The organism is Polaromonas sp. (assembly GCF_035638815.1).
Lineage (GTDB): Bacteria > Pseudomonadota > Gammaproteobacteria > Burkholderiales > Burkholderiaceae_C > Polaromonas.
Genome location: NZ_DASQZG010000027.1, coordinates 57477 through 111594 on the forward strand (window position 1 = coordinate 57477; position 54118 = coordinate 111594).

At 59.4% G+C, this 54118-nt stretch carries 61 protein-coding genes and 2 tRNA genes (2 of these 63 only partly in view); 21 read left to right on the forward strand and 42 right to left on the reverse strand.

Annotated elements, in window-relative coordinates:
• Positions 1-529, forward strand: partial view of an aminoacyl-tRNA hydrolase gene (gene pth / locus VE934_RS16420; protein WP_324889484.1) — the 3' portion only. It extends 86 nt beyond the left edge of the window; only the last 529 of its 615 coding nucleotides appear in the window; its start codon lies beyond the left edge, outside the window; the stop codon is at positions 527-529.
• Positions 530-1068: 539 nt separating this feature from the next.
• Here the strand turns inward: pth and VE934_RS16425 are convergent.
• The 5 genes from VE934_RS16425 to VE934_RS16445 are packed head-to-tail and all read right to left on the reverse strand — an operon-like array spanning position 1069 to position 5353.
• Positions 1069-1350, reverse strand: coding sequence for a YfhL family 4Fe-4S dicluster ferredoxin (locus tag VE934_RS16425; protein ID WP_324889486.1), 282 nt, complete (start codon positions 1348-1350; stop codon positions 1069-1071).
• A gap of 4 nt (positions 1351-1354) precedes the next feature.
• Positions 1355-1864 carry a pantetheine-phosphate adenylyltransferase gene (gene coaD / locus VE934_RS16430; protein WP_324889488.1) on the reverse strand — a complete coding sequence of 170 codons (510 nt, stop codon included), beginning with the start codon at positions 1862-1864 and terminating at the stop codon, positions 1355-1357.
• 28 nt (positions 1865-1892) lie between these two features.
• Positions 1893-2525 carry a 16S rRNA (guanine(966)-N(2))-methyltransferase RsmD gene (gene rsmD / locus VE934_RS16435; RefSeq protein ID WP_324889490.1) on the reverse strand — a complete coding sequence of 211 codons (633 nt, stop codon included), beginning with the start codon at positions 2523-2525 and terminating at the stop codon, positions 1893-1895.
• Entirely contained in the window at positions 2522-3865 is a 1344-nt protein-coding gene (locus tag VE934_RS16440) for a pitrilysin family protein (RefSeq protein WP_324889492.1), read from the reverse strand. Before VE934_RS16440 ends, rsmD begins: the two co-directional genes overlap by 4 nt.
• 60 nt (positions 3866-3925) lie before the next feature.
• On the reverse strand, positions 3926-5353 hold the full coding sequence (locus VE934_RS16445) for a M16 family metallopeptidase (protein WP_414693871.1): 1428 nt from the start codon (positions 5351-5353) through the stop codon (positions 3926-3928).
• A gap of 53 nt (positions 5354-5406) precedes the next feature.
• On the opposite strand from VE934_RS16445, the gene ftsY reads away from it, so the two are divergent.
• The 3 genes from ftsY (at position 5407) to rpoH (ending at position 9062) form a co-directional block, all read left to right on the forward strand.
• A complete protein-coding gene (gene ftsY, locus VE934_RS16450) occupies positions 5407-6507 on the forward strand; it encodes a signal recognition particle-docking protein FtsY (protein WP_324889495.1) in 1101 nt (366 codons plus the stop codon).
• A gap of 11 nt (positions 6508-6518) precedes the next feature.
• Positions 6519-7529: an Ldh family oxidoreductase gene (locus VE934_RS16455; RefSeq protein ID WP_324889667.1), complete on the forward strand. Its 1011-nt coding sequence runs from the start codon at positions 6519-6521 to the stop codon at positions 7527-7529.
• 588 nt (positions 7530-8117) lie between these two features.
• On the forward strand, positions 8118-9062 hold the full coding sequence (rpoH, locus tag VE934_RS16460; RefSeq protein ID WP_324889669.1) for an RNA polymerase sigma factor RpoH: 945 nt from the start codon (positions 8118-8120) through the stop codon (positions 9060-9062).
• A 101-nt stretch (positions 9063-9163) separates the two neighbouring features.
• On the opposite strand, the gene VE934_RS16465 is transcribed toward rpoH, so the two are convergent.
• From VE934_RS16465 to VE934_RS16485, 5 genes are read right to left on the reverse strand one after another with little or no spacing between them, the layout of a single operon-like run.
• On the reverse strand, positions 9164-9787 hold the full coding sequence (locus tag VE934_RS16465; RefSeq protein WP_324889497.1) for an SCO family protein: 624 nt from the start codon (positions 9785-9787) through the stop codon (positions 9164-9166).
• Positions 9784-10701, reverse strand: coding sequence for a heme o synthase (cyoE, locus tag VE934_RS16470; protein ID WP_324889499.1), 918 nt, complete (start codon positions 10699-10701; stop codon positions 9784-9786). The genes VE934_RS16465 and cyoE overlap by 4 nt, the downstream gene beginning before the upstream one ends.
• A complete protein-coding gene (locus VE934_RS16475) occupies positions 10698-11870 on the reverse strand; it encodes a COX15/CtaA family protein (protein ID WP_324889501.1) in 1173 nt (390 codons plus the stop codon). The genes cyoE and VE934_RS16475 overlap by 4 nt, the downstream gene beginning before the upstream one ends.
• A gap of 12 nt (positions 11871-11882) precedes the next feature.
• Positions 11883-12596, reverse strand: coding sequence for a hypothetical protein (locus VE934_RS16480; RefSeq protein ID WP_414693872.1), 714 nt, complete (start codon positions 12594-12596; stop codon positions 11883-11885).
• Positions 12597-12608: 12 nt separating this feature from the next.
• Positions 12609-13349, reverse strand: a complete 741-nt coding sequence (locus VE934_RS16485) for an SURF1 family protein (protein ID WP_324889505.1) — start codon at positions 13347-13349, stop codon at positions 12609-12611.
• Between the two features lie 18 nt (positions 13350-13367).
• Between VE934_RS16485 and VE934_RS16490 the strand changes: the two genes are divergently transcribed.
• A complete protein-coding gene (locus VE934_RS16490; protein WP_324889507.1) occupies positions 13368-13589 on the forward strand; it encodes a twin transmembrane helix small protein in 222 nt (73 codons plus the stop codon).
• A gap of 39 nt (positions 13590-13628) precedes the next feature.
• Here VE934_RS16490 and VE934_RS16495 read toward each other — a convergent pair whose 3' ends face one another.
• The 8 genes from VE934_RS16495 to VE934_RS16530 all read right to left on the reverse strand — a co-directional run bounded on the left by VE934_RS16495 (position 13629) and on the right by VE934_RS16530 (position 20151).
• Positions 13629-14510, reverse strand: coding sequence for a cytochrome c oxidase subunit 3 (locus VE934_RS16495; protein WP_324889509.1), 882 nt, complete (start codon positions 14508-14510; stop codon positions 13629-13631).
• A 75-nt stretch (positions 14511-14585) separates the two neighbouring features.
• Positions 14586-14798 (reverse strand): DUF2970 domain-containing protein, encoded by a 213-nt coding sequence (locus VE934_RS16500; protein ID WP_324889511.1) that lies wholly within the window; start codon positions 14796-14798, stop codon positions 14586-14588.
• Complete coding sequence (locus tag VE934_RS16505) at positions 14795-15397, reverse strand: cytochrome c oxidase assembly protein (protein ID WP_324889513.1); 603 nt, start codon at positions 15395-15397, stop codon at positions 14795-14797. The genes VE934_RS16500 and VE934_RS16505 overlap by 4 nt, the downstream gene beginning before the upstream one ends.
• A gap of 3 nt (positions 15398-15400) precedes the next feature.
• Entirely contained in the window at positions 15401-15514 is a 114-nt protein-coding gene (locus VE934_RS16510) for a cytochrome oxidase small assembly protein (protein ID WP_324889515.1), read from the reverse strand.
• 26 nt (positions 15515-15540) lie between these two features.
• Positions 15541-17160 carry a cytochrome c oxidase subunit I gene (gene ctaD, locus VE934_RS16515; protein WP_324889517.1) on the reverse strand — a complete coding sequence of 540 codons (1620 nt, stop codon included), beginning with the start codon at positions 17158-17160 and terminating at the stop codon, positions 15541-15543.
• Between the two features lie 74 nt (positions 17161-17234).
• On the reverse strand, positions 17235-18404 hold the full coding sequence (gene coxB / locus VE934_RS16520; protein WP_324889672.1) for a cytochrome c oxidase subunit II: 1170 nt from the start codon (positions 18402-18404) through the stop codon (positions 17235-17237).
• Between the two features lie 187 nt (positions 18405-18591).
• Entirely contained in the window at positions 18592-19092 is a 501-nt protein-coding gene (locus VE934_RS16525) for a DUF2244 domain-containing protein (RefSeq protein WP_324889519.1), read from the reverse strand.
• A gap of 159 nt (positions 19093-19251) precedes the next feature.
• The gene (locus VE934_RS16530) at positions 19252-20151 is read right to left on the reverse strand and encodes a biotin synthase (RefSeq protein ID WP_324889521.1); all 900 of its coding nucleotides are present in this window, start codon (positions 20149-20151) and stop codon (positions 19252-19254) included.
• 51 nt (positions 20152-20202) lie between these two features.
• On the opposite strand from VE934_RS16530, the gene VE934_RS16535 reads away from it, so the two are divergent.
• Both VE934_RS16535 and trmL read left to right on the forward strand, forming a co-directional pair.
• Complete coding sequence (locus VE934_RS16535; protein WP_324889523.1) at positions 20203-20955, forward strand: ComF family protein; 753 nt, start codon at positions 20203-20205, stop codon at positions 20953-20955.
• A gap of 168 nt (positions 20956-21123) precedes the next feature.
• Positions 21124-21594, forward strand: coding sequence for a tRNA (uridine(34)/cytosine(34)/5-carboxymethylaminomethyluridine(34)-2'-O)-methyltransferase TrmL (gene trmL / locus VE934_RS16540; protein ID WP_324889525.1), 471 nt, complete (start codon positions 21124-21126; stop codon positions 21592-21594).
• A 10-nt stretch (positions 21595-21604) separates the two neighbouring features.
• Here trmL and VE934_RS16545 read toward each other — a convergent pair whose 3' ends face one another.
• The 8 genes from VE934_RS16545 to VE934_RS16580 all read right to left on the reverse strand — a co-directional run bounded on the left by VE934_RS16545 (position 21605) and on the right by VE934_RS16580 (position 29506).
• Positions 21605-22060 (reverse strand): MaoC family dehydratase, encoded by a 456-nt coding sequence (locus tag VE934_RS16545; RefSeq protein WP_324889527.1) that lies wholly within the window; start codon positions 22058-22060, stop codon positions 21605-21607.
• A 55-nt stretch (positions 22061-22115) separates the two neighbouring features.
• Positions 22116-22733 (reverse strand): ParA family protein, encoded by a 618-nt coding sequence (locus VE934_RS16550; protein ID WP_324889530.1) that lies wholly within the window; start codon positions 22731-22733, stop codon positions 22116-22118.
• Positions 22734-22922: 189 nt separating this feature from the next.
• Complete coding sequence (locus VE934_RS16555) at positions 22923-24911, reverse strand: serine/threonine-protein kinase (RefSeq protein ID WP_324889532.1); 1989 nt, start codon at positions 24909-24911, stop codon at positions 22923-22925.
• An 84-nt stretch (positions 24912-24995) separates the two neighbouring features.
• On the reverse strand, positions 24996-25883 hold the full coding sequence (locus VE934_RS16560) for an adenylate/guanylate cyclase domain-containing protein (protein WP_324889534.1): 888 nt from the start codon (positions 25881-25883) through the stop codon (positions 24996-24998).
• A gap of 114 nt (positions 25884-25997) precedes the next feature.
• Positions 25998-26741, reverse strand: a complete 744-nt coding sequence (locus VE934_RS16565) for a sulfite exporter TauE/SafE family protein (RefSeq protein ID WP_324889536.1) — start codon at positions 26739-26741, stop codon at positions 25998-26000.
• Between the two features lie 109 nt (positions 26742-26850).
• Positions 26851-28056 carry a 3-oxoadipyl-CoA thiolase gene (gene pcaF / locus VE934_RS16570; RefSeq protein WP_324889538.1) on the reverse strand — a complete coding sequence of 402 codons (1206 nt, stop codon included), beginning with the start codon at positions 28054-28056 and terminating at the stop codon, positions 26851-26853.
• A 101-nt stretch (positions 28057-28157) separates the two neighbouring features.
• On the reverse strand, positions 28158-28799 hold the full coding sequence (locus VE934_RS16575) for a 3-oxoacid CoA-transferase subunit B (RefSeq protein ID WP_324889540.1): 642 nt from the start codon (positions 28797-28799) through the stop codon (positions 28158-28160).
• Positions 28796-29506, reverse strand: coding sequence for a 3-oxoacid CoA-transferase subunit A (locus VE934_RS16580; protein ID WP_324889542.1), 711 nt, complete (start codon positions 29504-29506; stop codon positions 28796-28798). The genes VE934_RS16575 and VE934_RS16580 overlap by 4 nt, the downstream gene beginning before the upstream one ends.
• Before the next feature lie 112 nt (positions 29507-29618).
• On the opposite strand from VE934_RS16580, the gene VE934_RS16585 reads away from it, so the two are divergent.
• Entirely contained in the window at positions 29619-30431 is an 813-nt protein-coding gene (locus tag VE934_RS16585) for an IclR family transcriptional regulator (protein ID WP_324889544.1), read from the forward strand.
• Between the two features lie 40 nt (positions 30432-30471).
• Here VE934_RS16585 and VE934_RS16590 read toward each other — a convergent pair whose 3' ends face one another.
• Complete coding sequence (locus VE934_RS16590; RefSeq protein WP_324889546.1) at positions 30472-30693, reverse strand: hypothetical protein; 222 nt, start codon at positions 30691-30693, stop codon at positions 30472-30474.
• 154 nt (positions 30694-30847) lie between these two features.
• Between VE934_RS16590 and VE934_RS16595 the strand changes: the two genes are divergently transcribed.
• A complete protein-coding gene (locus VE934_RS16595) occupies positions 30848-31282 on the forward strand; it encodes a DUF1841 family protein (protein WP_324889548.1) in 435 nt (144 codons plus the stop codon).
• Positions 31283-31343: 61 nt separating this feature from the next.
• Here VE934_RS16595 and VE934_RS16600 read toward each other — a convergent pair whose 3' ends face one another.
• On the reverse strand, positions 31344-32009 hold the full coding sequence (locus VE934_RS16600; RefSeq protein WP_324889550.1) for a c-type cytochrome: 666 nt from the start codon (positions 32007-32009) through the stop codon (positions 31344-31346).
• Between the two features lie 134 nt (positions 32010-32143).
• Here VE934_RS16600 and VE934_RS16605 point away from each other — a divergent pair, with 134 nt between their 5' ends.
• The 5 genes from VE934_RS16605 (at position 32144) to VE934_RS16625 (ending at position 35217) form a co-directional block, all read left to right on the forward strand.
• On the forward strand, positions 32144-32986 hold the full coding sequence (locus VE934_RS16605; protein ID WP_324889552.1) for a MoxR family ATPase: 843 nt from the start codon (positions 32144-32146) through the stop codon (positions 32984-32986).
• A gap of 23 nt (positions 32987-33009) precedes the next feature.
• Positions 33010-33249, forward strand: coding sequence for a hypothetical protein (locus VE934_RS16610; RefSeq protein ID WP_324889554.1), 240 nt, complete (start codon positions 33010-33012; stop codon positions 33247-33249).
• Positions 33246-33845, forward strand: coding sequence for a GNAT family N-acetyltransferase (locus VE934_RS16615; RefSeq protein WP_324889556.1), 600 nt, complete (start codon positions 33246-33248; stop codon positions 33843-33845). Before VE934_RS16610 ends, VE934_RS16615 begins: the two co-directional genes overlap by 4 nt.
• 11 nt (positions 33846-33856) lie before the next feature.
• Positions 33857-35071 (forward strand): VWA domain-containing protein, encoded by a 1215-nt coding sequence (locus VE934_RS16620; RefSeq protein ID WP_324889558.1) that lies wholly within the window; start codon positions 33857-33859, stop codon positions 35069-35071.
• A gap of 71 nt (positions 35072-35142) precedes the next feature.
• Positions 35143-35217 (forward strand) — tRNA-Arg (locus VE934_RS16625).
• A gap of 82 nt (positions 35218-35299) precedes the next feature.
• On the opposite strand, the gene VE934_RS16630 is transcribed toward VE934_RS16625, so the two are convergent.
• From VE934_RS16630 to cysM, 5 genes are all read right to left on the reverse strand, one after another.
• Positions 35300-36739: an MFS transporter gene (locus VE934_RS16630; protein WP_324889560.1), complete on the reverse strand. Its 1440-nt coding sequence runs from the start codon at positions 36737-36739 to the stop codon at positions 35300-35302.
• Positions 36736-37629 (reverse strand): RNA polymerase sigma factor SigJ, encoded by an 894-nt coding sequence (gene sigJ, locus VE934_RS16635; RefSeq protein ID WP_324889562.1) that lies wholly within the window; start codon positions 37627-37629, stop codon positions 36736-36738. Before sigJ ends, VE934_RS16630 begins: the two co-directional genes overlap by 4 nt.
• Positions 37630-37639: 10 nt before the next feature.
• Positions 37640-38086 carry a carboxymuconolactone decarboxylase family protein gene (locus tag VE934_RS16640; protein WP_324889565.1) on the reverse strand — a complete coding sequence of 149 codons (447 nt, stop codon included), beginning with the start codon at positions 38084-38086 and terminating at the stop codon, positions 37640-37642.
• Positions 38087-38314: 228 nt separating this feature from the next.
• Entirely contained in the window at positions 38315-38845 is a 531-nt protein-coding gene (locus VE934_RS16645; protein WP_324889568.1) for an NUDIX hydrolase, read from the reverse strand.
• Between the two features lie 134 nt (positions 38846-38979).
• Entirely contained in the window at positions 38980-39882 is a 903-nt protein-coding gene (gene cysM / locus VE934_RS16650) for a cysteine synthase CysM (protein WP_324889570.1), read from the reverse strand.
• A 39-nt stretch (positions 39883-39921) separates the two neighbouring features.
• On the opposite strand from cysM, the gene VE934_RS16655 reads away from it, so the two are divergent.
• A tRNA-Leu gene (locus VE934_RS16655) sits at positions 39922-40006 on the forward strand.
• Between the two features lie 88 nt (positions 40007-40094).
• On the opposite strand, the gene gcvA is transcribed toward VE934_RS16655, so the two are convergent.
• Positions 40095-40994: a transcriptional regulator GcvA gene (gene gcvA, locus VE934_RS16660; protein ID WP_324889572.1), complete on the reverse strand. Its 900-nt coding sequence runs from the start codon at positions 40992-40994 to the stop codon at positions 40095-40097.
• A 121-nt stretch (positions 40995-41115) separates the two neighbouring features.
• Here gcvA and VE934_RS16665 point away from each other — a divergent pair, with 121 nt between their 5' ends.
• On the forward strand, positions 41116-41799 hold the full coding sequence (locus VE934_RS16665) for an FMN-dependent NADH-azoreductase (RefSeq protein ID WP_324889574.1): 684 nt from the start codon (positions 41116-41118) through the stop codon (positions 41797-41799).
• Positions 41800-41837: 38 nt separating this feature from the next.
• On the opposite strand, the gene VE934_RS16670 is transcribed toward VE934_RS16665, so the two are convergent.
• Together VE934_RS16670 and VE934_RS16675 are read right to left on the reverse strand one after the other, a co-directional pair.
• Positions 41838-43130: a c-type cytochrome gene (locus VE934_RS16670; protein ID WP_324889575.1), complete on the reverse strand. Its 1293-nt coding sequence runs from the start codon at positions 43128-43130 to the stop codon at positions 41838-41840.
• A complete protein-coding gene (locus VE934_RS16675) occupies positions 43127-43897 on the reverse strand; it encodes a cytochrome c4 (protein ID WP_324889577.1) in 771 nt (256 codons plus the stop codon). Before VE934_RS16675 ends, VE934_RS16670 begins: the two co-directional genes overlap by 4 nt.
• Before the next feature lie 215 nt (positions 43898-44112).
• On the opposite strand from VE934_RS16675, the gene VE934_RS16680 reads away from it, so the two are divergent.
• Positions 44113-45171, forward strand: coding sequence for a S1C family serine protease (locus VE934_RS16680; protein ID WP_324889579.1), 1059 nt, complete (start codon positions 44113-44115; stop codon positions 45169-45171).
• Between the two features lie 51 nt (positions 45172-45222).
• On the opposite strand, the gene VE934_RS16685 is transcribed toward VE934_RS16680, so the two are convergent.
• Positions 45223-46164, reverse strand: a complete 942-nt coding sequence (locus tag VE934_RS16685; RefSeq protein WP_324889581.1) for an NAD-dependent epimerase/dehydratase family protein — start codon at positions 46162-46164, stop codon at positions 45223-45225.
• A 67-nt stretch (positions 46165-46231) separates the two neighbouring features.
• On the opposite strand from VE934_RS16685, the gene VE934_RS16690 reads away from it, so the two are divergent.
• Both VE934_RS16690 and VE934_RS16695 read left to right on the forward strand, forming a co-directional pair.
• Positions 46232-47272: a CDP-6-deoxy-delta-3,4-glucoseen reductase gene (locus VE934_RS16690; RefSeq protein WP_324889583.1), complete on the forward strand. Its 1041-nt coding sequence runs from the start codon at positions 46232-46234 to the stop codon at positions 47270-47272.
• Between the two features lie 108 nt (positions 47273-47380).
• Positions 47381-48328: a Bug family tripartite tricarboxylate transporter substrate binding protein gene (locus VE934_RS16695; protein WP_414693873.1), complete on the forward strand. Its 948-nt coding sequence runs from the start codon at positions 47381-47383 to the stop codon at positions 48326-48328.
• A 26-nt stretch (positions 48329-48354) separates the two neighbouring features.
• Here VE934_RS16695 and purH read toward each other — a convergent pair whose 3' ends face one another.
• From purH to dusB, 3 genes are all read right to left on the reverse strand, one after another.
• On the reverse strand, positions 48355-49926 hold the full coding sequence (gene purH, locus VE934_RS16700; protein ID WP_324889587.1) for a bifunctional phosphoribosylaminoimidazolecarboxamide formyltransferase/IMP cyclohydrolase: 1572 nt from the start codon (positions 49924-49926) through the stop codon (positions 48355-48357).
• Between the two features lie 72 nt (positions 49927-49998).
• Positions 49999-50235: a Fis family transcriptional regulator gene (locus tag VE934_RS16705; RefSeq protein WP_324889589.1), complete on the reverse strand. Its 237-nt coding sequence runs from the start codon at positions 50233-50235 to the stop codon at positions 49999-50001.
• Positions 50232-51281 carry a tRNA dihydrouridine synthase DusB gene (dusB, locus tag VE934_RS16710; protein ID WP_324889591.1) on the reverse strand — a complete coding sequence of 350 codons (1050 nt, stop codon included), beginning with the start codon at positions 51279-51281 and terminating at the stop codon, positions 50232-50234. Before dusB ends, VE934_RS16705 begins: the two co-directional genes overlap by 4 nt.
• 136 nt (positions 51282-51417) lie before the next feature.
• Between dusB and VE934_RS16715 the strand changes: the two genes are divergently transcribed.
• The gene (locus VE934_RS16715; protein WP_324889594.1) at positions 51418-51909 is read left to right on the forward strand and encodes a YqaA family protein; all 492 of its coding nucleotides are present in this window, start codon (positions 51418-51420) and stop codon (positions 51907-51909) included.
• Between the two features lie 11 nt (positions 51910-51920).
• Here VE934_RS16715 and VE934_RS16720 read toward each other — a convergent pair whose 3' ends face one another.
• Together VE934_RS16720 and ychF are read right to left on the reverse strand one after the other, a co-directional pair.
• On the reverse strand, positions 51921-52667 hold the full coding sequence (locus VE934_RS16720) for an rRNA pseudouridine synthase (protein ID WP_324889596.1): 747 nt from the start codon (positions 52665-52667) through the stop codon (positions 51921-51923).
• Positions 52668-52784: 117 nt separating this feature from the next.
• Positions 52785-53876, reverse strand: a complete 1092-nt coding sequence (gene ychF, locus VE934_RS16725) for a redox-regulated ATPase YchF (RefSeq protein ID WP_324889598.1) — start codon at positions 53874-53876, stop codon at positions 52785-52787.
• 31 nt (positions 53877-53907) lie between these two features.
• On the opposite strand from ychF, the gene VE934_RS16730 reads away from it, so the two are divergent.
• Positions 53908-54118 carry the beginning of a sensor domain-containing diguanylate cyclase gene (locus VE934_RS16730; protein WP_324889600.1) on the forward strand. Its footprint extends 1589 nt past the window's final position, so only the first 211 of its 1800 coding nucleotides appear in the window; the start codon lies at positions 53908-53910; its stop codon lies beyond the right edge, outside the window.

Here is a 54118-nt window from a genome sequence, read left to right on the forward strand (position 1 = left end):
GCTGGCGCGCGAGCTAAAACTGAGCCTTGCGCTCGACAAAAACTATCACGGCCGGGTAGCGCGCACCACCATGGGGGGCCAGAACATCTGGCTGCTGGAACCGCTGACCTTCATGAACGTGTCAGGCAAGTCGGTTGCCGCCCTCGCCCGGTTTTTCAAGCTTGCGCCTGAAGAAATTCTGGTGGCCCATGACGAACTTGACATCGTGCCCGGCCAGGCCAAACTCAAGTTCGGCGGCAGCCACGCGGGCCACAACGGCCTGCGCGATATCCACGCACAGCTTGGCACCGGCGATTACTGGCGGCTACGCATCGGTGTCGGGCATCCCGGTGACAAGGCCGAGGTCATTAACTGGGTCTTGAAAAAGCCTTCTCAGGAACATCGTGTGGCGATTGAAGACAGCATTGGTCGGGCAATCAAGGCTCTGCCGGCGTTACTGGCGGGAGAGATGGAGAAGGCGACCATGATGATTCATACCAGTGCGCCGCCTCGGCCTAAGCCACCTCGTAAGACCGAAGAAAACGAGTGATCGTTCGGGAGAATTTGTTCTTCGTGCCTTGGTGGCCCCCCCTGCAGGCCGGGTCTCGCCCCGGCCCGCTCCCGACTCCGCTCCCCCACCCCTTCTGTATGCGCCGAGGAGCGGAGGTTCAGACGGATCAGGACTGACACTTGTTTGAGCCGAAGGCGAGTTTGTGTCAGACCCCGGCTGAACCGAGCACCGCAGGTTTCCCGCAGCGAAGCGTAGGGACGCAGACAGCAGGGTCGCCTTTTCTTTTGCTTACTTTTCTTTTGGCGACGCAAAAGAAAAGTGAGTTGCCGCCGGGCAACCCCCGGCTTGTAGGCAAAACACCAACGCATGAAGAAGAAGGTGGCTCGACAAGCTCAGTCCGAACGGAGGGGCAGTAGGAAGTGAACATGGATCCTGGCTCAGCCCGGGATGACAGAGAGGGGTGCGGAGGCAACAAAACTGTTGCTACAGTATTAATAGCAAACTATGCTCATAAAGAAAGGGCGAATCCGGCATTTCACCACTAAGGCTACGTCGACAAGCCCCAAAAGCAAAAATCGCTACAAAACCCGCGCCACAACCTCACCCGCAGCCTGCTCAGCTTGCAAGCGCCGGTACTTCTCCCACAAGGTCTCCTTGTTTTCGATAAAAGCAGGATTGAGCGGAATACACGCCACGGGACAGACCTGCACACACTGCGGCTCATCAAAGTGCCCAACACATTCCGTGCAGCGATTCGGATCAATTTCGTAGATTTCCTTGCCGAGATAAATGGCCTGGTTGGGGCACTCGGGCTCGCATACGTCGCAGTTGATGCATTCGTCGGTGATCAGCAAGGCCATGGGTTCACGCGCCTTTCGGCGCCCCCGCTGCATGCGCCTTGCCAAGGGCGGCGACAACGTTCGCGCTGACCATCTGGCTCACATCGCCACCCAGTTTACTGATCTCGCGCACCAGAGTGCTGCTGATGCATTGCAATGACGCATCAGGAACCAGAAAAACGGTTTCAACTTGCGGACGGAGCTTGCGGTTCATCGCTGCCATCTGCGCTTCGTAGTCAAAGTCGGTGATGTTGCGAATGCCGCGAACAATGGCCGCAGCTTGTTGCGCCGTACAAAAATCCACGATCAAGCCGTCGAAGGGCAGCACGTTGACGTTGCCCAACGCCTTCGTTTCCTCCTGCACTTGTTGCAAGCGTGCTTCAAGCGAAAACAAGGTCTTTTTATGGTGGGCTGCTGCGACACCAATGATGAGCTGGTCAAACACCCCCGCTGCGCGGCGTACGACGTCCTGGTGCCCCAGCGTGAAGGGGTCAAACGTGCCGGAATAAACCGCGATGCGTGTAGGTGTCGCCATGGGTCAATTATGCCCCGCCGCCCCAGAATTAAGGCGTGTCAGCTTGAGCGCCCATGCGCTGCAGCAAATGAAAATGAACTGCCCCAGCCTTGCCGCTGCGGTGAACCTGAAGCCCATAAGGTGCGAGGGTTTCATCGGTCCAGGCCTGCGGCGCCTCCAGGTACACATACCCGGAGTCAGCCACCACTGCCGCAGCCGCTTTGAGCGCGGGGTCAAACAGCGGTGAATCAAACGGCGGGTCAAGCAGCACGAGTTGCTGGCTGGCGGGCGCCTGCCGCCTGAGCACGGAAACGCCGTCTCCGCGCTCTATCTGCACCATGTTTGCCTGAAGCTTGAGTTGCAGTGCTTTGAGCTGAGCCACCAAACCGGCGTCCTGTTCGCAAAGCAGCACTTCTTTGGCGCCACGTGAAGCCGCTTCAAAACCCAGCGCGCCTGTCCCGGCAAAAACATCCACACAACGCCAGCCAGTCAAATCACGGCCCAGCCAATTGAACAGCGTTTCGCGCACGCGGTCGGGGGTGGGCCGCAAACCCGGCTTGTTGGCTACCGGGAGTTTGCTGCGCTTGTACTGGCCGCCAATGATGCGGACCACGCCGGGAAGTTTGGCCGGGGCACGCTTCACCTGTGGTTTGCCGCCGGGCTTGGTTGCGGTTGTTTTCATGGCGCAGCGCCCACAATCACGGTGACCATTTTTTCGGGTTGCAGCTTGCGCGCAAAGGCTGACTTGATGTCCGCAGCGCTGACCTTCGCAATCTGCGCTGTCCAGGTGTCGAGGTAGTCCAAGGGTAAATCGTTCCAGGCAATGCCCGAGAGACTGCCTAGCAGTTTGCGGTTACTGTCGAGCTGCAATGGAAAGCCGCCTATCAGATTGTCTTTGGCGGCCTGCAGTTCGGCCTCCAGCGGGCCCTCAGACACAAAGCGGGTCAGTACCTGCCTGGCAACCTCGGTGGCTTGCGCGGCCTGGTCTGGCCGCGTTTGCAAGCCCAGCGTGAAGGCGCCCGCATGCCGACCCGGTGAGAAATAGCTGAAGACGCTGTAGCTCAAGCCCCGCTTCTCGCGCACCTCATCGGTCAGGCGGGAAACAAAGCCACCCCCGCCCAGTATGTAGTTGCCCACCGTCAAGGCAAAAAAATCAGGATCGTTGCGCTTGAAGCCCGGCTGACCGATCATCACGTGGGCTTGCGCTGAATCGAACGGGATGCGCAGCAACTGGGCCCGGTCCAGCGGCGGCACTTCAGGCACCACAGGCAAAGGCGGCGCTTTCGCACAATCGGTCGCAGGCAAGCGCGACAGCAGCCCGGCCACAGCGACATCGGCCTGCGCCCGCGTGAGCGCGCCCACGATGCTCACGCGTGCATGGCAGCGGGTGATGTAGCTTGCGTGAAAGGCCTGCATGTCAGCGACGCTGATGCGGTTCAAGGTGGCCTCGTTGAGCTCGAACCCATAGGGGTGCCCGCTGTACAAAACTTTGCCAAACTCGCGGGCAACCACACTGGCTGGACGGGTGTAGGACTCTTTCAACTGCGCGATCAGCCTTTGCCGGTCGCGCTGCCACACTTCCGCCGGAAAAGACGGCTCGGCAATTTGACGTGCAGCCAGTCGCACGGCCTGATCCAGCAAGTCCGCTTCGGTCAGGCTGCGCAGCGAAAAACTGAAGCGATCAGCCCCGGCCGATGCGCCAAACTGCGCGCCCAAATCCGCCCAAGCTTCGCCCAAGGCGTTTTCGTCCAAAGCAGGCGCACTACCCCGCGCCGCAACGCCCTTGGACAACAGGGAGGCCGTCACACCGGCCAGCCCGGATCGGTCAGCCGTCACGCGCCTGCTGCCCGCGTCGAAGTCAATTTGCACATCCACCATGGCGATGGCCGGGCTTTCGATCAGATAAACCTTGGCGCCCGTGCTCTGCGTCCAGTGCTGCACGGGGATGGCGGCGTGCGCGAATATGGGGCAAAAAAGCGATAAAGCCCACGCAGTACGGGCGCAGATCGCTCTCAATTTCATAGCAAAAATCACGTGAAGTCCTGAGGCGTCGGGGTTAAAAAATGTCCTGGCATCAAGGCATCAGTGCCTCAACGCTGCGGGCGCCTGTCGCGGCGGGCGGTTCGGATCAGGGGTTTGCGGAATCAGGGTGGCGATGGTGAGTTGGTCATCACCAAAATAACGTGCGGCCACTGCCTGAACTTCGGCGCTGGTGACGGTGCGCAGTTGCGCAATCAGGCGTCTGTCGGTATCCAGCGGCAAGCCATTGATCCAGTATGAACCCAGGCTTTGCGCCTGGCTGAAAACCGCATCCAGCTTGTAAGTCTCGCTGGCTGCCCACTGGGTTTTCACGCGCTTCAACTCAGCTTCACTGACGCCGTCACGGGCAACCAGTGCCACCTGCTGGCGCAGAGCGTCGGCCACCTGTGCGGCCGTTTTCCCGTTTGCAGGCACGCCGTCGAGCATGAAGGTCTGAGGACCCCGGCCTATCAATCCATTGGACGCACCCGCACTGTCAGCGACGCGGTTGTCGCCCTGGGTCAGCGCCCTGTCCAGCCGGGCGCCGCTGTAGCCGTCAAGCACGGCGGCAAGCACGGTCAATGCCAGCGCGTCGCGGTTGAATGCATCGCTGCCAGGCGCGGCATCGACAGCACGCAAACCGGGTATCTTGAATGTCAGGCTGACATACGCCTGGCTGGCTACAGCCTTAAAGTCCAGTCGGCGCAAGCCGGTCTGCGCCGGCTCTACACGAGGCTTGCGCGCAGGCACCGGACGCGCTGCCATGCCGCCGTAGTATTTTTCGGCCCAACGCCTTACCTGCTCTACATCCACGTCGCCTGCCACCACCACTGCAGCGTTGGCCGGGACATACCAGCGGCGATAGAAATCGCGCGCGTCGTCCGGGGTCATGGCGTCGAGGTCACTCATCCAGCCCACCACGGGCCGTCGATAGGGCGAGGCCACAAACACCATGGCATTGGCCGCTTCAAACATCAGGCCGCGCGGCGAGTCTTCGGTACGCAGGCGGCGCTCTTCCTTGACGACTTCAAGTTCTTTGTTGAACTCCTCATCTGCCCACTGGTTGCGGGCAAAGCGGTCCGCCTCCAAACGCATCACGTCCTCCAGCTTGTTGGAGGGGATTTGCTGGTGGTAGCCGGTGGCATCCCGGCTGGTAAAGGCGTTGTCACGTCCACCCAGCGCCGCCACGCGGCGCGAAAACTCGCCTGGCTTCATATCCGGCGTGCCTTTGAAAAGCATGTGCTCGAGCACGTGAGCAACACCCGTCGTGCCGTCCACCTCATCCATGGAGCCAACCCGCAGCCAAAGCATATGCGCAGCGGTAGGTGCACGGCGGTCCGTTTTGACGATGACGGTCAAGCCATTGGCCAACTGAAACTGGGCGACTCGCGCCGCGGTTTGGGCTGATGCCGAAAGTGAGGCAAAAAAACCGAATGCAAGAAAGAAGCTCGTCCTGCAACGTGATCGGAAAAACTGGATAAATACCCCCATCAAGCGGACCCCGGTGTGTTTCATAGAATAGTGTGACTCCCAAAGCATATCCAATGTTCAGTTTCTTCAAGAAAAAAAAGCCCGATAGCGCGCCCCCTCCGGCATCCATAGCGCCCTCACCACCTCCTGCCCCCCTGCCTCCAGTCGCGGCCACTGGTGGACTGATTGGCAGCGCGCTGGTCACACCCATTGAAATTCCTCTGCCCGGAACGGTACTGACGGGGCGTGAAAACTGGGTGAGCAAGCTGCGATCGGGCCTGAACAAAACCGGCGCCAGTATTTCCGGCGTATTTACCGGCACCCGCATTGACGACGCACTGTATGAGGATCTGGAATCCGCCCTGCTGATGGCCGACACCGGCGTGAGCGCCACCACCCACCTGATCGAAGAGGTCAAGCAGCGCGTAAAAGACAGCGGCGTTACCCATCCGGTCGCCGTCAAAAACATTCTCACTGAAGCACTGACCCAGTTGCTCAAGCCGCTGGAGCAGGCACTGGTGATCGGCGAACACAAACCGACCGTCATCATGGTTGCTGGGGTCAATGGCGCTGGCAAAACAACGTCCATTGGCAAACTGACACGGCATCTCGCCAGCGAAGGCGCATCGGTGCTGCTGGCCGCAGCCGACACATTCCGTGCCGCCGCGCGCGAGCAACTGGAAGTGTGGGCTGACAGGAACACGGTCGAAATCATCAGCCAGGAAGGCGGCGATCCGGCAGCTGTCAGTTTTGATGCAGTGAGCGCTGGCAAGGCGCGTGGAAAAGATGTGGTGCTGGTCGATACCGCCGGACGACTGCCGACCCAGCTGCACCTGATGGAAGAGCTGCGCAAGATCAAACGCGTTGTCAGCAAGGCGGACGCCACAGCGCCGCATGAGGTGCTGCTCGTCATCGACGGGAACACCGGACAAAACGCCCTGAGCCAGGTCAAGGCCTTCGACGAAATTTTGCAATTGACGGGTCTGATCGTCACCAAACTGGATGGCACAGCCAAAGGCGGCGTGTTGGCTGCGATTGCTCTGTGGGCGCGAGAACGCTCAAAAGCCTCACCTAGCCTGCGCCCGGTACCGGTGTATTTCATCGGGGTCGGTGAAAAACTGGAAGACCTGGAAACCTTCAACGCCCGGGAATTTGCGCAAGCCCTGCTGGCTTGAACTTGAACGCCATGGCGCATCTGTCTCTTGAAGAAGCGCTCAGTCTTGCCACCGGCGCGCTTCGCAAGGCCGGCGCAAACCAGCACATGGCGGACAGTACCGCTAAGGCTTTGGTCCAGGCCGAGGCGCAGGGGCTGTCCTCTCACGGACTGAGCCGCGTGGCCCAGTACGCCACCCACCTTCGCAATGGCCGCGCTGACGGCGCTGCGGTGGCGTCCATCTCGCGGAGCAAGGGCGCCGCCCTGCTGGTGGATGCGAAACACGGCCTGGCGTTTCCAGCCTGCGAGCTTGCGGTTTCCACAGCCATCGACACCGCCCGCGAATCAGGCGTGTGTTTTGCAGGCGTGAACAACAGCCACCACTGCGGCGTACTGGTTGATCATCTGCGCGCTGTGGCCGACGCCGGGATGGTCGGACTGGGTTTTGCCAACTCGCCCGCAGCCATGCCAGCCGCAGGGGGCAAACATGCAATTTTTGGCACCAACCCGGTGGCAGCCGTCTTTCCAAGACGAAATGCCGACCCCTTGATGATTGACCTGTCACTCAGCGAAGTGGCGCGCGGAAAACTGATGATTGCGGCCAAAGAGGGCAAGAGCATTCCCCTGGGTTGGGCGCTGGATCAGCAGGGCAATCCGACGACCGACCCGAACCTAGGCTTGCTTGGCTCCATGCTGCCCCTTGGCGCAGCCGGCAGCCCCAAGGGCTCCATGCTGGCGCTGATGGTTGAGCTGCTCGTCACGGCGGTTATCGGCGCCCAGTTTGGTTTTGAAGCATCGTCCTTTTTTGTCGATGAGGGCAACGTGCCGCGGCTGGGGCAAGCGTTCATCGTGATCGATCCAGGCGCGCTGACCGGAAGCGACATGTATTACGACCGCATGGAAACCGTGATCCATGAAATGCTGCTTGACGATGGGGTTCGGCTTTCCGGCGAACGCAGACTTGCCCTTGAGCGCGGGGCCCTGAAGTCAGGGTTGTCCATCCCCGACGCACTCATGCAACAACTTCGGACGCTATCCGCCTGACTCCCATTACAGCACTCGCTTGAAAACGCGATTGCAGCCACAAACTAACTGATTCCGAAATCCCGGGATTTTCCAGTGCCCAGTTTTATTAGCCGCGTTCTCCGTTTTTTCCTGCGCCTGGTGTTCCTGGGTTTCGCGTCGCTGTTCGCGCTGGTTCTCCTTTCCGTCGCCCTCGTTTTTCTCGCCGTGGGGATGCTGACATCCCTTCTTACCGGGCGAAAACCAAAGCCGGCCATGGTTTTCGGGCGTTTTCAGCGCTTTTCGTCGCAAACCATGTGGCCTGGCGCCGGTACGCGCAGCGCCCCCACTCAAATGGACATCGTGGACGTGGAAACACGCGATATTTCAGAGGATAGGCGACTTCCTCCGGACAGACCCTGAAACGGCGGTCGATTTGAGGCCTTGGACGCCCTCGTTCCAGCTCGTTCCCCTACACACTGCAAGTGAACCAATCGGCAAAATCGTACACAAACAAGGGTAAACACGGATTAGCCTGACGCTATCCACGTCATTGATCCTGTTGTCTGGCACTCTCTATGTGAGAGTGCTAATATTGCGCCAGAAAAGGAGTTCTGCTCTATGTCCTCTATGTCTTATGCCCTCTCTCCCCAGGTTGCCCCGAAGGCAACCGAGCTCGCGGCCGCCAATCCCTGGTCGCTGCTTCCACCGCTGGGCAACCTGGACGCTTACATTTCGGCCGTCAACCGGCTGCCTATGCTCACCTTGGAGCAGGAGCAGGAATTTGCCAGAAGTCTCAAGGAAAACAACGATCTGGATGCAGCCGGGAAGTTAGTGCTGTCTCACTTACGCCTTGTGGTGGCCACTTCCCGCAAGTATCTGGGTTACGGTCTGCCGCATGCCGACCTGATTCAGGAGGGCAATATCGGCCTGATGAAGGCCGTGAAGCGCTTTGACCCCGACCAGGGCGTTCGGCTGGTCAGTTATGCCCTGCACTGGATCAAGGCCGAGATGCATGAGTACATTCTGAAAAACTGGCGCATGGTGAAGGTGGCAACCACCAAAGCCCAGCGCAAACTGTTTTTCAATCTGCGCTCCATGAAGCAGGGTTTCAAGGATGACGCGGATGTGGCGACTCACCGTGACACCTTGACCGAAGGCCAAATTGATTCCATGGCCAAGACCCTGAACGTCAAGCGCGAAGAGGTCATGGAGATGGAAAAACGCATGTCCGGCGGCGACGTACTACTGGATCCCAGCCCCAGCGATGATGGCGAAGAAGCCTATGGCCCGATCGCCTACCTTTCGGATGCTACTCAGGAACCAACCATGTTGATGGAGTCACGCCAGCGTGACTACCTGGCCAGCGATGGCATCACCACGGCACTGGAGGATCTGGATCCCCGTTCACGCCGTATCGTTGAAGAGCGCTGGCTCAAGGTCAATGATGATGGCTCTGGCGGCATGACGCTGCACGATCTGGCTGCTGAGTACAAGGTCAGCGCCGAGCGTATTCGCCAGATTGAAGTGGCCGCGATGAAAAAGATGAAGAAGGTCCTGGCCGCTTACGCTTGATAACTTTGGCCTGACAGCTTTATTGGCAATGCCGGTCCAAGCGGCGATTGCCCAAGCCTGCACCCGACCATCGCGTGCAGGCTTTTTTGATCCGCGTTTTTTCAGTTTTTGAGCAGCAACTTGACGTCAGACGCCAGCCCCGCTGCGCCGCTTCCGTAGCGGCTGTAAAGGCGGACACGCCCCTGCTGGTCAAAAACATAACTGCCTGCCGAGTGTTCCAGCGTGTAGCTGGTTGGTGTCTTGCCGTCGACTTTTTTGTAGAAAATCTTGAAGTCTTTGGCCAGCTGCGGCAGTTTTTCCAGTTCGGGGCGCAGGGCCAAAAAGGTCGCATCGAAGTTGGCCATATATGCTTTGAGCACCTCCTGCGTGTCCCGCTCAGGGTCAAGTGTCACAAACAGCCCCTGCAGACGGTCGCCGTCTTTGCCCAAAAGCTTCTTGATTTCTGCCAGTTCTGCCATAGACGTCGGACACACGTCAGGGCACTGCGTAAAGCCAAAAAACACAATCACCACCTTGCCCTGGAAGTCCTTGAGACTGCGCAACTGCCCGTTGTGATCGGTGAGTGAAAAGTCTTGGGCATAGTCTGCGCCCGTGATATCAATGCTGTGAAATTGCAGCTTGCTTTCGGAACACGCGCCCAACAGTCCCGCCGCGATGGACAAACCACCCAGCGTCAGCCATTGCAGCGCGCTACGCTTGCGAACAGGAGAAGAGAAAAAACTCATACGAGGTAATGGTCCAGCAGCAAGGCCGCAAACAAAACAGACAGGTGAATCAGTGAAAAACGAAATGTCTTGCGCGCCAGGGCGTCCGAATAGTTGCGCCACAAACGCCAGCCGTACCAGCTAAAGCCGAAGCTCAACACAACTGCCGCCATCAAGTACAGCCACCCGCTCATTCTGAAAACAAAGGGAAGCATGCAGGCGGCAAACAACACCAGTGTGTAGAGAAATACCTGCAAACGCGTGAACTCGTTGCCGTGCGTCACGGGCAGCATGGGCAGCCCTGATTTGCGGTAGTCTTCGACGCGATACAAGGCCAGCGCCCAGAAGTGTGGCGGTGTCCAGAGGAAAATGATCAGAAACAGGATCAGCGCTTCAGGACTGACATTGCCTGTCATTGCGGCCCAGCCCAACACCGGCGGCATCGCGCCAGACGCGCCGCCGATCACGATGTTTTGCGGCGTCAGCGGCTTGAGAATGACGGTGTAGACAACGGCATACCCGACGAAGGTTGCAAAGGTCAGCCACATGGTCAGCGGGTTGACCCAGATGTACAGAATCAATGAGCCAAGCCCACCCAGGGCGGCGGCAAACGTCAGTGTCAGCGGGTTGCTGATCTGCCCCTGCGCTGTCGCGCGCCATGCGGTGCGCTTCATCTTGGCATCAATTTGCTGCTCGACCAGACAGTTGAAAGCAGCGGCGGCGCCAGCCACCAGCCAGATACCCGCGCATGCGACAAGTGCCAGTTTCACTTCCGCCAGCCCGGGCACACCAGGCACGGCCAGCACCATCCCGATCAATGCGCAGAACACAATCAACTGCACCACACGCGGCTTGGTCAGCGCGTAGAACTGCGCAAACTTTGACGGCACAAAAGGCGCAACAGTTGCGGAAGCAGTGGAGTCGTTGGGATTCATAAGGTCGAAGCCCCCGATTTTGACGCACTCCCTGCTGCCGAGACGCCCGAGCTGGAAAAAATAGCCCCTGTGAGTGCCACCACCAAAGCCGCAGCACCCCCGGTGTGAGACACCGCCGCTGCCAGAGGCCAGCCCAGCAATACATTGCCCAGGCCAGTAGCAAACTGCCAAAGCGCAAGCCCGCCTATCCACATGGCGTAGCGGCGCATGGCAGGCACCCGCCCAAGCTGCCAGGCCAGCAACAACAGGGCGGTAAACACGACGTAAGCCGCGAGCCGGTGCACGTAATGAATGGCAGTCAAAGCCTGGAAACTGATGTTGCCGCCCTCCGCGCCTGCGCCTAGCGCACGCCAGAAGGTAAAGCCCTGGCTGAAATCCATCATCGGCCACAAGCTACCCTGGCACGCCGGGAAGTCAGTACAGGCCAATACCGCGTAATTGGTGCTGACCCAGCCGCCCAAGGCAATCTGGAACCACAGCAAGACAAAAGTCGCTATCAGAAGTACCCATACCCTGCGGCTCAACGAGGTCTGCACTTGCCCGCCCTGCACTTGCGCATAACGCACGGCCTGAGCTTGCAACAAAGCAAGCAGCAAGAGGCCTCCCAACAGATGAAGCGTGACGATCAGCGGAAACAGCTTCATGGTGACGGTCAGCGCGCCAAACGCGCCCTGGATACAGACCCAAAACAAGGTGGCCAGCGGCAGCCACAGTGGAAGAACCTGGGCCACACCGGCGCCATCGCTGGCCGCCCTGCGCCGCGCCCACCAGGTCGCTATGGCCAGGGTCATGATCAGCACACCAACCGCTGTTGCAAGATAGCGGTGAATCATTTCTATCCAGGCCTTGGAATGCGTCACCGGCCCGCTGGGCAAGGCAGCCTGCGCCTCGCTGATGGGCTGCTTCGCGCCCAGAGGGCTCGCGTGGCCATAACAACCGGGCCAGTCAGGACACCCCAGTCCGGAGTCTGTCAGGCGTGTGAAGGCGCCGAACAACACCAGGTCAAAGGTGAGAAACAGCGTGAGCAATGTCAAAACCCGCAGGCGCCGCGATATGGGCTGGTTTTTATTGCGCAGCCACACCCAGGCCAACGGGCCCAGCGCAATGACCAGGCCCATGGCCATCAGGCGAAGTGCCGGGCCAAAGTTATAGAGTTCTTGCGTAACCATTGATGTGCGGTTTCAGCGGCCGGCCTTGTCCCAGGAGCCGGAAGCGCGCATCAGCCGTTCCAGGTCACGCTTGGCCTGGGCGGCTCCAGCAGCGTCCATTTGGGCAGGGAAACGCATCATCCAGTTGCCGAACGGATCAACCACGTACAAGTGGTCTCCCAGGCGCTTGCCGGGTGCAGACTGGAGCCACTGTTCGACCCCTGAAACACGCAGCACGGTGGAGCCGTGCAGTGCCGCTTTTAGCGTCTCTGGCACGGCCACGCTGTCACTGACCAGCCAGACGCGGTCGAGCCGGTCTTTCTCTCGGCCCAGTGACTCGCGCAGCTGGCGCTGAAAATACACATGCTGCTGGCAAGCCGCGTCGCACGCCCCGCCTGCGACGCTGACGAGCAACCATTGCCCCTTGAGCGATGCCAGATCGACCTGGCTCCCATCGGCTGTCAACGTAGCCAAAGCCGGCAAAGGGCGCTGCGGATCAATCAACTCGCCGTAATTGCGCCGGCCTTCAGGGCGAATCACGTAATAGGTGATATACGACGCGATGACGGGGGCAGCACACACCAGCAAAACGGCCAGCATCTTCCAACGCCCGGCCCGGGTGTCTGGCGCCTGCGCTGTCAGGGCTGTATTGGCCTGAGGCAATGCATGAACCGTCAGGTCGAGAGGCTGGTCCCCGGAAAAGGCGCCAGGCGGCTGGGAGGAGTTGGGTGGCTGATTTTGCACAATGAAACTGGACGGTTAGGAAGGCTGCGAAAGCCGCTTTTTGCGACGCGGAAGAATCAACTGAAACCACACAAAGAGACCAAGAAACAAGGCGCTGAGGCTGAACCACTGAAAGGCATAGCCATAGTGCTTGTCCACGCCGGATGTGGCGATCGGCCAGTCCCTGAGCAGTCCTTCACTCGCGGGATCGGTCTGCAGCAAGGAGGCTGCAAGCAGGGGCGCGCCAATCTCGGCACTGAAAGCTGACACGTCCAGATTTTGCCGGATGCGTCCACTTCCCATCTCGCCCATCTCATATAACTTCGAAGGCGGCGGGGCCATGCGGCCTTTGACAGTCACCACACCTGCTGGAGTGGCGACCTCAGGCAGTCGCGAGCGATCAGTAAAGTCGCGCGGCACCCAGCCACGTTGCACCAGAATCGACTGCTGACCGCCGGCCAGTGCCAAAGGAGTCATGACCCAGAAGCCAGACTTGCCACCCATGGGACGGTTGTCGAGGTAGACCGTATGAGCGCTTCGCCAGGTGCCTTGCAGAACAGCCGGGCGATGGGTCAGACTTGCTACGTTTTTTGTAGCTAACAGCGCCCCATTATCAAGGGCGAGTTGACCTTTTTGCTCTTCAATGGCGGTCTGAAGGGCTTCTTTTTGTGCGGCGCGGCGCAGCTGCCACTGGCCCAAAGAAAACGTCAGCCCGCAAGCCAGCACCGCTGCCAGCGTCAGGATCCAGAAGCGGTAGTTAAGCAAGGCGAATCTCATGCGCAGATAATTCGGTTCATGACTTATCTCGTAGCACTGGCTTTTTTGGCCATCATCGCCAGCCTGGGCGCCGCACTTTTTTTCATGTTGAGGGGAGGCACCGATGGCAAGGAAAAAACCAGCAGCATGGCACGGGCCCTGGCCTTTCGCGTCGGGTTTTCAATTGTGCTTTTTATCTGCATTTTGATTGCCTGGAAGATGGGGTATATCCAGCCCACGGGCATTCCTTCGGCCAAGTAAAAAAAGCGCCTCGCGGCGCTTTTTTCCATCCGTCTGGGTTCAAAGCCAGTAGACAAGAATGTAAAGGCCCAGCCACACCACGTCCACGAAGTGCCAGTACCAGGCAGCGCCTTCAAAACCAAAATGACGGTCGGCAGTGAAATGTCCGCTCTGCAAACGCAAGGTGATGAACAACAACATCAACATGCCGACAAACACGTGAAAGCCGTGAAAGCCCGTCAACATGTAAAAGGTTGAACCGTAAACGCCGGAAGAGAGTTTCAGGTTCAGATCACTATAGGCATGCGCATACTCATAACCCTGCACACACAGGAAGATGATGCCCAGCAGAACGGTCGCCCACATGAAGGCAATGGTCTTGCCGCGGTGATTTTCACGCAGCGCGTGGTGGGCGATGGTCAGGGTGACACCAGAGGTCAACAGCAAAGCTGTGTTGATGGTTGGCAGCCAGAAGGGCCCCATGGTGGTGAAAGGCTCAACGATGCCTGCTGGCGATGCCGTGACGCCTGGCGCCACGCTTGGCCAGATCGCCTTGAAGTCAGGCCACAGCAAGGCGTTCTCGAGGCTGCCCAGCTCGGGCACCGAGTGCACACGCGCCCACCAAAGTGCAGTGAAGAACGCGCCGAAAAACATCACTTCCGAGAAAATGAACCAGCTCATGGCCCACCGGAAAGACAGGTCGATCTTGTGGCCATAAAGCCCACCTTCGCTCTCGGCCACGGAAGCGCGGAACCAGAAAAACAGCACCGCAAGCCACATCACCATGCCAAATGCAAGCGAGATCGCTCCCCAGCCTGCACCATTGATCCACTGCCCCGCACCCAGGATGACAAAAAACAGGCCGGCGGATGCCAGGACCGGATAAGCCGAGGGCGCCGGTACAAAATAATGGGGGGTTCCCGCATGGGCTGCTGAAGACATTTCCAACTCCTGTTTCGCTATATTCTGAAATTCACTCAATCGATTTGACGGGCGGCCACGCGGCTCTACACGGTTCTATTTGCCCACCACCCAGGTCGCCAGAAAAATCAGGCCACCCACGAAGACCACGACACCTGCAAACCCGACAGCAACAATGTGCAGCGGCTTGAGCTGCTGGACATCCTGCTCGTAATCACCCCGGGCTCGCACACCGAAAAAAGACCAGCTCACCGCCTTGATGGTGCGCCAGAGCGAGCCCTTGCGTGTGGCAGACGGCGTCGTACTCATGCGCCCGGCTCCTGCTTCGGCGCTTCCACACTCACCGCCGCAACGGGTGCTGCGGGGGTTTTTCCACCGACTTCAAAGAAAGTGTAGGAAAGGGTGATGGTAGTCACGTCTTTGGACAGTTTGGGATCAATCACAAAGGCCACTGGCCACTGCTTTTTCTCTCCAGGTGCCAGGGTGTACTGGCTGAAACAAAAACATTCGAGCTTGTTGAAGTGTGCACCCGCCTGAGACGGCGCGTAACTTGGAATCGCCTGCGCCGACATGGTGCGGTCCTGGACATTCTGAAACTCGTACATCACCGTTGCTAGCTCGCCGGGATGCACCTGCACCGACCGCACAGCGGGTTTGAACAGCCAGGGACCGCGGGCATTGGCATCAAACTCCACCGTGATGCTGCGGCTGGTGTCTACCTGCGTGTTGGCCGACATTTTTGGCGTCGCGCCAGGAATCTGCCTGTCCCCGAGGGCCAGGATGTTGATGCCGGTCATCTCGCAGATGGCCTTGTAGATGGGCACCAGCGCATAACCGAAAGCAAACATGCCGAGCACAATCACGCCCAGCTTGCCCACCATACGGAAATTTTCGCGCTTCAGGCCCATGGATCAACCTTTGCCAAAAAAGACCAGCCGGGCCATGAAGCCAAGAAAAAACACAATGGCAACGGACGCCAGTATCAGCCCCAGCCTCGTGTTGTTCTTCTTTTGTTCAGGTGTCATGGCGTAGCAGAGGTCCCTAAAGCAGTTTAGTAACCCAGCACCTTGGTGGCGGTGGCGTCCAGACGGGGTGGTGTCTCAAAGGTATGGAAAGGCGCAGGAGAAGCGACTTCCCACTCCAGACCTTCCGCACCTTCCCATGGGCGCTGCGGGGCTTTCTCACCCTTGCCGCGCATGGTGGGTATGACGATGAAGAGGAAGAAATAAACTTGCGCCAGACCGAAGCCAAATGCCCCCACCGAGGCCACCATGTTGAAGTCGGCAAACTGCATCGGGTAGTCCGCATAGCGGCGTGGCATGCCGGCCAACCCGAGGAAGTGCATCGGGAAAAATGTGATGTTGAAGAAAATCAGCGACATCCAGAAATGCCATTTGCCGCGCGTCTCGTTGTACATCACACCCGTCCACTTGGGCACCCAGTAGTAGTAGCCTGCGAAGAGAGCATAGAGTGAGCCGGCCACCAGCACATAGTGGAAGTGGGCCACCACGTAGTAGGTGTCCTGCAACTGGATGTCAATCGGTGCAACCGACAAGATCACGCCGGTGAGGCCACCCATGGTGAACACGAAGATGAAACCGACTGCAAACAACATCGGCGTCTCGAAGGACATCGAGCCCTTCCACATGGTCGCAATCCAGTTGAAGACCTTCACGCCCGTAGGAACCGCAATCAACATGGTCGAGTACATGAAAAAGAGCTGACCGGTCACAGGCATCCCGGTGGTAAACATGTGGTGAGCCCAGACCACAAAGCTCAGGATGGCGATGGAGCCCGTGGCATACACCATGGACGCGTAGCCAAACAGGCGTTTGCGGGCAAAGGCCGGGATGATCTGGCTGATGATGCCGAAGGCCGGCAAGATCATGATGTACACCTCGGGGTGGCCGAAGAACCAGAAGATGTGCTGATACATGACCGGATCACCACCGCCGGCTGGATTGAAGAAACTGGTGCCGAAGTGGCGGTCAGTCAGCGTCATGGTGATGGCGCCGGCCAACACGGGCATCACAGCGATCAGCAGGTAGGCCGTGATCAGCCATGTCCAGCAGAACATCGGCATTTTCATCAGCGTCATGCCGGGAGCGCGCATGTTCAGAATGGTCACGATAATGTTGATCGATCCCATGATGGAGGACGCGCCCAGGATGTGCAGCGCAAAAATACCGGCATCCATGGAAGGACCCATTTGCAGGGTCAGGGGAGCGTACAGAGTCCAGCCTGCCGCAGGTGCGCCACCAGGCATGAAGAAGGAGCCGGCAATCATCACGCCAGCAGGGATCAACAGCCAGAAACTGAAATTATTCATGCGGGCAAAAGCCATGTCAGCTGCGCCAATTTGCAGCGGAATCATCCAGTTCGCAAATCCCACAAACGCCGGCATGATGGCCCCGAACACCATGATCAGACCGTGCATGGTGGTGAGCTGATTGAAGAGCTCAGGGTTGACCAGTTGCAGCCCGGGCTGAAACAGCTCGGCCCGGATGCCCAGCGCCAGAACGCCGCCCAGCATGAACATGGTAAAACTGAACAACAGGTACAGCGTACCAATGTCCTTGTGGTTGGTCGCAAATACCCAACGACGCCAGCCCGTGGGGGCATGGTGATCATGGTCATGCGCGTGATCGTGATGGTCTAGAACTGCACTCATCTGGCTTCCTTTGATGGCTTGTCTGCGGCTGGTATGTATTGGCCGATGGGAGACGGTATGGTCTGGTGGCTTGTTTACTTGCGGGCAGCCTGAAATTCAGCTGGCTGCACGAGCTCGCCGGTCTGGTTGGACCAGTTGTTGCGGGTGTAGGTGGCCACGGCAGCCAAATCGGTGTCGCTCAGCGACTTCCATGGGGGCATGGCGCCGCCAGCGGCACCGTTGAGCAAAATCTGGATTTGTTTGCCATGGTCCTTGTCCAGCACAATGGCCGAGCCGTCGAGCGCCTTGATGGGACCGGCACCTTTGCCCGTTGCCTGATGGCAGGAGGCGCAATTGGCGGCATAGACTTTTTCGCCACGCGCCTTGAGCTCAGGCAGAGCCCAGACCTTGGAAGGATCATCCGCCTTGGCTGCGGCTTCCTTGGCTTTGACTGCCACCCATTTGGAATAGTCTTCGCGCGAGACCACTTTCACGTGTACCGGCATGTAGGCATGCTCTTTGCCGCACAGCTCAGCGCATTGGCCGTAAAAGTCGCCCGTTTTTTCGGCGCGAAACCATGTGTCGCGAACAAACCCCGGGATGGCATCCTGCTTGATACCGAAAGCCGGCACCGCAAACGCATGGATTACGTCGTTGGCCGTGGTGATGATGCGGATTTTCTGGTTAACCGGGACAACCAGCGGGTTGTCCACCTTGAGCAGATAGTTATCAGGGGCTTCGCCCTTTTTGGGACCGCCGTTGTTGGACATTTCGCGGTGCGTGCTGTCCAGCGTGGAGACGAAGCCAATGCCTTCACCTTCCCCCTTGATGTAGTCATAGCCCCACTTCCACTGCATGCCAGTGGCCTTGATGGTCAGATCGGCGCTGGTGGTGTCCTTTGAGGCCACCAGCAGCTTGGTAGCAGGCAGGGCCATCACGATCACGATGACAAAAGGAACAATGGTCCAGATGATCTCGACAGTGGTGGATTCGTGAAAGTTGGCAGACTTGGCGCCAACAGACTTGCGATGCTTCCAGACCGAATAAAACATCACGCCGAACACCGCCAGAAAAATGACGAGGCAGATGGCCATGATGAACCAGTGCAGCCATTGCTGCTCTTCGGCAATCTTGGTCACCGCGGGGTGCAAATTGAGCTGATTGACAGCCGGGCCACCAGGCAGGTCGTTCACCGCGTAAGCTGCATTGCTCGCCCAAACCGCCAGCCATGCCACAAGGGCGGCTGGCTTGCGGCTAACTTGCATGGCGAAGGTTTTCAAAACTGCGCCTGCTTGCTTCATGCCTGACCCTATCGTTGTGCGTACGTTCATCGTGATCACTTTTATTGCCCCAATTACCGACTGATTAGCTGAGTAAACCGCTGATTATAAAGTTAGCCCTGCCCCTACCGGGATCACCCCGGTCCAAACGCTCTGACTTTCCCGCCTTGACTCAACATCCACGCAACGCTTGACGAATTTCCCGGGCCAGTGCGGGCCGCAATTCAGGGCGCACATGGCGCCCCACCTTGACAGACTGGCCCTGCCCCGACACCTCGATCAGCGATCCGTCGCCGGCTTTGGGTTCAACACGAACCCACTGCCGATTGAACTCTGCGCGCTCCAGACGTCCTGCGCTTTCAAGCTCCACCACCAGCTGGCCGCCCTGCAAAACAATCCGCTCTCCGTCAGTGGCGTGGCGGGCATAACTCCAGAACGCAGCAACCACCAACAAAAGCTCAAGTGACGCAAAAGGCAGCACCAGAGGGACACCCTGAGACCAGAAAAACGCGGCGATGCCCAGAGACACGCCGCACAGCGACACATAAAGCCAGCCAAGCTGGACAGGAGTCACGGAACAATTGCGTTTGAGCAGCCATTGAACAACTTGCGGCCCCTGCCCGCCGGAGCTGGATGCAATCGTGAAACGAACTGCTGAGTTGGTGTGCGACACAGGTGCAACACTTGGAAATTCGCCGCCGATCAAACATATTCGGCCGCCAGGTGCGTGGGAACATACCCAAAAATTCAACTTTGGATTGTAGCCGGGATTACCCCGTACAAGCCCCTTAGCGAGGCTTAAACCCGAGTGAGCCGCCCGTGGTAGGCAACCTCAACTTCCCCCGCGCGACCCCTGCAGGATGGCCCGCATGTCCTGCACGGACACGGCGCTCAGGGCACTGACCTTGACCTTGGGCTGGGGTTTGAGCGCATGACCATAGATGATCTCAAAGGTCAGGGTCAGCTGGCCATCGGCCTGGCGCGGCATGTGTTGCTCCAGTGACTGGATCAGACGCTGCTTCCATTCCCGGCCGCGCAAGGTGGAAAACCGCCCGGGGTGCAGGTTACGCCCCAATTCGCGCAATTCGAGCAACAAGCGCTCAGCCGTTTCAAAGGTCAGCGTGATGCGCTCCATGTCCATGACCGGTTCAGCAAAACCGGTTTGCACCAGCATGTCACCCCAGTCATGCATGTCGGTTAGCTGGTGTCCAGCAGGCGGCCAGCCCATGGCGTGATAAACCTCGCGTAACTCCCGTGTGGTGTCAGGGCCCAGACACGAAAACATGACAAAACCGCCAACCTTCAGCGACTCATGCCACTGCGCCAGCAAAGCCTGAGGGTCGGAGGCTTCGTGCAGCGCCATGTTGGCCCATAACATGTCCACCGTGGCTGGCGGTGGCGACTGGAAAACCACCGGCGGCGCAACCCATCGTTTTGGGCTCCACCATGGACTCACTATCTTTTTAATAGCATTCTTTGCCCGCAGTTCCTGGGCTTCCACCACAAAACACGATGCATCCGCGTACGCTGCAGCGAGCTGACGGTGCGCCCGCAAACCGCCGCGCACGGCGCCCCAATCGGCCCAGGCCTTGGGTTTGAGTTTGATCCATTGCAGCCTGTCCAGCATGCGATGCGCCACCTCCTCATGCAGCCACGGCGACGCCAAAGGCGCCACCTGCTGCCAGCGCGCGGCGGCCTGCGGGTCGATGGTGGGGGGGCGGTCGGTTGCCATGGAGTAGCCAAAAGAGGAAAGCGGAGGGAAAGCGCCGAGTATATTGACCGCATGTCGCTGAGCCCTCCATTCCTGGCGTCCGCGCTGCAAAACCTGGCCAGCCAGTGCGCGGTCTGCCACTCCTGGCCTGCGCGCCGTGTTTGCATTTCATGCATGGCCCGCTTCGGGCAGGCCATACCCCGGTGCACTACGTGCGCTCTGGCCCTTCCTGCCGATCTGTCCATGGGAAAGGGCCGCCCGTCAGCACAATGCGCGGCCTGTATCCGGCATCCGCCCCCGCTCCACGCCTGTTTTGCTGCCGTCGCTTATGCCTATCCATGGTCCGTGCTTTTGACGGACTACAAATTTGGTCTGGATGCAGCGTGGGCCGGTGAATTCGCGACTTTGCTGGGCCAGACGCCGGGCGTGAGCGAGGCCTTAACCAACCTGGAGGCCCGCGACCTGTTGATTCCCATGCCGCTCTCCGCAGAGCGCCTTCAGTCACGCGGCTTCAACCAGGCGTGGGAGCTTGCCAAGGCACTTGCCGTTCAAAGTCGCTCGCCGGTCCGACCGGACGCCCGACTGCTGCTTCGCATTAAAAACACCCCGCCCCAGGCACAGCTCAAGCGCGAGGCGCGGCTGCAGAACGTCAAAGGCGCTTTCATCGTCGATCCTTTGCGCACTCAGGAAGTCGCTTGCCGCCGCGTGGTGCTGGTGGATGACGTGATGACCAGTGGCGCGTCGCTTTTCACCGCCGCGCAGGCCCTGCGTGACGCCGGTGCCGCGCATATCACCGCGCTGGTTATCGCGCGCACTGAGAACTAGAGCCCCACACGATGGCCCCCACGGTCGTTCACTTCATGTAACTCCCTGCCCCCCGAGGGGGCCGCTGCGCCTGCGGACTGGCGAAGCCAGATCCGCGGCCCCGGCTTGACGAAGAGCTGCCCGCCATGACCCACTGTTGGAGGGTTCGGGACCGACGACAATCTCATCATGTTCAACATCGTTCTCGTCGAGCCCGAAATACCACCCAACACCGGCAATGTCATCCGGCTGGCTGCCAACACAGGTTGCCGCCTGCATCTGGTGGAGCCGCTGGGGTTTTCGATGGACGACAAACACATGCGGCGGGCCGGGCTGGACTATCACGAGTACGCTGAGCTGAGGCGCCACGCGGGGTGGCAGGCTTTTCTGGATACCGAAAACCCCGACCCCGCCCGCCTTTTTGCGCTGACGACGCGCGGCACTCGACTGGTTTACGAGTGCGCCTTTCAGGCCGGCGACTGGCTGGTGTTTGGGTCAGAGACCCGGGGCCTGGCGCCAGAACTGCGTGAGACCTTCGCCCCTGAACAGCGCCTCAAGTTACCGATGCTGAGCGGTCAACGCAGTCTGAATTTGTCGAATGCGGTCGCTGTGACCGTATTTGAGGCCTGGCGGCAAAACGGATTTGCGGCGCCAGGTTGAGGATGGCTCGTCAGGGGTAGCGCCTCACCAGTGACTCAGCCACGCAGACAGGCTTGGTCGCACCCTCCCGCTCCACCGTCACTTCCCAGGTCATCTGCACACCATCGTTGTCAATCGGCTCGCAGGCCAGCAGTTTCATGCGCGCACGCAGGCGGCTGCCTACCGGCACTGGCGCTGTAAAACGCACCTTATTGAGTCCGTAATTAACCCCCATGCGGCTTTGCACAATTTCAAAGGCGGATTCGAAAAACTGGGGAAGCAGCGACAAGGTCAAAAAGCCGTGTGCGATCGGCGCGCCAAAAGGGCCGCTTGCTGCTTTTTCCGGGTCCACATGAATCCACTGGTGGTCGCCCGTTGCGTCGGCAAACAGATTGACCTGTGCCTGGGTGATGGTCAGCCAGTCGCTGACAGCGACTTCCTCGCCCACGCAGGCGGCCAGTTCTGAAAGTGTCTGAAAAGTTTTCATCGCCCCACTGTAGCGGGGCGCCAGGCGCAGGCTTGTACTGCCCGCGACAGCCAGACTATTGGTCCAGCCAGCGACAGATCCCCGCCCACTGTTCCAGGTCTTTTTCAACCCGGCTTGGGGCCACGTCAAACAGGGTGAGGCCGCGGGCTGCCAGGTGAATATAGTTTTGCGTGTCCCGTACGTACCCAAGAACGGGCAAACCCAGACTCTCGACGAAGCTGCGCAGCTTGTCAGCGGCGATGGTCCGCGCATCAACACGCATGCCCACAATCCCGACCTGCATCTTGCCGGCATGACGGTGTTCTGCCAACTGGTCCAGAAAGGCGCGGGTGGCAAAGATGTCAAACACGCTGGGCTGAAGCGGCACGATCAGCTTGTCGGCCATTTTGACGATATCGTTGAAGCGCCAGCCATGAAGCCCGCCCGGCGTGTCCAGCACCACGTGGGTTGTGCCTTTGGGCGGTCTGGCGATCAGGTCCGCGTTGACGTCCCAGGTGGTCATGGGTCGCGCGGCTGGCGGCCGGAGCCCAAGCCATAGGCGCGAGGACTGCTGCCGGTCCGCATCTCCCAGCATGACCGCGTGGCCCTGGCTGGCGTAGTAGCCTGCAACATTGGTAGCCAGCGTCGTCTTGCCGACGCCGCCCTTTGGATTGGCAATCACAACCACAGGCATGCGAATCTCCTGAAATTTTTACACGATGGTAACTGGTAAAGCCCGTGGCACCGCCATTAGCGCCTGGTCATCCGCCGCTTGCATGCGCGCGCTGCGCAATACCGATCAAATACGCCTTTTGCCCAATGATCACGGGGAAAGTTTGCTATGTTTTGAGTAGCAACGATGTACCGGGTCGTCGGGGCCCAGTTAATTGCGTCTTTCCTGCGCTTCCTGCCTTTGCTGCTGCATGGCGCGGCGCTCCGCACAAATAGGGTGGTTGGTGAAGGCGGGTTTGGCGCATTGCTCGTTCATACAAACCTGAAAACCGAGCAAAATCCGGTCCTCGCAAGCCTGCCGCGGGCTGCCGGCAGGGGCTGCGGGTCTCGGCTCGACTGTCGCCGTGGCGGCAGCTTCTCTTGCCGCCGGCTTGTCGGACGAAGCCCTGGATTGCTGCATTTTTTCGAGTGCAGCAGCGACCCGCTTGGCCGCTGGCCGGGAAGCAGGGGCCACAGGCGGCACCGCTGGCGCTGTGGCCACCGGACCAGCGGGCTTGGCGGCTGATGACTCGGCGGGTAGCGCGACAGGCGATGTCATCGCCGGAGTGGCAGTCACCGCACCAGGCGCGTCGGGGGTGGCCACATTGGCAACTGGCGCTGGCGCCCCTGACAACAACTTGAAAGCAATACCGGCCACTACCAGCAATGCCACACCAGCGAGTGCCAGCACCGGCATTTTGGAACGGCCGGCAGGTGGGGGGCTTGGGACCTCTGACGTCGCCTTCGCAGGGGCTGGCTCTGCGGATACCGCTGGCGCTGCATCCGTTAATTTGGCGCCAGGTGGGGACACGGCCGCCACCGCTGGTGCAGCGGGGGCAGCGGAAGGCGCTGCGGCGGGCGCCGCATTTGCAACCATGCGGGTCGCATCGGGATCGTCAGCCGCAGGCGCTTCTGCGGCGCGCGGCATAACGAGCGTCGGCTCCATGCCGTTTTGAGCCTGCAAACGGCTCCACTGTGACTCGGGCTCGCGGGACACCGGGAGCGTCCCGGTAATGGTCATCGAGTTGGTGAGTGATGCCTCAGACACGCCATTGCCAGTGAGCTTTTTGACGCGGCGTCGCGCGAGATCGGCGTAGATGCCGGAAGGAAACTTGTCAAGAAACCCCTCCAGGTCTTCAAGGTCGTCGGTGTCCTTGATGTCCTTCCAGTAGACCAGCTCCAGCTCCTGCGTGACAGTTGACCCGCTGTCCGTACCCGACGTCCTCATCTTGATGGTGGAACCGCCCACGCGGGATTGCGCAATCCCTGTGTCCGTGGCCATACCGCCCGGGCGGCCGGGCTGGCTGACTGGGGGAACAATCGTCGGGTCAGACACCTGGTTGCTCGCCTGCTGCAGCGCTTGCGCAAACTCCTCTGCACTTGCAAAACGCAGATCCCGCTTTTTGGCGAGCGCGCGTGACACCACAGCGTCGATGGCCGGCGGCAACAAGGCATTGATAGCGCTGGGCGCGACCGGGCTGTGGCTGACGATTTGCTGGATGATGGAAAAATCGGTATCGCCGTCAAACGGCCTTTTACCCGTCAGCAACTGATACAACACAATGCCAGCGGCAAAAAGATCAGAGCGGGCATCGACCGGCAGGCCCTGCACCTGCTCGGGCGACATGTACTTGAGGGTGCCGACCATGGTGCCCTGGGTGCGCGTGGCCTCGCCAGAATCCTGTATACGCGCCACGCCGAAATCGGTCAGTTTGACCCTGCCGCTCGCTTCTATTAACAAATTGGCTGGCTTGACATCGCGGTGCACGATGTTTTGCCGGTGGGCATATGCCAGCGCAGACAACAACTCGCGAACCATGCCCAGCGACTGCTCCAGCGAATAAAGTTTGCCGCTGTCCAGATGATGCTTCAGGTCTTCGCCCTGAATGAACTCCATGACCAGATAGGCCATGTCATCGTGGCGGTCCGAGTCATAAACGCTGACGATGTTGGGGTGTTGCAGCCGGGCCGCCGAACGGGCTTCGGTTTTAAAACGCGCCTCGTATTCAACGGCGGCTTCCTGCGAGAGGTTTTCCACCTTGATGGTCTTGATCGCGACGCGGCGGTCCAGATTGGGATCAAGCGCCTCATATACCAAGCCCATCGCACCCTTGCCGAGCACGCGAACAATGTCATATCGACCAAGCTTTTTCAGACTCATGGGGTGATGGCGCGCCGGCGGGTAACGTTTGGAAACAGACCGATTTTAGCCTGCGACGGCAGCAGCGATGAGGGGTAAATCCCCTCAGTTACTGATCGAAAAACTGATCAGGGGACTGCCCTCTTTGCGCTCACAACCAGCAGAAATCTGGCCGCTACCGACCAGATAACACTCTGTACGGCGCAGCACCACCGCTTCGCTCTGATTGCCAAAGTAAACCCAGCTACCGTAGCTTGAAGCGTCGCTCAGCACAAACTGTCCGCCGCGCCACTCCAGCGTGGCGTGCATTCTGGACACGCGCGGGTCGTTCAGGGCCAGCGAAGCGCCTGCACCCCGCCCGATCGAGACTTTGGGACTCGCCGCATGGATTTTGACCACTTGCTCGCCGGCCACCAGCTCCAGGACTTGCCTGGAGGCTTCTGACACCATGGAGCGACCCATCATCGTGGCGTCCTCGTCGCGCCCGGTATGCCACTCGACGCGGTAGATGTGACTGGCTTCAGCCTTGCCGCGCAAATGCATGGGGCCCAGGCTGCGCAGCGAGGCACGCTGCAGGGGTGCCAGCGCGGTCCAGACGTTCTGGGTGGTCAAAATCTGGGCCGCACCGGCCAGATCAGCCAGGCGCGCTGCTGAATTAACCGTGTCGCCGAAAAAGTCGCCGTCGATCTCAACCACCTCGCCCGACTCGATACCCATCTGCATTTGCACCGGCGGCCCGCTGCCGCCGGCCAGGATGGGCTTGTCGGTCAGGCGCTTCTGGATGCCAATGCAGGCAGCGAGCGCATCGCCTTCATTTGGGAAAACAACAAATAAGCCGTCCCCCAGCAATTTAACGATGCGCCCGTTGTGCTGCTCAAAATCCTGGCTCATCGCGCCCACTAGCTGGGTGAGAAAACGCGATGCGGTCTCGTCACCCAACCGCTCGAACATGCTGGTGCTTCCCACCAGATCGGCAAACACAACCGTGGTCATGCCGGCTGCCTAGCGGTAAACGGTGACACATCAGGTATTGGGCTCATCCGGGGATTTTCACCGATTCACCGCCGGCATGTGGTGATGTTTTCACCCTACTTTGGGCGGGTGCGTCTATTTCAGACCGTCCCAGAGCAGCTTGCAGCCGGTCAGAAACATGCCGAAGTAGAGCAGACGATAAAACAAAACCGGATTGATGCGCCTTGCCAGCCTCACGCCTATCCACACGCCAATCGGCGCAATCGGCAGGAGCACGAGGGATGTCGCCATGTTGCGCAGATCAAGCAGGCCAAGCCAGGCGTAGGGAATCCATTTGGACAGATTGATGACAAAAAAGAAAAAGGCCAGTGTTGCGGTGAAGTTCAATGGCGACAGGCGCAGGGGAATCACATAGGCGCTGATGGGCGGACCACCGGCATGGGCGATGAAACTGGTGAAGCCGGAGGTAACGGTGAGCACCGCGCCCAGCCAGCGCGGCGGCGGAGGACTGTCGGGCCGCGGGGGAAACAAAAGTCGCTGGGCCAGAAACAGCAAGGTGAAGGCGCCGACAATTCCCGCAACCGTGTTGGCGGCAAGTACCTTGAAGAGCAGCATGCCGGTCAGGGTCCCCAGCAGACCAAAAGGAACCAGAAACTTCAGCAACCGCAGGTCAAAATTTTTGCGAAACGCTGCCATCCCAAGCAAGTCCATCAGCAATAGAACCGGCATCAGGATGGCTGCCGCCTCGGGCACCGTTACGGCCAGCGCCATCATGGGCACAGCCAGCGAGCCAAAGCCAGCGCCAAAACCACTTTTGCTGATGCCCAGCAGCAGCACCGCAGGGATGGCGATGGCGTAAAAAAATGGGTCTGTGATCAAGGGGAAGCCGCTTTTGTGAGAAAAATAAGCGTTTCGCCCTTTATGCACGGGCGATAGTAGCTATCAAAACAGGAGCGCGTGCAAGAGGGCGGCGCTGAAAAACTTTGCCTTAAACGCGCTCAAGAATAATCGCAATCCCCTGCCCCACACCAATACACATGGTGCACAGGGCATAACGCCCGCCGGTACGGTGCAGCTGATTCACGGCGGTGGTTACCAGTCGCGCGCCAGACGCGCCCAGGGGGTGGCCCAGCGCAATCGCGCCGCCATTCGGGTTGACGCGCACATCGTCGTCCTGCAGGCCCAACAGCCGCAGCACCGCCAGCCCTTGCGCAGCAAAGGCCTCGTTCAGTTCGATCACGTTCATTTGCGCAAGACTCAAGCCCGTCAGATCCAGTACTTTTTGCGTTGCGGGTGCGGGCCCTATGCCCATGATGCGCGGCGGTACACCGGCCGCTGCCATGCCAACAATGCGGGCCCGCGGCGTCAACCCGTTTTGCCTCGCAGCTTCCTCATTTGCAATCAGCAGCGCACACGCGCCGTCGTTGACGCCGGAGGCATTCCCAGCGGTCACGCTGCCGTCCGGCCGGACGGCGCCTTTAAGTTTTGCCAACGCTTCCATCGAGGTTTCGCGGGGATGTTCATCCTTGCTGACCACCACGGGCTCGCCCTTTTTCTGCGCGATGCTGACTGGCGTGATCTCAGCGTCAAAGAAACCCGACTTCTGCGCGGCCACCGCTTTCAGCTGTGAAGCCAGCGCCATCCTGTCCTGATCCTCACGGCTGATGTTGTAATCGGTCGCCACGTTTTCGGCGGTTTCGGGCATGGCGTCCACGCCATATTTTTCTTTCATCAGCTTGTTGACAAAGCGCCAGCCAATGGTGGTGTCGTAGATCTGCGCGGCGCGGCTGAAAGCGCTCTCGGCCTTCGCCATCACAAAAGGCGCGCGGCTCATGCTTTCAACGCCACCGGCAATCATCATGCGGGCCTCACCCGCCTTAATGGCGCGCGCGGCGGTACCCACCGCATCCATGCCGGAGCCGCAGAGACGGTTGATGGTGCTGCCCGGCAACTCCAGCGGCAAGCCCGCCAGCAAGCTAGCCATGTGCGCAACGTTGCGGTTGTCCTCGCCGGCCTGATTGACGCAGCCGTAGATCACGTCTGTCACCGCGAGCCAGTCGACGTTGGGGTTGCGCGCCATCAACGCCTTCAAGGGCACGGCGCCCAGATCGTCGGTGCGCACGCTGCTTAGCGAGCCGCCATAACGGCCGAACGGAGTACGGATCGCGTCGCAGATAAATGCTTCGATGGTCATGGTGTCTCTCTGTTTTCCGTTCGCACTGAGCCTGTCGAAGTGCTTGCGTGAAGATGTGGTGAAAGGGCTTCGACAGGCTCAGCCCGAACGGATGGGTGAATTCACTTCTGGATCGGCAGGCCGATCAGTTGCTCGAGTTCGGCGTGGTCCAGTCCGTCAACTACATCGATGAGCTTCAGTCCCGCTGGCAAGCATTCAAGCGTTGCAAGCTCCGAGTAGATGCGCTTGACACAGCCGATGCCAGTGAGCGGATAAGTGCAGGTTTTCACCACCTTGCTCTCACCCTTTTTGGTCAACAAATCCATCATGACCCAGGTTTGCTTGGCGCCGATGGCCAGGTCCATGGCGCCGCCCACCGCTGGTATGGCGCCCGGCTCGCCGGTGCTCCAGTTCGCCAAGTCTCCCGTGCTGGAAACCTGAAACGCGCCCAGCACACAGATGTCCAGATGACCGCCGCGCATCATGGCAAAACTGTCGGCATGATGGAAATAGGCACCGCCCTTGAGCAGGGTTACGGGCTGCTTGCCGGCGTTGATCAAATCGAAGTCTTCGTCAGTCTGAAGCGGCGCAGGACCCATGCCAAGAATGCCGTTTTCGCTCTGCAAAATGACCTCAATGCCTTCAGGCAAATGGTTGGCCACCAAAGTGGGCATGCCAATGCCGAGGTTCACATAAGCGCCATCGTGAATGTCCCGTGCGACGCGGGCCGCCAGTTCGTCCTTGCTGCGTTTTCGGTAAGTCATGATTTGAAGCCCCCGCCCTGCGTTGCCACACGGTCGATTTTCAGAACCTTGTGCACAAAGATGCCCGGGGTCACGATGTGCTCGGGATCCAGTTCGCCCAGCTCGGCAATGTCATGCACCGTGGCAACCGTGTGTTTGGCGGCGGTGGCCATGACCGGGCCAAAGTTGCGGGCAGCCTTGCGGTAAGTCAGGTTGCCCCAGCGGTCTCCGCGCTCGGCCTTGATCAAGGCCAGATCGCCGTGAATTGGCATTTCCAGAACATGCGGTTTGCCGTTGATTTCGCGGGTTTCCCTGGCCGTTCCATCCGGATTGTTGGCCAGCGCGGTGCCATAAGCCGTGGGCGAAAAAAAGGCCCCTATTCCGGCACCTGCTGCACGGATTCGCTCCGCCAGATTGCCTTGAGGCACCAGCTCCAGCTCCAATTTGCCGGCGCGGTACAAGCCGTCAAACACCTGACTGTCAGCCTGGCGCGGAAAACTGCAGATGATTTTGCGCACCCGCCCCATCTTCAGCAACGCAGCCAGGCCCAACTCGCCATTGCCCGCATTGTTGTTGACCACGGTCAAGTCTTTGGCGCCCTGCTCTATCAGGCCGTCAATCAATTCGATGGGAATCCCCGCCGTGCCGAACCCGCCTATCAGAACAGTCGCACCGTCCCGCACATTGCCCAGCGCGTCGGCCACTGAGCGGGCTATCTTGTTAATCATCTGACACTCTCCGACCTGCAGTCAATGAAGCACCTGTGACCCGCATTAACGAGTTTTTGTTCTTATGTAGAACAATTGTTCGTATAATGAATTTTAGGAGATTTTCCCCAACATGGCAATTGCGGCCAACTCAAGCACCCCGGATGGACTGCCCGGCCCCAAACCGGGCGACAGCTATGTCCAGTCTTTTGCGCGTGGACTGGAAGTCATCCGCTCGTTCAGCGCCCAGTCGCCGCAACAGACACTCAGCGAGGTCGCCATGCGCAGCGGTCTCAGTCGCGCTGGTGCGCGACGCATTCTGCTCACGCTGCAAACACTGGGTTACGTCACAAGCGATGGAAAACACTTTTCGCTGACGCCGCGTATCCTGGACCTCGGCTTTGCCTACCTCTCGTCCATGCCCATCTGGGGGTTGGCCGAACCCGTTATGGAAGGGCTGGCGGCAGAGGTCAAAGAGTCGTGTTCAGCGGCCGTGCTGGAGGGCACAGACATCGTTTATGTGATGCGTGTGTCCACCCACAAAATCATGAGCATCGCGCTGGGGGTCGGCTCCCGACTTCCCGCGTATTGCACATCCATGGGCCGTGTTTTGCTGGCCGGTCTACCAGACAAGGATGTCATCGCTTGCCTGAAGGCTTCACGACCCGCGGCTTTAACGCGGCACACCGTGACAGACCTCGAAGCACTACGCCAGAAAATTGACCAGACACGCAAGCAGGGCTGGAGTCTGGTCAATCAGGAATTGGAAGAAGGATTGATATCGATGGCAGCGCCGATTCGCGACCGGTCAGGGCGCACGGTTGCGGCCCTTAATATCAGCGGACAGGCCAACCGCAGCGGCGCCAAACTGATGCAGGAAACCATGCTGCCGCCACTGCTGGCCGCAGCACAATCAATCTCTCACATGCTCAATGCTCAGCGCTGACCGTGGACCAGCGCATCCCGGTTTCAGGTGCGTCAGGCCTTCAGGATTTACGCCCGCCCATCACCAGCACCACGGCGCCCAAAACGATGGCCCCGAGACTGAGCCACTGCGGGAAGTTGACGGTTTTTTCTTCTTTCACCGTGAGTTGAATCGGACCGATTTTTGCAGCGGTCGTGTCTTTGGTGAAGCTGAAGCCCCCGGTGAAAAAACCGGCCAGGCCCAGCACGATCAAAACGATGCCGGTGATTCTCATTGCGTTCATATATTTTTCCTCGCCGGATGATTGGATATACCGGAGCGCGCTTGCCGGTATCCCGCTGCCGTGCCAGTAATTTACGCGAAGAGTCCCGAAAACACCGTAGGACATTCCCGAGCGGGCACAAAGAAGCCGGCCCTTCGCATGCTACGCTAAGTACATGTTCACTCCTTCGCAAGCCGATGTCCGCCGATTTTTTTGCTCCGTATATGCCAAAACCCAATCGGGACAGCCGCTTGAAGCTATCGAAACAATAGCAAGCCAATGGCTTGAGGATCATCCCGAGTACCACCGGGATTTTGCGGATGTCAACGCGGCGCTGGAAAAGATGTACGACGTTGAGGCAGGCAACACCAACCCCTTCCTGCATCTTTCCATGCACCTGTCCATCAGCGAGCAGTGCTCCATTGACCAACCACGCGGCATACGTCAGGCCGTGGAATTGCTCGCAGCCAAGCGCAATTCACTGCACGACGCACACCACGAAGCCATGGATTGCCTGGGAAAAATGGTCTGGGAAAGCCAGCGCGCGGGACGCCAGCCGGACGGGGCGGCCTATATTGACTGTGTGCAGCGCCAGGCTACAAAAGATTGAATCCACACAAATAAAAAAGCCCCGGGTTGCGGGGCTTTTTTATTTGTGTGGAAGCAGCAGCTTACCGGAATCTTTTCTGCGGAATCACTTGCAGGTCACCCTCAACAGAGGCCATGTAATTGGCCAGTAGTTTCAGTTCTGCGTTGGAGTACTGCTTGGCCATGCCGGACATGATGGCGTTGCCGCGCCCGACCTTGGCGTTGTTCTCAACCTTGTAGGCCTTGAGCGCCACAAACAGATAGTCGGCATGCTGGCCACCCAGCTTGGGATAGCTGGGATCAATCGGCTTGCTGAAATCTGCACCGTGGCAGGAAGCGCAATTGGCTTTGGCCAAAAGGGCAGCCACGGCAGGACTTGGCGTTTTGGCTGTTCTGGTGGCCGGTGCAGCACCCTCGGTAACGCCATGGGCGCTGTAGTAAGCGGATAAATCGGCAATATCCTGGTCGCTCAGCGTCTCGGAAATACCGCGCATCGTGGGGTGTTTGCGCTCGCCTTTTTTGTAGGCGTTCAAAGCAGATGTAAGGTATTTGGCGCTCTGACCCGAGATCATCGGGACTTTGTACACCTCTGGAAAGCTGGCCTGATAGCCCTTGATGCCATGACAGCCGATACACATGGCGATCTTGGTTTCGCCGGCTTTGACATCGCCCTTGAGGTCCTGGGAATGGGCCGTTACCGTCACAAATGAGACAGCAAGGGCGAATATCGTGGTGAACAGCTTGGTCATTTTGCGCGCACAATCAGGTGAGAATTTGCTATAAAAACAGTCTCTGATTATATCTGCGCCTGCTGCGGCCAAGTCAGGCGCGCTGCCAATCACCGCAGATTCACCGCCCTCCAGTCCCCTCTTTGCTGCAAACCATGAAATTCCAAGGCTCCAAAAACTACGTCGCCACGCAGGACCTGATGCTGGCGGTCAACGCCTCCGCCACCCTCAAAAAACCGCTTCTCGTCAAAGGTGAACCCGGCACCGGCAAGACCATGCTGGCCGAGGAAGTGGCGCAGGCGCTCAACTTGCCGCTTCTTCAGTGGCACATCAAGTCCACCACCAAGGCGCAGCAGGGTCTGTATGAATACGACGCAGTTTCGCGGCTGCGGGACTCGCAACTGGGTGATGAGAAGGTCAAGGACATCCACAACTACATCATCAAGGGTGTGCTCTGGCAGGCCTTCACCGCCGACGAACCCGTGGCGTTGCTGATCGACGAAATCGACAAGGCCGACATCGAGTTTCCCAACGACTTGCTGCGCGAAATCGACCGCATGGAGTTTTACTGCTACGAAACGCGCGAGCTGATCAAGGCCAAACACCGGCCGCTGGTTTTTATCACCTCCAACAACGAAAAAGAACTGCCCGACGCCTTTTTGCGCCGCTGCTTTTTTCACTACATCAAGTTTCCCGACGCCGAAACGATGAAGCAGATTGTCGACGTTCACTTTCCGGGGTTAAAGAAAGAACTGCTGGCTGCTGCAATGAAAACGTTTTATGACGTGCGCAACCTGCCGGGCCTGAAGAAAAAGCCGTCGACCAGCGAACTGCTGGACTGGCTCAAGCTGCTAGTGGCCGAAGACATTCCGCTTGAGGCCCTGCAAAGCAAGGAAGACAAAGTCGCCGTGCCGCCTCTCGTGGGCGCACTGCTCAAAAACGAGCAAGACGTCACCTTGTTTGAAAAACTGGTGTTCATGCAACGCCACAACCGATAAACCGCTAAAAGGCCTGTCGCACCATGACGCAAGAAACCCGCAAACTGCTGCTTGAGGGCGTGTCCGACGCCGTTGGATTTGTTGGCGGCGCACTGGCTGCTTTTTGGCTGGGCCGTCTTTTGGGCTTTGACATCTTCGCTGAAGGTTATGGCAACAGCGCCATCATCGGCATCGTGATGGTTGGCATAGGCGGTGGTCTTGGCCTTCAAATAGCGCGGCGCTGGCGCCGTGCGCAGGTCAAAAAGGAAAGCGACGAGCCATGAGCTTTGTGCAGGCGGTCACGCTTTCAGATCGCGGTGTGGAACTGGTGCCGCTTGCCTTTGAACACGAAGCCGGACTGCGCGCTGCCGCTGCTGATGGCGAGTTGTGGAAGCTGCGCATCACCTCTGTCCCGGAGCCGGAGCAGACCAAAACCTATATTGAAGACGCACTCAAAGCCCGCGAAGCCGGCCACCGCTTTGCCTTCGCCGTGAGCGACGCCGCTACCGGCACGGTTCTCGGCAGCAGCAGCTATCACGACATTCTCCCGGCCGTTAAACGCGTTGAGATTGGCTACACCTGGTACGCCGCGCGCTGCCAGCGCACCCACGTCAACACCACCTGCAAACTGCTGATGCTGACACACGCCTTTGAGACGCTGGGCTGCAACGTGGTGGGTTGGCGTACCGACAATTTCAACCACGCCTCGCAGCGCGCCATCGAGCGCCTGGGCGCTCGCAAGGACGGCGTGATCCGCGGGCACGCGTTGCGGCGCGACGGCACGATTCGCGACACCGTCATGTACAGCCTGCGTTCGGGCGAGTGGCCGGAAGTGAAAGCTCAGCTGGTGTACATGCTTGACAAACCAAGGTCATCCTGAGGAGAGTCAATATGCTGATCGACTTCTTCTACACCCTGCGTTCGGCCAAGCTGCCGGTCTCCGTCAAGGAATACCTGACGCTGCTCGAAGCGCTACAGGCCGGCGTCGTTGGCCCTAACAGTGGCACACCCGACGGCGAGTTTGGTGAAGGGGCGTACAAGATCGACGACTTCTATTACCTGAGCCGCACGGTGCTGGTGAAGGACGAAAAGCACTACGACAAGTTTGACCGCGCCTTCGCGGCCTACTTCAAGGGTGTCGAGATGATTGCCGACTTCACCAAGGACATTCCGCTGGAGTGGCTGCGCAAAAACCTGGAGCTTGAACTGAGCCCCGAGGAGAAAGCCAAGATTGAAAAAATGGGTTGGGACGAACTCATGGAAACGCTGAAAAAGCGTTTTGAAGAGCAGAAAGAGCGCCACGAAGGCGGCAGCAAGTGGATAGGCACCGGTGGCACCTCGCCCTTTGGCGCCAACGGTTTCAACCCCCAAGGCATTCGCATCGGTCAGGAAAAAAGCCGCAACAAAAGCGCCGTGAAGGTGTGGGACCAGCGTGCGTACAAGGACTACGACGACACGCAGGAGCTGGGTACACGCAACATCAAGGTGGCGCTGCGCCGGCTTCGCAAGTTTGCGCGCGAGGGGCATGTTGAAGAGCTGGACCTGGACGACACCATCCGATCCACAGCCGCCAACGCCGGCTGGCTTGACATCAAGATGGTGCCCGAACGCCACAACAACGTGAAGGTGCTGCTACTGATGGACGTGGGCGGCACCATGGACGAACACATCGCGCGTGTTGAAGAACTGTTCTCAGCCACCAAAACCGAGTTCAAGCACATCGAGTTCTATTACTTCCACAACTGCGTCTATGACTTCATGTGGAAGAACAACCGCAGGCGCTTCAGCGAAAAGTTTGCCACCTGGGACATCATCCGCAAGTACAACAAGGACTACAAACTGATCTTTGTCGGCGACGCGACCATGAGCCCCTACGAAATTTTGCAGCCAGGCGGCAGTGTTGAATACAACAACGAAGAAGCCGGCGCCGAGTGGATGCAGCGCCTGACCAACGCCTTTCCAAAGTTTGTCTGGATCAACCCGGAGCCTCAAGGCGTGTGGCAATACCGTCAGAGCATCAGCGTGATCCAGCAACTGGTGAATCAGCGCATGTTTCCCCTGACGATCAAGGGGCTGGAAGAGGCGATGCGGCTGCTCTCGAAGTAGCTTGCGAGCCGAGCCCCGCAGGCGCTTGCCCAGCGAATACAATTTGGGCTCCCCGCGAATTGCCGGGATTTGCCGCCATAGTTCAATGGATAGAACGAGTGCCTCCTAAGCGCTAGATACAGGTTCGATTCCTGTTGGTGGTACCAAACGCTCCAGTTTTAATAGCAGACTTCTCCGGCCCTATAAGGGCAGAACCTTCAAACGATCCACATTCAGAGCGCGCATCGATCAATCGAAGCTGCGCACTGGTTTTGGGATGGCGGCCGTATCTGCACTCGCTGCGTGTCGCGCCGTGAAGAGACACAACAACGGAGCCACCGCAAACCCACCAAACAAGGCGAGGGCCGCACCAGCGGTGCCCTGCACACCGCCAGGGCTGCTCAAGCCGCCAAGGTTGGCGACCAGGCCCGCCAACGCTGCGCCCATGGCGGTGGCAAACAGCTGGACGGTCATGATGGATGACGCCGCCAGGTTTTCTTCGCCCGGTGGCGCAATTTGAAGCACGCGGGTGCTCAAGTGCGGCCAGGCGATGCCCACGGCAAAGCCGAGGGCCAGCATGGCGAGACAAATCGGTACGAGCACCTGCCAGCTCCCGTTGCTGGGCGTGGGTACCCATGCGGCCAACGCAAGCATGCTGGCCAGAGCGACGGCAGGTGCCGTCCGTATCGCCAGTGTGATGCGGCCGCCTGTGGCACCCGAACTCATCACGGAGCCCAGTGTCCAACCTGCGGACATGATGGCCGCCAGATACCCAGAGGCCAGCGGCGACTTCGCATGCAGCACCTGGAAAAAAAGCGGTGCAAATATTTCGGTGCAGGTAACGGTTACGGCCAGCAAGGCCATGGTGACGTAAAGGGCACCCAATGCTGCACCACCCCGCAAGGCGTCTTTGGGCAAGAGGCGGGTGCTGGCGCGTTTTTCAACGGCGAACAGCGAGGCGGCAAGAAGCGCTGCACTCAGCACGCCCGCTATATTCCACACCGCGTCGCGGCTGACGCTGCCTGCAGACACGGCGATCACCGCACTTGCCAGCAACACAAGTTGCACCCACGGCACTGGCGAGGGCACTTTTTCACGGGTGTCGCGCCCGGGAATTACCGCCAGCGCGAGCAAAGTAAAGAGTCCCGCCGCCGGAACCAGGGAGCCAAACGCCAGGCGCCAGGCATCCATCTGGGCAAACACGCCACCGATGGCGGGCCCAAGAAGCGTGGCCACGCCCCACATGCCCGACAGCACAGCGATTGCACGGGGCCACAGGGCCTCGTCGTACACCAGGCGAATCATGGCGTAAGGCAGCGCCAGCAGCAGGCCGCCGCCGAAACCCTGTACAAAGCGCCCACCCAACATGACGGGCATTGAAGGCGCCAGCGCGCAGGCCAGGGAGCCCAGCGCAAACACCAGCGCACCGGCCACATACGCAGCACGCGGACCAAATTTTTCAAGCAGCTGGCTGGCCAGCGCAGCGCTGATGATGGAAGCGATCACAAACAGCGCCGTGTTCCATGCGTAGTAATCCAGGCCGCCAATGTCACGCACAACAGACGGCAGGATGGTGGTGCCTATGTACAGGTTCACGGCATGCAGTGCCACACCACCTGCCAGAGCCAGTGTGCGGACCGCGTTCGCACCGGTCAACAGGGCCATCCAGCCTTTAGATGGATTGCTCATGACAGTTGCTCCGGTCCGAAAGCCAGTCCGTCCAGCTTGTCGGGGTTGCGCATGATGTAGATGTTGGTGGCCTTGCCTTCGTCGTTGTAGGCAAAGGTGATGGCAGCCGCGATCTCGCCGTTCGCGCGCAGCTGGATGGCGCGCCCCCCGTTGATCTCGCAAGCCACCCATTCATAAGCGCGCCAGAAGCGGGCCAGTTGTGTCGCGATAAGGGTCAGCACACTGCCCCTGCCTTGCACCACGCCTTCGATAGACGGAACCTTTCCGCCGCTGTCAGCGCTGACAGCGATGTCGTCAGCAAGGAGACTTGCCAGCGCCTCTGTGCTGCCCGCGCTGATGGCTTCGCGGAACGCGAAAAGAAGTTCGTCCTGCACCCTGGGTGGCGTCACATGCCGCACCTTGCCCTGGGCAATGCTGATGCTGGCACGCGAGACCAGCTTGCGGCAAGCGGCTTCTTCCATCTCCAGCATCTGCGCCACGTCTGCATACGGCATGTCAAAAATATCGTGCAGCAGATAGGCGGCGCGCTCTTTGGGCGTGAGCCGCTCCAGCAACAGCAAAAAAGCCATGCTGAGCGACGACGCCAGCAAGGCATGGGTCTCCGGCGTTTCTTCCGTGCGGGTGTGAATCGGCTCGGGCAGCCAGGTGCCGATGTAGTCCACACGGCTGCGTTGCGCATCGCGCAGCATGTCAATGCAGTGCCGCGTGCAAAGGGTAGTAAGCCAAGCCGCTGGTGTAGCTATGGCCGCGTGCTCGGCCCCCTGCCATTTGATGAAAACGTCCTGCAGGGCGTCCTCGGCATCGGCACGCGACCCGAGAATCCGGTAAGCCAAGCCAAACAAGTGCCTGCGCCTATCTTCAAAGACGGCGACGGGGTCGATGTTTACCACGGTGCAAGCCTCAGTGTGCCGAGATCTGGATGCGGTTCCAGAGGTTGATCATCGCAATGGTCGCCGTGAGGGCGCCGATCTCCTTGTCAGAAAAAACCGCACGCAGCCGGCCACGCAGGCGCGCGTAGTCGGTTTTGGGGTCAAGCAAGGTCAGGGCTTCCGTCCAGGCCAGCGCCGCTTTCTCAGCTTCGCTGAAATCACTCACATGCGCCCAGACGATCAGGCGGTCCAGCCTGTCGCTGGTTTCCCCATCGTCACGTGCCTCGCGGGTATGCATCTTCACGCAAAAGCCGCAGCCGTTGATCTGGGAGGCGCGCAGTTGCACGAGATGATGAATTGTCTTGTCAAGCCCATACTGGTTGACCGAGTCGTGCACCTTGACCAAGGCGGAAAAGATCGCGGGCACAACGGCGTCGAAACGAACGGGAGCGGTATTGGAGGCGGTAGCAACTGTCATGGTGTTTTCCTTTAAAAGTTGGAGGGAACACCGTATTGACGATTGAGCAGGTCTGTTTGTGACGTGTGAAGAACTGAAAACAGCGGCAGCTGAAAAAAGGATTCGAGACCGTGAAAAGGCCCGCTGGGTAGCCAGGGAGTTTGCTACGCTTTTAATAGCTGCCAGCGCGAGCAAAACAAGTGCAAAGGGCAAAAATGGTAGGCAACCTTCTTTCCAGAATCCAGGGCTTCAGTCCCGCTTTGCCCACTCCAAAAACTCCGGCTGATAGCCCTTTGACTTTAAAAAATCTGCCATGGCGTAGCCAGTGCCAGCGGGCCAACATTTCACGTCTTCGTGTGCGTAGAGCTTGTAGTCCACCAGCTCTGGAGAAAGTTTTACCTCGCCGTGGCCCACTGCGCTGTAGGCAATGATGATCTGGTTCATGCGCTGGAAGTCGTAAACGCCGATCAACTTGAGGTCGGTCACGTCGAGATTGGTTTCTTCCTTCACTTCACGCGTGATGCCGCCCTCGGGCGTCTCGCCCGCTTCCATAAAACCGGTGATGAGCGCATACATCTTGGCCGTCCAGGCTGCGTTGCGCGCCAGAAGGATCTTGCCCTGATGTTCAATCACCGCGGCCAGTACGGGCACCGGGTTGTTCCAGTACGTGAAGTCGCAGGCAGGACAGCGCAAACGCGCTTTTTCGCCACCATCTTCCATCTGGGTGACCATGGCTAGCGGGGTCGCGCAGCTGGGGCAATACTTGAATTCTTGGGTCATGGGTTCACATCTTCATCTTGCGAAATTTCAAGGATGTCATCCCGGACCTGATCCGGGATCCATGCCGCGGGAACCACTGTTGTGGCTTGTGAGGCATGAATTGCGGGTCAAGCCCGCAATGACAGAGGCGTCGGTCAGGCTGGAAACACACCTGTCGAAAGGTAGCGGTCACCACGATCGCAGACGATGAAAACAATCACCGCATCTTTCACCGTCTTGGCAATCTCCTGGGCCACCCAGCAGGCGCCCGCGGCCGAGATGCCAGCGAAGATGCCCTCTTCGCGCGCCATGCGCCGGCACATGTCTTCTGCGTCAAGCTGACTGACCAGCACCAGTTCGTCCACGTGGCTGGCATCGTAAATTTTTGGCATGTAGGCTTCTGGCCATTTGCGTATGCCCGGTATGCGGGAGCCTTCACTGGGCTGCGCACCGATGATTTTGATCGCAGGGTTTTTCTCTTTCAGAAAACGCGACACGCCAGTGATGGTGCCTGTTGTGCCCATGGCGCTGACGAAGTGTGTGACCTTGCCGCCGGTGTCGGCCCAGATTTCCGGGCCAGTGGTTTCATAGTGGATGCGCGGGTTGTCGTCGTTGGCAAACTGGTCCAGCACCCGGCCCTTGCCGTCCTGCGCCATTTGCTCCGCCAGATCACGCGCGTGCTCCATGCCGCCACTTTTGGGCGTGAGGATCAACTCGGCGCCAAAGGCCTTCATGGTTTGTGCGCGCTCGATGGACAGGTCCTCCGGCATGATCAGCACCATGCGGTAACCCTTGATGGCTGCGGCCATGGCCAGCGCAATGCCGGTGTTGCCGGAAGTGGCCTCGATCAGTGTGTCACCGGGCCGGATGTCGCCACGCTCTTCCGCACGCTTGATCATCGACAGCGCGGGGCGGTCTTTCACCGAGCCAGCGGGGTTGTTACCTTCGAGTTTTCCAAGGACAACATTGTTTCGCTGTGCGTTGCCTTCGGCCTGGATACGTTGCAGAGCCACCAGCGGCGTTTTACCGATGGCGTCTTCGATAGTGGGGTAGGTCATACCCTGCACTGTGCCATAATTCGCCTCTTCGCTCCTTCCGCCCGGGTGGTGAAATTGGTAGACGCAGGGGACTCAAAATCCCCCGCCGAAAGGCGTGCCGGTTCGATTCCGGCCCCGGGCACCATAGCAAAACTGCTATGAATGAGTATTACGTTCTGCGCCACAAAATCATTGCGCAGCACAATGCCAGCTTTCTCCAGATCAGCAGGAACTTATTGTCCTGATACCAGCGGCACCAACCCCAGGACCCAATCCCTCACCGCCTTGACAGTTGGACTCTCCCGCTGCGCCTCCGGATAGACCAGGTGAAAGGGCTCGCCCTTGAACTCGGGGCCAAAAGGGCATACCAAGGTGCCCTGCCGCAATTCGTCGCTGATGAGCGCGCGGCTCATGAGCGCCACGCCCTGGCCGGCGATTGCGGCAGAAATGGTGTGGGTTTCGTCCGAGAACACAGAGCCGACTGAAGGGTCCAACCCACGCACTTTCGCCAGCTTCTGCCAGCCCGTCCAGCTGATGGGCGCGCTCCTGGCGTTGCATGATTCAAAGTGCAGCAGCCCATGACGCTGCAGATCCAGTACCCGCTTGAGCTTGAGCGCCGGACTGCAGGTTGGCACAAAAACGTTGTCAAACAATTTATGGGCGACCAGCCCCGGCCAGCGGCCGCTGCCGTAGCGGATGGCAATATCGGCGCTATGCCCGTCCAGTGCAACAGGCTCGTGTGTCACATGAATGCGCAGGTCCAGGCCCGGGTGCAGCTCGCTCAGCCGACCCACATGGGGAAGCAGCCACCGCGAAGCTACCGCTGGCGTGGTGGACAGCGTGACGTGCCTGCGTTGTGGAACGGCGCGCAGACGGGCCACGGCACCGGCCATGGTGTCAAAAGCATTGCCCACATCGTCAAGCAGCTCACGCCCTGCGGCGGTCAGCTCCAGCTGCCGCGGCTTGCGCAAAAACAGCTGCACGCCCAGCCAGTCTTCCAGCGTGCGCAACTGGTGGCTGATAGCAGTAGCGGTGACGGACAACTCCTCCGCTGCGCGCTTGGCACTGCGGTGCCGGGCCGCAGCCTCGAAGGCGCGCAGGGCAGAAAGTGGTGGCAGGGTGCGGGCATTCATGGATGAGAAAAATTATCAGGTATGCGCAAGGAATGATCAGTTGTCGGCAGTCAGGCTAACCGTTAAATTATTCCATATCCGCGGGTAACACATGATTTCAACTCATCCGAAAGAGACTCCAATGACCAAACTTCTGCACATCGACTCCAGCGCCCGGCCAGGCCGCGCCGGAGAGCATCCACACGGATCACAAACCCGGCGCATGACCCATGCCTTTGTCACGGGCTGGCTCGCAGCGCGACCGGACGACGTGGTGACATACCGCGATCTCGGCACCATGCCACCCAGGCCAGTGCATCACGAATGGATTCCTTCCGCATTCACGCCGGAGGCACAGCGCTCCCCCGCCCAGCATGCTGCCCTGCGGGAGAGCGATGCGCTGGTGCATGAACTCCAGGCAGCCGATGTGGTGGTGATCGGCATGCCCATGTACAACTTTGGGATGCCGTCAGCATTAAAGGCCTGGGTGGACGGCATCGTGCGCGTCGCCCTGACTTTCAATTTCGACCCGAAACTCGCCGACCCGTACATTCCCCTGCTGGCGGAAAAGCCTCGCCGGGCCGTCGTGCTGACCTCGCGCGGCAGCCGCGGCTATGATGCAGGCGGGGCGCATGCCGCCATGAACCATGCTGACACAGCGCTGAGGGATGTGCTTGCTTTCGTCGGCATCACCGACGTGCAGGTGATTGCGATAGAAGGTGAGGAAGTCGGTGGAGAGGTACTTGCGGACTCGGCGGAGCAGGCGCTTCGCAGGATCGACATGCTGCTGGAAGACTGGCTGCCAGTCGCGGCCATGCCGGCGTGATGGTCCACGCCGGGAACCTGCTCCGATACCCGCGACTCTTATTGCACCCGCTGAACATCCAGGGTGGACAAAGCTGGTGCTGCATTCCCCCATGACTGGCGAATATACGTGGTGAGAGCCGCAATCTCCTCATTGCTCAGGACCTGCTTGAAGGGAGGCATCCCGAATGGGCGCGGGTTTCCAGGTGTGCTGGGGTAAAACCCGCCCCGGCGAATGATCTGGACCAGATTATTTGGCGAGTCGAGCAAAACTGCACGGTTGCCGGCCAGGGCGGGATACATGGACGTCGCGCCCTGCCCTTTGTCGCCGTGGCACGCGGCGCACTTCTGGTCGTAGATTTTTGCACCGCGAACCATGACATCGGACGATGCTCGCGGGGCGTCTTTTTTCTCGGTCTCGTGCACGGCAATCGAGGCCAGATACGCCACCATGGCTTTCAAGTCTTGCTCACTGAGGTATTGCGTGCTGCTGTAGACCACGTCAGCCATGGGCCCCGACACCCCGCCATGGGAAGCAACGCCATCCTTGAGAAGTTTCACTGCATCTGCAGGCGACCACTTTTGCAGTCCAGCCTCGTTGGGGCTCGCCAGCGAAGGGGCGTACCACGCCTTATCCGGCATCAGGCCACCAGCGAATTCAGTGTTGAGGCTCGTGCCCCCCAGGAAGTTGCGGCTGGAATGGCAAGCCGCGCAATGCGCCAGGCCATCAACCAGGTAGCGGCCGCGCTGCCATTCAGCAGTCCTCCCGCCTGGCGCCTCCAACGTGCCTGGACGGAAGAACATGGCCCGCCAGATGGCCAGCGCCGCCTGCGTGTTGTAGGGAAAGCGAAGTTCATGTGCGCGGTTGGCCCGCTCAACTGCGGGGATGGTGCGCAGGTAGGCAAAGAGCGCGTCGGAGTCTTCACGCGTGATGTTTGTGTAGCTCGGGTAGGGGAAAGCCGGGTACAGCAGCCGGCCGTCCTTGGACCGCCCATGGTGCATCGCGCGCCAGAACTCGGAATCAGTCCAGCTGCCCATCCCGGTTTTTGGGTCCGGGGTGAGATTGGATGCGTACACGGTGCCGAAGGGGGTTTGCACGCCGTGACCGCCCGCAAAATCCGTTCCGCCGGCGGTGCTGTGACAGCCCATGCAGTTTCCCGCGCGCGCAAGATAGGCGCCTTTTTCCACGAGCGAAGGGGCGGCTTTGGGGTCCCGCCGCTGATCGCCGTGGAGTGATTCCTCACCCCGCACGTTGAGCCATGCGACAAGGATGACGATCAGCACCGGACATGCGATCGCGAGCAGCACCCCGCGAATCCATCGGCGTCTGGACGAGCGCGGCTTCGCGCTCACGGATTCAGGCCTCCACAACGCATGGGTAGTGCTTGTCGGGATGGTGGCGCAGGGTGTGTCCCGCTGGGAAGGGTCTGCGCCGAAAGCCACTTCGCCATCACCGAGACTTCTTCAGGCGTAAGTAGCCTCGCCACTTCTGCCATGCAGTCGGGCGCCGTGGCCTTGCGGTTCCCCGTTCTCCACGCGCCCAGTTGGGCAACCAGGTAGTCAGCCGGCAGTGTGAGAAGGCCGGGCATTGCGGGCATCATCCCGGCCATTTGCGAGCCATGGCAAGTCGTGCAGGCCGCAAGCCCGCGATCCGGCGCACCGCGGAGAACCAGGTTTTCCGCCATCCGTTGCTCGGCAGAGGTCAGGGTGCTTGCCTTCGCGCTGGGGTAAGGCAAATCCAGCTGCGAAAAATACCTGGCGATATCTCTCAGATAGTCGTCAGACATGTGCTGAACGAGGTGGTTCATGGCTTCATACCTGCGAAGCCCGAGTTTGAAGTTTTGTAGCTGGTTATAGAGATAGCCCGCCGGTTTCCCGGCAATACGCGGGAAGTAGCCCTGGTTCGTAGCCCGGCCCTCCCGCCCGTGGCAAACCACACAGGCCTGCATCCGTTGCGCCATGGTGTCCTGAACCGCAGGAACCGTGGTTTCCACAGGCAAAGTCTGCGCGTGGAGCGCCCCTGCGCCCGCGAAGAGGACAGCGGCAGTGGCCAAGCGAAGCATGGTGCGCATTACCCGGTCCGCAAACTGGGTACTCAGCGCGAGGCGATCTTCATTCATGATGTTCATAAGACTTTATCTTTGCCGTCTCTCCACTGACTGCGCCAGAGCGAGCGGCATTGTGCATGGTACTTGGCCCAGTGCCGCGCGCCCTGAACCCCACCATTTATGGGGGTCAGCCGGGACTGGACAAGATGCCCATCTGCAGCACTTGCAAGGCAAGGGATTTAGGCGCATTCTTGCATCGGGCTTTCCACCCCCTTCAGGAGTTCCCCATGCGCTCAACACCACAATGGCTCTCGCGTCTTGTTGTCCCCCTGGCCTCCGCTGCCTTCTTGAGCGTCTGCGCAGCGCATGCCGCGTCCGTACAGCCGGCGGCGCCGCAGGTCATGATGGACGCACTGGCAAAGGCGAATGCAGCGGTGGTCGGTGTCAAGGTCACTGCGGCCGCAGACGCACGATCTGCTGAAACCCTGGGCGTGCGGCGTACCGGCTCGGGCGTGGTCATCGGGTCTGACGGTTTGATCCTGACCATTGGCTACCTCATGCTGGAAGCCGAACAGATTGAAGTCATCACCCAGGACAACAAAACCATCCCCGCGCGCGCGGTGGCCTACGATCTGGCCACCGGCTTCGGGTTGCTCAGGCCCCTCTTGCCACTGCGCGGCATCAGCAGTGCCAGCCTTGGCAGCATCCAGAGTCTGCAGCCCGGCGACCCGCTCATGGCTGTCACCGGTCCGCAGGCCAACGACGATGGAGATGTCAGCATGACGCGTCTGGTGAGCAAGCGGGCCTTCTCCGGCACCTGGGAGTACCACATCGAGTCTGCGCTGTTTACCAGCCCGCCCATCCAGGCCAACGGCGGCAACCACAGCGGTGCGCCGCTGTTCAATCAGCGAGGCGAATTGCTGGGCATAGGCTCGTTGTTCGTCTCCGATGCCACCGGGCAAAACATGCGCATGCCCGGGAACATGTTTGTGCCGGTTGATTTGCTGCGCCCCATCCTCGCGGAGTTGCAGCAGTCCGGTACCAGTGGCAAAAGCCGCCGGCCGTGGCTGGGCCTGACATCCAACGACCAAAGTGGCCGGATTCAGATCCTGCGCGTCAGCAAGGACAGTCCGGCGCAACTGGCAGGGCTGGAAGCGGGCGACGTGGTGCTGGCGGTGGACGATGCCAAAGTGGCGACGCTGGAGAATTTTTACAAAAAGCTGTGGGACCGCGCCGCGCCGGATGCCGAGATCAAACTCACGGTGCTGCAGGGCGCTGACATCAAGACCATTGTGCTGAAGGCGCAGGACCGCATGCTGAGTCTTAAAAAGCCTTCCGGGATTTAATTCTCAAGCAAAATTGGCACTTTGCCCTTTAAGCACGGGCGGTGGTAGCTATTATTTTGATAGCACATTGGGCAGGCCGTCAGCCACTGTCGGGTAGCGCAGCCGCACCCGCAGCTCCTGCTTCAGGCGCGTGTTGTCCAGGCGCCGCGACTCGCTCATGAAACTCAGCAGCATCAAAGGGAGCTCTTCCTGGGCAGTGTCGCGCGCCACGCGGGGTGGCCGGGGTAGCTGGTACAGGTCAGCCGCCAGATCAAAGTAGTCACCCATTTTCAGTTGCGTGTCATCGCTGGCATTGGTGATGCGCTGTGGTTTGCCGCGCCACAACGCTGCCACACAGGCGCGCGCCAGATCGTCGGCATGGATATGGTTGGTGTACACGTCATCCAGCTGCGCGAGCACGGGTGTGCCCTTGATCAAACGGCCACGCGGCGTACCGCCTTCACGATCGGGAGCGTATATGCCGGGAATGCGCAGGGTGTGCACACGCACGCCACTGGAGCGGCCAAAAAAACGCACATGACTTTCTGCATCCACCCTTCGCTGCGCACGGGGCGTATGGGGGTTGACGGCACGGGTTTCACGCGCAGACTCGCCCTTGCAGTCCCCGTAAACCCCGCTGGTCGATCCGTACACCAGTGCCTGAGGCAAGCCGCGCAGCCGGAGTACCCGCATCAAAGTCAGCGTGCGCGGGTCACGGCGCCAGTCAGGCATGTTGTCGCCCGGTGGGGGTGGCGCAAGGTGAAGCACACGCGTCGCCAGGCCCGCCAGCCGCCGCAAGGTGGCGGGCTGGTCCAGGTCGCCGCGCAGGGGCACGATGCGGCGGGCGCGCAAGGCGGCCACCCGGTCAGAGGAAGAGGTCAGCGCCAGCAAGTGCACGCGCGCAGGCAATTGATCAGCCACACGCAAGCCGACGTCGCCGCAGCCGACGATGAGGACACGTTCACGCCGGAAACGGAAAGGCAGGGCACCGAGGGGGTTTTGGTTTGAAGGCAAAATTGGGGGCTGTGCTGCAAAACAGCAAAGCAAAAAAAATAGCGGATAACGCCTGAGGATACCCAATATGACTTTTAACGTCACCGTGCTGCCGAGTGGCCGGTCTTTTACTGCCAATCCGGAAGAGACCTTGCTGGCAGCGGCCATTCGCCAGGGAATCGGCTTGCCCTACGGCTGCAAGGACGGCGCGTGCGGATCCTGCAAGAGTAAAAAAATTGATGGCCAGGTGACCCATGGCCCGCATCAGATGAAGGCGCTGTCCCATGAGGAAGAGGAAGCTGGCTTCATTCTCACCTGCTGCGGCGTTGCGCAGTGCGACCTGGTGATCGAGTCGCGACATGTGACCGACGAGAGCGCATTCCCGATCAAAAAAATGCCAAGCCGCGTGAGCAGCATGGCGCGCGCCTCGCATGATGTGATGGTGGTCCGGCTGCAGTTGCCTGCCAGCGACGTGTTCAAGTACCACGCCGGGCAGTACGTTGAGTTTTTGTTGCGCGATGGCGACCGACGCAGCTACTCCATGGGCAATGCGCCGCACATGCAAACCACCAACCCGGGCATTGAACTGCACATCCGTCACATGCCGGGCGGCAAGTTCACCGACCAGGTCTTTTCCACCATGAAAGAAAAAGACATTCTTCGCATTGAAGGCCCGTATGGCAGCTTCTTCTTGCGCGAAGACAGCGGCAAGCCCATGGTGTTGCTGGCTTCAGGTACCGGCTTTGCGCCCATCAAGGCGCTCATCGAGCACATGCAGTTCAGAGGCATCACGCGTCCTGCCGTGTTGTACTGGGGTGGCCGCCGCCCGGTTGATCTGTACATGAGCGAGTGGGTAGAGGCCAAGTTGGCCGAGATGCCGAACCTGAGCTATGTGCCAGTCATCTCTGACGCCTTGCCTGAGGACAACTGGACCGGTCGTACCGGGTTTGTTCACAACGCCGTGCTGCAAGACATCCCTGAGTTGTCTGGCCACCAGGTGTATGCCTGCGGTGCGCCCATCGTCATTGAATCGGCGCAAGCGGCCTACACCGCGGCGGGCTTGTCCGACGAAGACTTCTATGCGGACTCTTTTGTCACCGAGAAAGAAAAGGCCGAGGCGACCACCTGACGCGTGCCCGGTAGTGGAATGTCATAGGTTGGGCTGCGGTGAATTCTTGCAACAATGGCCACCATGACCCAACCTTCCTTCCCCCTCTCCCGTACTCGCCGCCTTGCCATGCTGGCTGCGGCGTCGCTGGCCCTGACCACCACACTGGCGCAAGCCCAGCCCAAAGTCATGCGCATCGTGGTGCCCTACGCACCGGGCGGGCCGATCGATGTAACGGCACGCCTGATGGCCGAAAGGGTGAAGGACTCGCTGGGCACCGTCATTATTGAAAATCGCCCCGGTGGCGGCGGCAACATTGGTGCCGATGTGGTGGCCAAGGCCGCACCCGACGGATTGACCATTGGCATTGCGGCCGTAGCTACCCATGCCATCAACCCATGGTTGTACAACAAGATGCCGTACAACGCGGCAACAGACTTTGCACCCATCACGCAAATGCTGCGTGTGCCCAATGTGCTGGTCATCAATGCAGAGACCGCCAAACGCCTGAACATCAACACCCTGGCTGACCTGATCAAGTACGCCAAAGCCAATCCGGCCAAACTCAATTACGGCAGTGGCGGAAATGGCAGCGCGGGCCATCTCGCTGGCGAAATGTTCAAGGCGCAAGCAGGCATTTTCGCGCTGCACATTCCGTACAACGGTGGCAACCCGGCGCAATTGGCCTTGCTGAGTGGGCAGGTTGATTTCAATTTCGATAACCTCGCTACCGCAGCGGCCAACATCAAGGCGGGCAAACTCAAAGCACTGGCGGTGACCACAGCTCAACGCAGCTCAGTGCTCCCCGAAGTTCCAGCGGTGGCCGAGACGCTGAAGGGCTTTGAAATTGACACCTGGTGGGGCCTGGTTGCGCCAGCGGGCACCCCCAAAGACGTGGTCACTAAATTAAATCAGGCCTTTGTTGCGGCGCTGAATTCACCTGAGGCCAAAACCCGTTTTGCCGCCTTGATGGCTGAACCAGTGGCCAATACGCCCGAGCAATTTGGCGCGTTCATGAAAAGTGAATTGGTGAAGTACGAAAAAGTGGTGAAGGCTTCCGGCGCCCGGGTGGACTGAACGCACCCGTTATGTGGCTTTCAGGCTCAATGCCTGAAGTGACGCACACCACTGAGCACCATCACCACACCGCGCTCATCAGCAGCGGCAATGACTTCCTCATCGCGCATGCTGCCTCCGGGCTGAATCACGCAGCTTGCGCCCACGTCAACCACGACGTCCAGGCCGTCGCTGAAGGGGAAGAAGGCGTCGCTGGCCACGGCAGAGCCCGTTAGTTCAAGACCAGCATTGGCGGCCTTGATGGCGGCGATGCGTGCCGAGTCAATGCGGCTCATCTGGCCCGCACCTACGCCCAAGGTCATGCCGTCGCCACAGAACACAATCGCGTTGGACTTGACGTACTTGGCAACCTTCCAGGCGAACAACAGGTCCAGCAACTGGGCCGGAGTCGGTTGCAGTTTGCTGACCACTTTGAGGTCGGCCAAAGCCAGCTCGTGGTTGTCTGCGGTTTGCATCAAGAGGCCCGAGCCGACGCGCTTGACGTCCATCAGGTTGCGACCCTGCTTCCATGCGGTGTCTCCACCGGGCGGCAGATCAATCTGCAAAATGCGCACGTTGACCTTGGTCTTGAACACCTCCAGCGCCTCGGGCGTGAAAGCGGGAGCCATCAACACCTCCACAAACTGTTTGGAGACCTGTTGCGCAGCAGCTTCGTCCAGCGTGCAATTGAACGCAATGATGCCGCCAAAGGCTGAAGTCGGGTCAGTTTTGAAAGCCTTGGTATACGCTTCAAGCGGGTTTGCGCCAACCGCTACACCGCAGGGGTTGGCGTGTTTGACGATCACGCAGGCCGACTCCTGAAAACTCTTCACGCATTCCCACGCGGCATCCGCGTCGGCAATGTTGTTGTAAGACAGCTCTTTGCCCTGGAGTTGTTTGGCGGTAACCAATGAACCGGGCGCGGGATACAGGTCGCGGTACAACGCGGCCTGCTGATGTGAGTTTTCCCCGTAACGCAGATCCTGCACCTTGACAAAGCGGCCATTGGCCTGGCCGGGAAACATGCCCTGGCTGCCGTCTGCCTGAATGCCCGAGAGATAGTCGCTGATGGCGCCGTCGTACTGGCTGATGCGGTTGAAGGCTGCGACGGATAAAGCGAACTTTGTCTGCTCAGTCAGCTTGCCATCGGCCCTGAGTTCATCAAGGACACCGGCGTACTGGGAGGCGTCGGTTAGCACTCCCACATCTTTCCAGTTTTTGGCAGCCGAACGCACCATGGCCGGGCCGCCGATATCAATGTTTTCAATCGCATCTTCCAGCGTGCAACCGGGCTTGGCAACCGTGGCTTCAAACGGGTAGAGATTGACAACCAGGAGATCAATGGTGTCGATGTTGTGGGTCTTCAGCGCGGCCATGTGCTCTGGCAGATCGCGACGAGCCAGCAAACCACCATGGACGTTGGGGTGCAGTGTCTTGACACGGCCGTCGAGCATTTCCGGAAAACCGGTCAGGGCCGCTACCTCCGTCACCGGCAGCTTTTCGTCAGCCAGCAATTTGGCGGTCCCGCCTGTGGAGATCAGCTTGATGCCCAGCGCATGCAGCGCGCGTGCAAATTCAACAATACCGGTTTTGTCGGAGACGGAAATCAGGGCGTTCATGTTTTTCTTCTTTGATGAAAAGGATGGGGATTCGTGTCGCAGCGGCTTAATTGGGTGGCTCGATTGAGCGGCCTACTTGATCAGCTTGTGCTCCAGCAATTTTTTGCGCAGGGTGTTGCGGTTCAGCCCCAGCCACTCGGCTGCACGGGACTGGTTGTGGTCAGCTTGTTGCATGACCACTTCGAGCAGCGGTTTTTCAACCACCCGCACCATCATGTCGTACATGCCGTCCGGCTCAGTGCCGCGCAAATCCTTGAAATAGCCTTCCAGGCTGGTTCGTACACATTCTTCTATATGTTTTTTGCTCATGCGAGCTCTCCCTCAATCGTCTTGTCTTGTATCGCCTGGGCATCCGCACCTACCGGCATCCGGTCCATGCGCGCGCCCAAAACATCAAAAAAATCCGCAACACCCTGCAGTTGCGCTTCGCAGTCCTCGATGAGGTTCATGCGTCCCCGAAAATCTTCCCCGCCCGGCAGCGATTTCACATACCAGCCTATGTGCTTGCGCGCCGTACGCACGCCAGTGAAGGTGCCATAAAGTTCATAGTGATCCACCAGGTGATCCAGCAACAGGCGTTTGACTTCTGCCACCAGCGGCGGCGCAAGATGTGTGCCCGTCTCCAGGAAATGGGCAATTTCCCGGAAAATCCAGGGCCTTCCTTGCGCAGCACGGCCAATCATGACTGCGTCTGCACGGGTGTAGGCCAGCACATCGCGGGCTTTTTCCGGGGTGGTGATGTCGCCATTGGCCACCACTGGAATACGCACGGCGGCTTTGACGGCGGCAATGGTGTCGTACTCTGCATGGCCCTTATAACCCTGCTCGCGCGTGCGGCCATGCACACTGAGCATCTGCACACCCGCAGACTCAAACCCGAGCGCCAGAGCGACAGCATTCTTGTGCGACTCTGCCCAGCCGGTCCGCATTTTCAAAGTCACAGGCACACCCCGCGGTGCGCAGACAGCCACCACGGCCTCCGCAATCGCCAGGGCCAGCGGCTCGTCCTGCATCAGGGCGGAGCCTGCCCACTTGTTGCAGACTTTTTTGGCGGGACAACCCATGTTGATGTCGATGATCTGCGCGCCACGATCGATATTGAACGCTGCGGCCTCGGCCATCATCAGTGCGTCTGTTCCGGCGATCTGCACGGCAATCGGTGCAACTTCACCATCATGGTTGGCACGACGGGATGTTTTGAGCGTGTCCCACAGATCACGGCGCGACGTCACCATCTCGCTGACCGCATAACCCGCGCCCAGCGATTTGCACAATCGCCGGAAGGGTCGGTCTGTCACCCCGGCCATCGGTGCAGCAAACAGATTGTTTGCCAAAACGTAGGGGCCGATGTTCATGGGGGGCTGGTGATGAATGCTGAAAAAGGAGGCACGATTGTAGCTGCCTAAAATTTCAGCAATCGAAATTTGCACACGGAGTTGTAAGCGCCTTCCCTACAGCTTCAACCCAGGGTGCTGCCTATACTTATTGCAAATGGAACTGTGGATACAACAACTGATTGAAGCGCTGGCGCTGCCCCAGTTCGGCTTGAGCACAGTTTTTGTGGTTTCATTTATCTCTGCGACCTTGCTCCCATTGGGCTCGGAGCCTGTGGTCTTTGGACTGGTCAAGCTCAACCCCGCCATGTTCTGGCCCGCCATTCTGGTTGCCACAGCGGGAAATACCTTGGGGGGCGCACTGGACTGGTGGCTGGGCTACGGCGCGCACAAGGTCGTTGACAAGTACTCACACTCGTCACATCACGGACGTGCCATCCGCTGGCTGGAAAAGCTCGGGCCGAAAGCTTGCCTGCTGGCCTGGTTACCGGCAGTCGGCGATCCACTATGCGCGGTCGCTGGATGGTTGAAATTTCCGTTCTGGCCCTGCGTGTTTTACATGGCGATAGGGAAATTCGCGCGCTACTTCCTGATGACGGGCGCGCTGATCTGGGCCTTCCCCGGTGGCTTCAAGTTTCTGGGTGCCTGAACAGCAGGCGACTAGAACTTCTCGTGGGGCTGCAAGTAGCGCCACTGCCCAACCGGCAGGCTGCTCATGGGCACACGCCCGACGCGGATGCGTTTCATGCTCTGCACGCTCAGGCCCACGGCTTCACACATATAGGCGATCTGCCCCGGCCGCTCGCCCTTTAAAGCAAAGCGCAGCCTGGTCTCGTTTTGCCAGCTCACCTTCGCGGGTGGCAACAGCACCCCATTAAAGGTAAATCCGTGCTCGACACGGTTCAGGCGCGCGAGACCTCCCGAAACCAGGTCTCCGGTGACTTCAACAATGACTTCATGCTCCATCACAGATGCATCTTCGCTGAGCTTGCGTGCAATACGCCAGTCCTGCGTGAAAACCACCAGCCCGCTGGCTGGCGTCGCGAGCGGCGTTGCCAGCGTGTGGGCGTTGAAATGTTTTTTGAGTGGCCGGATATCGGATACGTCCATCTTGAAATGGTTGTCCACATTCAGGAGTGAAGCCGCACCCTCTGCGCGGCTAGAGGGCGCATCCAGACCTGCTTCGTAACCGGCGGGTTTGTGCAGCAGCAACGTCACCGCCGTCGGCGCCAGCAAGCTGGCATCAGCGTCCACTTCAATCTTTTGGGCCAGTACGCGGAACTGCGGCTCTTCAACCACCTCGCCATCCACGCGCACCCAGCCACCTTCGATGTACTGCTCGGCCTCGCGGCGCGAGCATGCCAGCATTTCAGCCAGACGTTTGGCGAGGCGGACAGGTTCGTTCATACGGCCTGCGTGCCTCTTTCAGGCCGCCGTCGAACCGGCTCCGCCGGGCGACAGGGGGCGTCCCCTGCAAGGGGAGGATGGGCTACACGCAGTGAGCCCAGGCAGGGGTGTATCCATCTAGCTGCTAAAAAGGAAATTCATCACGTCGCCATCCTTGACCACATACTCCTTACCTTCGCTGCGCATCTTGCCCGCGTCCTTCGCGCCCTGTTCACCTTTAAAAGTGATGTAGTCGTCAAAGGCAATGGTTTGCGCGCGGATGTAGCCCTTTTCAAAATCAGTGTGGATCACCCCTGCCGCTTGCGGGCCAGTGTCCCCGACATGAATGGTCCAGGCGCGCACTTCCTTGACGCCTGCCGTGAAGTAGGTCTGCAGGCCGAGCAATTTGAAAGCAGCCATGATCAGGCGGTTCAAGCCTGGTTCGTCCTGCCCAATTTCGGCAAGGAACATTTTTTTGTCCTCTTCTTCCATATCAGCCATTTCGGCTTCCATCTTGGCGCAGATGGCGACCACGGGCGCATTTTGCGCGGAGGCGTAAGCCTTGAGGCGATCCAGAAAAGGATTGTTTTCAAAACCGTCTTCCGCCACGTTGGCCACAAACATGGCAGGCTTGGCGGTGATCAGGAAAAACTGGGACAACAGCGGTAATTCTTCCTTGCTGAACTCCACGGTGCGCACGGGTTTGGCCTCGTTGAGTGCCGCCTGGCACTTCTCCAGAATGGCCACCAGTTTGACGGACTCCTTGTCGCCAGAGCGCGCGGTCTTGGTCACGCGGTGCAAGGCTTTTTCCACGGCTGCCAGATCGGCCAGACACAGTTCTGTCTGGATGACCTCAATATCAGAGATGGGATCAACCTTGCCCGCAACGTGGATGACGTTGTCGTCTTCAAAGCAGCGCACCACATTCACGGTCGCGTCGGTTTCGCGGATGTGCGCGAGAAATTTATTGCCCAGGCCTTCGCCCGTGCTGGCGCCTGCCACGAGTCCGGCGATGTCCACAAACTCGACAATCGCCGGAACAATGCGCTCGGGCTTGACGATCTCGGCCAATTGCGTCAACCTCGCGTCAGGGAGCTCAACAACGCCGACATTCGGTTCGATGGTGCAAAACGGGTAGTTTTCCGCAGCAATTCCCGCTTTTGTCAAAGCATTGAACAAGGTGGATTTTCCGACGTTGGGCAAGCCCACAATTCCGCACTTCAAACTCATGAGAAACCTTCAAAAACAGGCTGAGAAGTGTATGCGATACGCCAGGGGGCATCTGGCGGCACTGCTGTTGACCACATTACTGAGTCTTCTGGCGGGCCCCGGCCAGGCCCAACCGGTGCTTGTTCTCGATGATCAAAAACCTGAAGTGAACCTTCAGGCAAGCGGCCTGGTGTGGATTGATCCCACAGGGGATACCACCATTGGGCAGATGGTTTCAGGCAAAGACCGCCCGGTCATGACCG

Bases quoted from the DNA above. Each gene is read 5' to 3' on its own strand.
- VE934_RS16455 (WP_324889667.1), top strand. From the start codon at position 6,519: ATGGCGCATCTGTCTCTTGAAGAAGCGCTCAGTCTTGCCACCGGCGCG.
- ychF (WP_324889598.1), bottom strand. From the start codon at position 53,876: ATGAGTTTGAAGTGCGGAATTGTGGGCTTGCCCAACGTCGGAAAATCC.
- coxB (WP_324889672.1), bottom strand. From the start codon at position 18,404: ATGCAAGTTAGCCGCAAGCCAGCCGCCCTTGTGGCATGGCTGGCGGTT.
- ctaD (WP_324889517.1), bottom strand. From the start codon at position 17,160: ATGAGTGCAGTTCTAGACCATCACGATCACGCGCATGACCATGATCAC.
- VE934_RS16695 (WP_414693873.1), top strand. From the start codon at position 47,381: ATGCTGGCTGCGGCGTCGCTGGCCCTGACCACCACACTGGCGCAAGCC.
- VE934_RS16475 (WP_324889501.1), bottom strand. From the start codon at position 11,870: ATGGTTACGCAAGAACTCTATAACTTTGGCCCGGCACTTCGCCTGATG.
- VE934_RS16490 (WP_324889507.1), top strand. From the start codon at position 13,368: ATGACTTATCTCGTAGCACTGGCTTTTTTGGCCATCATCGCCAGCCTG.
- cyoE (WP_324889499.1), bottom strand. From the start codon at position 10,701: ATGAATCCCAACGACTCCACTGCTTCCGCAACTGTTGCGCCTTTTGTG.
- pcaF (WP_324889538.1), bottom strand. From the start codon at position 28,056: ATGACCATCGAAGCATTTATCTGCGACGCGATCCGTACTCCGTTCGGC.
- VE934_RS16550 (WP_324889530.1), bottom strand. From the start codon at position 22,733: ATGCCTGTGGTTGTGATTGCCAATCCAAAGGGCGGCGTCGGCAAGACG.
- VE934_RS16495 (WP_324889509.1), bottom strand. From the start codon at position 14,510: ATGTCTTCAGCAGCCCATGCGGGAACCCCCCATTATTTTGTACCGGCG.
- VE934_RS16560 (WP_324889534.1), bottom strand. From the start codon at position 25,883: ATGACCACGGTTGTGTTTGCCGATCTGGTGGGAAGCACCAGCATGTTC.
- VE934_RS16585 (WP_324889544.1), top strand. From the start codon at position 29,619: ATGGCAATTGCGGCCAACTCAAGCACCCCGGATGGACTGCCCGGCCCC.
- VE934_RS16590 (WP_324889546.1), bottom strand. From the start codon at position 30,693: ATGAACGCAATGAGAATCACCGGCATCGTTTTGATCGTGCTGGGCCTG.
- VE934_RS16535 (WP_324889523.1), top strand. From the start codon at position 20,203: ATGTCGCTGAGCCCTCCATTCCTGGCGTCCGCGCTGCAAAACCTGGCC.
- VE934_RS16680 (WP_324889579.1), top strand. From the start codon at position 44,113: ATGCGCTCAACACCACAATGGCTCTCGCGTCTTGTTGTCCCCCTGGCC.
- VE934_RS16615 (WP_324889556.1), top strand. From the start codon at position 33,246: ATGAGCTTTGTGCAGGCGGTCACGCTTTCAGATCGCGGTGTGGAACTG.
- VE934_RS16465 (WP_324889497.1), bottom strand. From the start codon at position 9,787: ATGAGTTTTTTCTCTTCTCCTGTTCGCAAGCGTAGCGCGCTGCAATGG.
- VE934_RS16715 (WP_324889594.1), top strand. From the start codon at position 51,418: ATGGAACTGTGGATACAACAACTGATTGAAGCGCTGGCGCTGCCCCAG.
- VE934_RS16530 (WP_324889521.1), bottom strand. From the start codon at position 20,151: ATGGCAACCGACCGCCCCCCCACCATCGACCCGCAGGCCGCCGCGCGC.
- VE934_RS16500 (WP_324889511.1), bottom strand. From the start codon at position 14,798: ATGAGTACGACGCCGTCTGCCACACGCAAGGGCTCGCTCTGGCGCACC.
- gcvA (WP_324889572.1), bottom strand. From the start codon at position 40,994: ATGAATGCCCGCACCCTGCCACCACTTTCTGCCCTGCGCGCCTTCGAG.
- coaD (WP_324889488.1), bottom strand. From the start codon at position 1,864: ATGGCGACACCTACACGCATCGCGGTTTATTCCGGCACGTTTGACCCC.
- trmL (WP_324889525.1), top strand. From the start codon at position 21,124: ATGTTCAACATCGTTCTCGTCGAGCCCGAAATACCACCCAACACCGGC.
- VE934_RS16505 (WP_324889513.1), bottom strand. From the start codon at position 15,397: ATGGGCCTGAAGCGCGAAAATTTCCGTATGGTGGGCAAGCTGGGCGTG.
- purH (WP_324889587.1), bottom strand. From the start codon at position 49,926: ATGAACGCCCTGATTTCCGTCTCCGACAAAACCGGTATTGTTGAATTT.
- VE934_RS16440 (WP_324889492.1), bottom strand. From the start codon at position 3,865: ATGAAATTGAGAGCGATCTGCGCCCGTACTGCGTGGGCTTTATCGCTT.
- VE934_RS16675 (WP_324889577.1), bottom strand. From the start codon at position 43,897: ATGAATGAAGATCGCCTCGCGCTGAGTACCCAGTTTGCGGACCGGGTA.
- VE934_RS16580 (WP_324889542.1), bottom strand. From the start codon at position 29,506: ATGATTAACAAGATAGCCCGCTCAGTGGCCGACGCGCTGGGCAATGTG.
- VE934_RS16610 (WP_324889554.1), top strand. From the start codon at position 33,010: ATGACGCAAGAAACCCGCAAACTGCTGCTTGAGGGCGTGTCCGACGCC.
- VE934_RS16445 (WP_414693871.1), bottom strand. From the start codon at position 5,353: ATGGGGGTATTTATCCAGTTTTTCCGATCACGTTGCAGGACGAGCTTC.
- dusB (WP_324889591.1), bottom strand. From the start codon at position 51,281: ATGAACATCGGCCCCTACGTTTTGGCAAACAATCTGTTTGCTGCACCG.
- VE934_RS16620 (WP_324889558.1), top strand. From the start codon at position 33,857: ATGCTGATCGACTTCTTCTACACCCTGCGTTCGGCCAAGCTGCCGGTC.
- VE934_RS16630 (WP_324889560.1), bottom strand. From the start codon at position 36,739: ATGAGCAATCCATCTAAAGGCTGGATGGCCCTGTTGACCGGTGCGAAC.
- VE934_RS16575 (WP_324889540.1), bottom strand. From the start codon at position 28,799: ATGACTTACCGAAAACGCAGCAAGGACGAACTGGCGGCCCGCGTCGCA.
- VE934_RS16425 (WP_324889486.1), bottom strand. From the start codon at position 1,350: ATGGCCTTGCTGATCACCGACGAATGCATCAACTGCGACGTATGCGAG.
- rpoH (WP_324889669.1), top strand. From the start codon at position 8,118: ATGTCTTATGCCCTCTCTCCCCAGGTTGCCCCGAAGGCAACCGAGCTC.
- VE934_RS16555 (WP_324889532.1), bottom strand. From the start codon at position 24,911: ATGAGTCTGAAAAAGCTTGGTCGATATGACATTGTTCGCGTGCTCGGC.
- VE934_RS16485 (WP_324889505.1), bottom strand. From the start codon at position 13,349: ATGAGATTCGCCTTGCTTAACTACCGCTTCTGGATCCTGACGCTGGCA.
- VE934_RS16545 (WP_324889527.1), bottom strand. From the start codon at position 22,060: ATGAAAACTTTTCAGACACTTTCAGAACTGGCCGCCTGCGTGGGCGAG.
- VE934_RS16600 (WP_324889550.1), bottom strand. From the start codon at position 32,009: ATGACCAAGCTGTTCACCACGATATTCGCCCTTGCTGTCTCATTTGTG.
- VE934_RS16720 (WP_324889596.1), bottom strand. From the start codon at position 52,667: ATGAACGAACCTGTCCGCCTCGCCAAACGTCTGGCTGAAATGCTGGCA.
- VE934_RS16645 (WP_324889568.1), bottom strand. From the start codon at position 38,845: ATGACCCAAGAATTCAAGTATTGCCCCAGCTGCGCGACCCCGCTAGCC.
- VE934_RS16510 (WP_324889515.1), bottom strand. From the start codon at position 15,514: ATGACACCTGAACAAAAGAAGAACAACACGAGGCTGGGGCTGATACTG.
- VE934_RS16705 (WP_324889589.1), bottom strand. From the start codon at position 50,235: ATGAGCAAAAAACATATAGAAGAATGTGTACGAACCAGCCTGGAAGGC.
- cysM (WP_324889570.1), bottom strand. From the start codon at position 39,882: ATGACCTACCCCACTATCGAAGACGCCATCGGTAAAACGCCGCTGGTG.
- VE934_RS16605 (WP_324889552.1), top strand. From the start codon at position 32,144: ATGAAATTCCAAGGCTCCAAAAACTACGTCGCCACGCAGGACCTGATG.
- VE934_RS16595 (WP_324889548.1), top strand. From the start codon at position 30,848: ATGTTCACTCCTTCGCAAGCCGATGTCCGCCGATTTTTTTGCTCCGTA.
- VE934_RS16690 (WP_324889583.1), top strand. From the start codon at position 46,232: ATGACTTTTAACGTCACCGTGCTGCCGAGTGGCCGGTCTTTTACTGCC.
- VE934_RS16665 (WP_324889574.1), top strand. From the start codon at position 41,116: ATGACCAAACTTCTGCACATCGACTCCAGCGCCCGGCCAGGCCGCGCC.
- VE934_RS16640 (WP_324889565.1), bottom strand. From the start codon at position 38,086: ATGACAGTTGCTACCGCCTCCAATACCGCTCCCGTTCGTTTCGACGCC.
- ftsY (WP_324889495.1), top strand. From the start codon at position 5,407: ATGTTCAGTTTCTTCAAGAAAAAAAAGCCCGATAGCGCGCCCCCTCCG.
- rsmD (WP_324889490.1), bottom strand. From the start codon at position 2,525: ATGAAAACAACCGCAACCAAGCCCGGCGGCAAACCACAGGTGAAGCGT.